Source organism: Bacteroides sp. 3_1_13 (assembly GCF_001185845.1).
GTDB classification, from domain to species: Bacteria; Bacteroidota; Bacteroidia; order Bacteroidales; family Bacteroidaceae; genus Bacteroides; species Bacteroides xylanisolvens.
Genome location: NZ_KQ236956.1, coordinates 420,689 through 478,359 on the forward strand (window position 1 = coordinate 420,689; position 57,671 = coordinate 478,359).

At 42.1% G+C, this 57,671-nt stretch carries 43 protein-coding genes, 2 tRNA genes, 3 rRNA genes, 1 other RNA gene and 2 pseudogenes (1 of these 51 cut by a window edge); 34 read left to right on the forward strand and 17 right to left on the reverse strand.

The features are described from left to right. Nucleotides 1-187 precede the first annotated feature (187 nt). A pseudogene (locus HMPREF9009_RS14135) lies at nt 188-1,393 on the forward strand (PhoH family protein); the annotation flags it as partial. A 108-nt stretch (nt 1,394-1,501) separates the two neighbouring features. On the opposite strand, the gene HMPREF9009_RS14140 reads toward HMPREF9009_RS14135, so the two are convergent. The 4 genes from HMPREF9009_RS14140 to HMPREF9009_RS14155 form a co-directional block, all read right to left on the reverse strand. After that, nucleotides 1,502-2,479: a dihydroorotate dehydrogenase-like protein gene (locus tag HMPREF9009_RS14140; RefSeq protein ID WP_049702526.1), complete on the reverse strand. Its 978-nt coding sequence runs from the start codon at nt 2,477-2,479 to the stop codon at nt 1,502-1,504. A 24-nt stretch (nt 2,480-2,503) separates the two neighbouring features. Beyond that, nucleotides 2,504-3,172 (reverse strand): YggS family pyridoxal phosphate-dependent enzyme, encoded by a 669-nt coding sequence (locus HMPREF9009_RS14145; protein ID WP_008025386.1) that lies wholly within the window; start codon nt 3,170-3,172, stop codon nt 2,504-2,506. A gap of 6 nt (nt 3,173-3,178) precedes the next feature. Beyond that, a complete protein-coding gene (locus tag HMPREF9009_RS14150; protein ID WP_004296648.1) occupies nt 3,179-3,658 on the reverse strand; it encodes a DUF4494 domain-containing protein in 480 nt (159 codons plus the stop codon). Nucleotides 3,659-3,741: 83 nt separating this feature from the next. Then, nucleotides 3,742-4,305 (reverse strand): HdeD family acid-resistance protein, encoded by a 564-nt coding sequence (locus HMPREF9009_RS14155; protein ID WP_004317609.1) that lies wholly within the window; start codon nt 4,303-4,305, stop codon nt 3,742-3,744. A 137-nt stretch (nt 4,306-4,442) separates the two neighbouring features. Between HMPREF9009_RS14155 and tpx the strand changes: the two genes are divergently transcribed. After that, nucleotides 4,443-4,943: a thiol peroxidase gene (tpx, locus tag HMPREF9009_RS14160; RefSeq protein ID WP_004296650.1), complete on the forward strand. Its 501-nt coding sequence runs from the start codon at nt 4,443-4,445 to the stop codon at nt 4,941-4,943. Nucleotides 4,944-5,141: 198 nt separating this feature from the next. Next, entirely contained in the window at nt 5,142-6,026 is an 885-nt protein-coding gene (locus HMPREF9009_RS14165; protein WP_004317613.1) for a DUF3078 domain-containing protein, read from the forward strand. Nucleotides 6,027-6,094: 68 nt separating this feature from the next. Here the strand turns inward: HMPREF9009_RS14165 and HMPREF9009_RS14170 are convergent, their stop codons facing one another. From HMPREF9009_RS14170 to HMPREF9009_RS14185, 4 genes are all read right to left on the reverse strand, one after another. Next, nucleotides 6,095-6,742 (reverse strand): DedA family protein, encoded by a 648-nt coding sequence (locus HMPREF9009_RS14170; protein WP_008025384.1) that lies wholly within the window; start codon nt 6,740-6,742, stop codon nt 6,095-6,097. A gap of 31 nt (nt 6,743-6,773) precedes the next feature. After that, the gene (locus HMPREF9009_RS14175) at nt 6,774-8,225 is read right to left on the reverse strand and encodes a tetratricopeptide repeat protein (RefSeq protein ID WP_004317616.1); all 1,452 of its coding nucleotides are present in this window, start codon (nt 8,223-8,225) and stop codon (nt 6,774-6,776) included. 99 nt (nt 8,226-8,324) lie between these two features. Next, a complete protein-coding gene (locus HMPREF9009_RS14180; protein ID WP_004317618.1) occupies nt 8,325-10,064 on the reverse strand; it encodes a glutamine--tRNA ligase/YqeY domain fusion protein in 1,740 nt (579 codons plus the stop codon). Between the two features lie 48 nt (nt 10,065-10,112). Then, on the reverse strand, nt 10,113-10,925 hold the full coding sequence (locus tag HMPREF9009_RS14185) for a phosphate ABC transporter substrate-binding protein (protein ID WP_049702527.1): 813 nt from the start codon (nt 10,923-10,925) through the stop codon (nt 10,113-10,115). 179 nt (nt 10,926-11,104) lie between these two features. On the opposite strand from HMPREF9009_RS14185, the gene pstC reads away from it, so the two are divergent. The 6 genes from pstC (at nt 11,105) to HMPREF9009_RS14215 (ending at nt 16,298) form a co-directional block, all read left to right on the forward strand. Then, nucleotides 11,105-12,301, forward strand: a complete 1,197-nt coding sequence (gene pstC / locus HMPREF9009_RS14190) for a phosphate ABC transporter permease subunit PstC (RefSeq protein ID WP_049702528.1) — start codon at nt 11,105-11,107, stop codon at nt 12,299-12,301. A 1-nt stretch (nt 12,302) separates the two neighbouring features. Beyond that, the gene (gene pstA / locus HMPREF9009_RS14195) at nt 12,303-13,178 is read left to right on the forward strand and encodes a phosphate ABC transporter permease PstA (RefSeq protein WP_008025376.1); all 876 of its coding nucleotides are present in this window, start codon (nt 12,303-12,305) and stop codon (nt 13,176-13,178) included. 8 nt (nt 13,179-13,186) lie between these two features. Further along, nucleotides 13,187-13,945 (forward strand): phosphate ABC transporter ATP-binding protein PstB, encoded by a 759-nt coding sequence (gene pstB / locus HMPREF9009_RS14200; RefSeq protein ID WP_049702529.1) that lies wholly within the window; start codon nt 13,187-13,189, stop codon nt 13,943-13,945. A 75-nt stretch (nt 13,946-14,020) separates the two neighbouring features. Next, complete coding sequence (gene phoU / locus HMPREF9009_RS14205) at nt 14,021-14,710, forward strand: phosphate signaling complex protein PhoU (protein WP_004317629.1); 690 nt, start codon at nt 14,021-14,023, stop codon at nt 14,708-14,710. Between the two features lie 390 nt (nt 14,711-15,100). Further along, nucleotides 15,101-15,703: a riboflavin synthase gene (locus HMPREF9009_RS14210; protein WP_008025374.1), complete on the forward strand. Its 603-nt coding sequence runs from the start codon at nt 15,101-15,103 to the stop codon at nt 15,701-15,703. A 58-nt stretch (nt 15,704-15,761) separates the two neighbouring features. After that, a complete protein-coding gene (locus HMPREF9009_RS14215; protein WP_049702530.1) occupies nt 15,762-16,298 on the forward strand; it encodes a nitroreductase family protein in 537 nt (178 codons plus the stop codon). A gap of 368 nt (nt 16,299-16,666) precedes the next feature. Here HMPREF9009_RS14215 and HMPREF9009_RS14220 read toward each other — a convergent pair whose 3' ends face one another. Together HMPREF9009_RS14220 and rnpB are read right to left on the reverse strand one after the other, a co-directional pair. After that, nucleotides 16,667-17,986 carry a YihY/virulence factor BrkB family protein gene (locus HMPREF9009_RS14220; protein ID WP_008025368.1) on the reverse strand — a complete coding sequence of 440 codons (1,320 nt, stop codon included), beginning with the start codon at nt 17,984-17,986 and terminating at the stop codon, nt 16,667-16,669. A gap of 22 nt (nt 17,987-18,008) precedes the next feature. After that, an RNA gene (gene rnpB, locus HMPREF9009_RS24860) (RNase P RNA component class A) lies at nt 18,009-18,372 on the reverse strand. A gap of 98 nt (nt 18,373-18,470) precedes the next feature. On the opposite strand from rnpB, the gene HMPREF9009_RS14225 reads away from it, so the two are divergent. The 21 genes from HMPREF9009_RS14225 to HMPREF9009_RS14330 all read left to right on the forward strand — a co-directional run bounded on the left by HMPREF9009_RS14225 (nt 18,471) and on the right by HMPREF9009_RS14330 (nt 45,764). Continuing rightward, on the forward strand, nt 18,471-19,451 hold the full coding sequence (locus HMPREF9009_RS14225; protein WP_008025366.1) for a C40 family peptidase: 981 nt from the start codon (nt 18,471-18,473) through the stop codon (nt 19,449-19,451). A 113-nt stretch (nt 19,452-19,564) separates the two neighbouring features. After that, on the forward strand, nt 19,565-20,716 hold the full coding sequence (locus HMPREF9009_RS14230; protein ID WP_008025364.1) for a dipeptide epimerase: 1,152 nt from the start codon (nt 19,565-19,567) through the stop codon (nt 20,714-20,716). Between the two features lie 219 nt (nt 20,717-20,935). Further along, nucleotides 20,936-22,471, forward strand: a complete 1,536-nt coding sequence (locus HMPREF9009_RS14235; RefSeq protein ID WP_004317638.1) for a trypsin-like peptidase domain-containing protein — start codon at nt 20,936-20,938, stop codon at nt 22,469-22,471. Nucleotides 22,472-22,654: 183 nt separating this feature from the next. Continuing rightward, nucleotides 22,655-23,515: a sigma-70 family RNA polymerase sigma factor gene (locus HMPREF9009_RS14240; RefSeq protein WP_002561589.1), complete on the forward strand. Its 861-nt coding sequence runs from the start codon at nt 22,655-22,657 to the stop codon at nt 23,513-23,515. A gap of 131 nt (nt 23,516-23,646) precedes the next feature. After that, nucleotides 23,647-24,270 (forward strand): murein L,D-transpeptidase catalytic domain-containing protein, encoded by a 624-nt coding sequence (locus tag HMPREF9009_RS14245; protein WP_128859729.1) that lies wholly within the window; start codon nt 23,647-23,649, stop codon nt 24,268-24,270. A 77-nt stretch (nt 24,271-24,347) separates the two neighbouring features. After that, nucleotides 24,348-24,749: a hypothetical protein gene (locus HMPREF9009_RS14250; protein WP_004310274.1), complete on the forward strand. Its 402-nt coding sequence runs from the start codon at nt 24,348-24,350 to the stop codon at nt 24,747-24,749. 91 nt (nt 24,750-24,840) lie between these two features. After that, nucleotides 24,841-26,019 (forward strand): clostripain-related cysteine peptidase, encoded by a 1,179-nt coding sequence (locus HMPREF9009_RS14255; protein ID WP_004303863.1) that lies wholly within the window; start codon nt 24,841-24,843, stop codon nt 26,017-26,019. 1,945 nt (nt 26,020-27,964) lie between these two features. Then, nucleotides 27,965-29,493: ribosomal RNA gene (locus HMPREF9009_RS14265) — 16S ribosomal RNA — on the forward strand. 184 nt (nt 29,494-29,677) lie between these two features. Next, nucleotides 29,678-29,754, forward strand: a tRNA-Ile gene (locus HMPREF9009_RS14270). A 69-nt stretch (nt 29,755-29,823) separates the two neighbouring features. Next, nucleotides 29,824-29,897 (forward strand) — tRNA-Ala (locus HMPREF9009_RS14275). Nucleotides 29,898-30,057: 160 nt separating this feature from the next. Continuing rightward, nucleotides 30,058-32,937: ribosomal RNA gene (locus tag HMPREF9009_RS14280) — 23S ribosomal RNA — on the forward strand. A gap of 120 nt (nt 32,938-33,057) precedes the next feature. Further along, nucleotides 33,058-33,168 (forward strand): 5S ribosomal RNA (rrf, locus tag HMPREF9009_RS14285). The 16S, 23S and 5S rRNA genes sit together here with 2 tRNA genes alongside, the layout of an rRNA operon. A 480-nt stretch (nt 33,169-33,648) precedes the next feature. Beyond that, nucleotides 33,649-34,239: a V-type ATP synthase subunit E family protein gene (locus HMPREF9009_RS14290; RefSeq protein ID WP_004316780.1), complete on the forward strand. Its 591-nt coding sequence runs from the start codon at nt 33,649-33,651 to the stop codon at nt 34,237-34,239. Nucleotides 34,240-34,250: 11 nt separating this feature from the next. Further along, the gene (locus tag HMPREF9009_RS14295; protein ID WP_008022965.1) at nt 34,251-35,093 is read left to right on the forward strand and encodes a DUF2764 domain-containing protein; all 843 of its coding nucleotides are present in this window, start codon (nt 34,251-34,253) and stop codon (nt 35,091-35,093) included. Between the two features lie 17 nt (nt 35,094-35,110). Then, nucleotides 35,111-36,871: a V-type ATP synthase subunit A gene (locus HMPREF9009_RS14300; protein ID WP_004316778.1), complete on the forward strand. Its 1,761-nt coding sequence runs from the start codon at nt 35,111-35,113 to the stop codon at nt 36,869-36,871. A gap of 31 nt (nt 36,872-36,902) precedes the next feature. Continuing rightward, nucleotides 36,903-38,231, forward strand: a complete 1,329-nt coding sequence (locus tag HMPREF9009_RS14305) for a V-type ATP synthase subunit B (protein ID WP_049702532.1) — start codon at nt 36,903-36,905, stop codon at nt 38,229-38,231. A 108-nt stretch (nt 38,232-38,339) separates the two neighbouring features. Beyond that, on the forward strand, nt 38,340-38,945 hold the full coding sequence (locus HMPREF9009_RS14310; protein ID WP_004297640.1) for a V-type ATP synthase subunit D: 606 nt from the start codon (nt 38,340-38,342) through the stop codon (nt 38,943-38,945). Next, nucleotides 38,942-40,759, forward strand: coding sequence for a V-type ATP synthase subunit I (locus tag HMPREF9009_RS14315; RefSeq protein ID WP_049702533.1), 1,818 nt, complete (start codon nt 38,942-38,944; stop codon nt 40,757-40,759). Before HMPREF9009_RS14310 ends, HMPREF9009_RS14315 begins: the two co-directional genes overlap by 4 nt. A 75-nt stretch (nt 40,760-40,834) precedes the next feature. Continuing rightward, the gene (locus tag HMPREF9009_RS14320) at nt 40,835-41,299 is read left to right on the forward strand and encodes a V-type ATP synthase subunit K (RefSeq protein ID WP_004316776.1); all 465 of its coding nucleotides are present in this window, start codon (nt 40,835-40,837) and stop codon (nt 41,297-41,299) included. Nucleotides 41,300-41,501: 202 nt separating this feature from the next. After that, nucleotides 41,502-43,163, forward strand: a complete 1,662-nt coding sequence (locus HMPREF9009_RS14325) for a glycogen/starch synthase (protein WP_008019765.1) — start codon at nt 41,502-41,504, stop codon at nt 43,161-43,163. Between the two features lie 36 nt (nt 43,164-43,199). Continuing rightward, nucleotides 43,200-45,764: a glycosyltransferase family 1 protein gene (locus HMPREF9009_RS14330; RefSeq protein ID WP_004316772.1), complete on the forward strand. Its 2,565-nt coding sequence runs from the start codon at nt 43,200-43,202 to the stop codon at nt 45,762-45,764. A gap of 267 nt (nt 45,765-46,031) precedes the next feature. Here the strand turns inward: HMPREF9009_RS14330 and HMPREF9009_RS14335 are convergent, their stop codons facing one another. After that, nucleotides 46,032-47,135, reverse strand: coding sequence for a TlpA disulfide reductase family protein (locus tag HMPREF9009_RS14335; RefSeq protein ID WP_008640679.1), 1,104 nt, complete (start codon nt 47,133-47,135; stop codon nt 46,032-46,034). 138 nt (nt 47,136-47,273) lie between these two features. Here HMPREF9009_RS14335 and potA point away from each other — a divergent pair, with 138 nt between their 5' ends. The 4 genes from potA to HMPREF9009_RS14355 are packed head-to-tail and all read left to right on the forward strand — an operon-like array spanning nt 47,274 to nt 51,629. Then, the gene (gene potA / locus HMPREF9009_RS14340) at nt 47,274-48,665 is read left to right on the forward strand and encodes a polyamine ABC transporter ATP-binding protein (RefSeq protein WP_004316768.1); all 1,392 of its coding nucleotides are present in this window, start codon (nt 47,274-47,276) and stop codon (nt 48,663-48,665) included. An 11-nt stretch (nt 48,666-48,676) separates the two neighbouring features. Continuing rightward, the gene (locus tag HMPREF9009_RS14345) at nt 48,677-49,477 is read left to right on the forward strand and encodes an ABC transporter permease (RefSeq protein ID WP_004316765.1); all 801 of its coding nucleotides are present in this window, start codon (nt 48,677-48,679) and stop codon (nt 49,475-49,477) included. Beyond that, nucleotides 49,471-50,265, forward strand: coding sequence for an ABC transporter permease (locus HMPREF9009_RS14350; RefSeq protein WP_049702534.1), 795 nt, complete (start codon nt 49,471-49,473; stop codon nt 50,263-50,265). The genes HMPREF9009_RS14345 and HMPREF9009_RS14350 overlap by 7 nt, the downstream gene beginning before the upstream one ends. A gap of 32 nt (nt 50,266-50,297) precedes the next feature. Then, nucleotides 50,298-51,629, forward strand: a complete 1,332-nt coding sequence (locus tag HMPREF9009_RS14355; protein WP_049703332.1) for an ABC transporter substrate-binding protein — start codon at nt 50,298-50,300, stop codon at nt 51,627-51,629. 120 nt (nt 51,630-51,749) lie between these two features. Here the strand turns inward: HMPREF9009_RS14355 and HMPREF9009_RS14360 are convergent, their stop codons facing one another. From HMPREF9009_RS14360 to HMPREF9009_RS14385, 6 genes and pseudogenes are all read right to left on the reverse strand, one after another. Continuing rightward, nucleotides 51,750-52,442 (reverse strand): DNA alkylation repair protein, encoded by a 693-nt coding sequence (locus HMPREF9009_RS14360; protein ID WP_049702535.1) that lies wholly within the window; start codon nt 52,440-52,442, stop codon nt 51,750-51,752. Nucleotides 52,443-52,568: 126 nt separating this feature from the next. Beyond that, complete coding sequence (locus tag HMPREF9009_RS14365) at nt 52,569-53,228, reverse strand: DUF4840 domain-containing protein (protein WP_049702536.1); 660 nt, start codon at nt 53,226-53,228, stop codon at nt 52,569-52,571. A gap of 174 nt (nt 53,229-53,402) precedes the next feature. After that, nucleotides 53,403-54,278 (reverse strand): annotated as a pseudogene (locus tag HMPREF9009_RS14370) (helix-turn-helix domain-containing protein); the annotation flags it as partial. An 881-nt stretch (nt 54,279-55,159) separates the two neighbouring features. After that, nucleotides 55,160-56,068 (reverse strand): Rpn family recombination-promoting nuclease/putative transposase, encoded by a 909-nt coding sequence (locus HMPREF9009_RS14375; RefSeq protein WP_049702537.1) that lies wholly within the window; start codon nt 56,066-56,068, stop codon nt 55,160-55,162. A gap of 242 nt (nt 56,069-56,310) precedes the next feature. After that, entirely contained in the window at nt 56,311-57,564 is a 1,254-nt protein-coding gene (locus HMPREF9009_RS14380) for a DUF1735 and LamG domain-containing protein (protein ID WP_049702538.1), read from the reverse strand. A gap of 48 nt (nt 57,565-57,612) precedes the next feature. Next, nucleotides 57,613-57,671 carry the 3' portion of a glycoside hydrolase family 18 protein gene (locus tag HMPREF9009_RS14385; protein WP_053095309.1) on the reverse strand. The gene runs 1,663 nt beyond the window's last position, so the window shows 59 of its 1,722 coding nt (coding positions 1,664-1,722); its start codon lies beyond the right edge, outside the window; the stop codon is at nt 57,613-57,615.

The window sequence follows — 57,671 nt, forward strand, 5'->3', positions numbered from 1 at the left end:
TCAGACTGATTTTGGATAACGCCTACAACTTATGGGTATGATACTGCGTATTGCCTCAAGTCGCATAGTGGGGCAAGGGGATATTGTGGGCAGAAGTGGGTATTTCAGCCTCAATTTATCTGCTAATTCAGTGATGAGAGGACGTTTAGACGCAAGAAGGACGCTGAAGAGCTTAGTTGCGGATTTGAGGTTCAAAAAAGGAAACGAGCAGATAAATTTCAATGCTCGTGAGTTCGTGCGCGAATTGGATGTATTGACAAGCGACGAGCTTTTCTCCGACGGAGTGAAGCTTGGCGAAGGATTGGGACGTCTGTTTGTGGTGACGAGCAATGTGCCGGCTACCAAAGTGTGGGAATCGTTTCCTATAAAGAAACCCGATCATTTGATTTTGGCGGCAACCGAATACCTGACCGGCAAGTATCCGAAAATGAAATCTATCTTAGTGACCAAAGATGTGAATCTGCGCATGAAAGCCCGTTCTATCGGATTGCTTTGCGAGGATTATATTACGGATAAGGTGGTAAATGTAGATGTGTTCGAGAAGTCGAATGAGATTTTTGAAAATGTAGATCCTGCATTGATCGACCGCATTTATTCTTCCAAAGAAGGTATTGACTTGAGTGAATTCGACTTTAAGGATTTGGTTCATCCCAATGAGTGTTTTGTGTTGAAGAGTGACCGGAATAGTGTATTGGCACGCTATAATCCTTTTACCCATTCTATTATCCGCGTGATGAAGGGTAAGAATTATGGAATCGAACCCCGGAATGCGGAACAGAGTTTTGCTTTTGAGATCCTGAATGATCCGAATATCAAACTGGTAGCTCTGACAGGAAAAGCAGGAACAGGTAAGACTTTGCTGGCTTTGGCTGCTGCGTTGGGTAAACTGACCGATTACAAACAGATTTTGCTGGCACGTCCTGTTGTAGCGCTTTCTAATAAAGACATAGGTTTCCTTCCAGGAGATGCACAAGAGAAAGTAGCTCCTTATATGCAACCATTATTTGACAATCTGAACGTGATAAAACGTCAGTTTGCAGCAAACTCTACCGAAGTGAAGCGCATAGAAGATATGCAGAAAAGCGAACAGCTGGTGATTGAAGCTCTGGCATTTATCCGTGGTCGTAGTTTGAGCGAAATGTATTGCATCATTGACGAAGCGCAGAATCTGACCCCAAATGAAATAAAGACAATCATCACCCGTGCAGGCGAAGGTACGAAGATGGTATTTACGGGAGATATCCAGCAGATTGACCAACCTTATCTGGATAGTCAGTCCAATGGCTTGGTATATATGATTGATCGTATGAAAGACCAGAATATCTTTGCACACGTCAATTTGCTGAAAGGTGAACGAAGTGAATTGAGTGAACTGGCAAGCAACCTGCTGTAGGAAATGAAAATGAAGAATGAAAAATGAAAAATGAAGAATTTACTATGCAGCATAATAGCGCAGCTTATTCTTCATTCTTCATTCTTCATTTTTCATTCTTCATTTGCTTTATTCTTTCTTTCCGAAATATTTAAGGAATTGTGTACGTTCAAATGTATTGACGCCTTTAATATCTTTGATATTCAGTTTGCCTTTGAATTGAGCTATATTTTCGAATCCTTTGCGTTCCATCCATGCAGAGAGGAAGCGGTTGGCTTCTCCAATAAATGCGTTTGTATTCAGATAGACTGCGCTACATACTTCTACGGCTGAAGCACCGGCAAGGATCGCTTTCACTACTGATTCAGCATTGGCAACACCACCGGAAGCCGCATAGTCGATCTTATCTACTACTGCAGATGCAATTCCAATCCAGCGGAGCGGATTGGCGAGGTCGGAAGCATTGCTGAATATTTCTCCTGAAATATGTTCCATCTTTTCGATGTTGATGTCCGGCTGATAGAAGCGGTTGAAGAGAACAACTGCGGCTGCACCGTTGGCATACAACTGATCGATCAATACCACAGGATTGGTCAGGTTATCGCCCAGCTTCATGATAACGGGAATATTAACCGTCTGCTTGATGCGGCGGAGAATGTCGATGTGGCGTTGTTCGAATGAACCGTATGTATATTGCAGTTCTGATTGCAAGGCGAGGATATTGATTTCCAATGCGTCGGCACCAGCCTCTTCAATCTTCTTTGCAAAGTCGATCCATTCGGAATCAGTGTAGCAGTTGATGCTGGCAATGATAGGAATGGGGCATACCTTTTTGCTTTCTTTTATTAAAGTCAGGTATTCAGATAACTTGTGCTCACGGATATATTCTTCCAGATAGTCACTGGCTTCGGGATAGAATGCCGGGTCTTTCAGTTGATCTGCTTCCAGCATGATCTGTTCCTCAAACAGTGATTTCAGAACGACAGCACCGGCACCATCTTCGGCCAATTTTTTGTTTTTGCCGACACTGTTGGTCAGCCCTGAGCTACTGATGATGATAGGGTTTCTAAGAGAAAGCCCTGCGAAAGTAGTTTTTAAATCGGTCATAGCAATATGTTTTTTAATACTTAATCAATAATTTCTTTCTCCGAAAATCTTGCTTCCTACTCGTACCAGCGTACTTCCTGCGGCAATGGCTTCGTGATAGTCATGTGACATTCCCATTGATAGTTCGCAGAAGGTATCAGAGTGGGTGAACCAAGTTGTTTTTATCTCGTTAAAGAGTCTATTTAGTGAACAAAATTCTCGGTTGATTTGTTCAATACAATCGGTGTTGCTGGCCATACCCATTAATCCGCGGATGCGTACATGAGTCAGCTCTTTCCATTCTCCGACATTCAGCATCTCTTTACATTCTTCGGGACTGAAACCAAATTTGGTTTCTTCCTGCGCAACGTGAATCTGCAACAGGCAGTTCACAGTACGTCCGGCCTTGACAGCTTGTTTGTTGACTTCGGCCAGTAGTTTATAACTATCAATTCCATGAATCATCGCTACGTATGGTATCATGTATTTGATTTTATTCGTTTGCAGGTGCCCGATAAAATGCCATTCGATATCTTTCGGCAAACTTTCGTATTTAGCTGTCATTTCCTGCACTTTGCTTTCTCCAAAAATACGCTGTCCCGCCTGATATGCTTCTTCTATCGCTTCATTGGGATGGAATTTTGAGACAGCAACCAGCCGGACTCCTTGAGGGAGTTCGGCCAGCACTTGCTTTAAATTGTCAGCAATACTCATTGTTACTTATGCTTTTGACGGATCAAATTCCGGTTTGTCATTCGGTTCGGCGCTGTAAGGATATACATCCATGAGCGGAGTTTCGGATACCATACCGATCTGATAATCTGCCATGGTTCCTTTCATGCCCTCATCCAGCTTTTTCACTGCATCACGCAAGTCGGCAGCTTGTACCAATACTTGAGTGGAAGTCTTTTTTTCCGCACCGCTTTTTTCATCGAGCGTGATAAAAATAAGTTTGCATTTGAACCAGCGGTCGGCACTTTCTTCGTCACTGGGGAATAATTCGCTATAGTTGGCACGTTTGATGTCCGAAACGGTAAATTCTCCGGAGATAAACGGAGTCATTTCTTCGATAATCCGTGCTTCTGCTTCTGTAAAACTGAGTGCATCAACAAGATAAGGTTCAGTTACTTTCTTCTGCATTCCGTTTTCCATTACTTTCTCATAACGGATCTTGCACTCAAACCATGTATGCATTGCCATAATTTTCTTCCTTTTTAATTAATTGATTCATGTAAATTGCCTACAAAGATAAACAAAATACCAAAGTAAGTGCCGAAAGATTTTTATTTTCTTTTATGCAGATTTTTTAGTTCAAATGAAAGCATGACACGGAAAAGTCCGATGATGAGGAAAGTAAAAGAAATCATGTAGACTGCGTAGAGTGCTCCTATGGCGGGTTGCCATAATATTAAAAGGGAACACAGAATGGCAAGGATACCGAAAGCCATGTACCAGCCCCAGTCGCGGGTTCCGTAACGTTTCAAGTCGATGGAATAGCCGGTGGAGGAGAAGCCGCGGAACATAAGCCAGAAGGCTATGATAAAAGGAATGACTTCCATGCTGACCATTGGGTAGGCAATCAGGTAGATACCCAGAACAAGGTCGATCAGTCCGCCTACGATATACCATCCCCAGCTCGGGACACCTTTCCGGTTGCTAAAAGCGAAGATAATTTCCAAAATACCGCTTATCAACATCGATACGCTGAAAATGATACTTAAAGCTACATAGGTGCTCACGGGTGAGAACATGAGCCAAAGGGCTACAATGATATACACGATTCCCAAAAGAAGAGAAGTCCACCAATTTTTTACTGAATGTTGAATCTCATTGAATACAGTTTCCATACATTTTATATTTTAAATTGAATACTAGGGTGATTTCGTTGTGGAATAACAAATTCAATTTAGAAAAGGTTTTCCGTGAACATATTTGGGGGAATCGTTGTTTCCTATATAAAGTAAATTTTAAATGTAGATGCATTATGGCAACAACAAATTTCAAAGGACAACCGGTGAAACTAATCGGTGAATTTATACAAGTAGGTAAGGTAGCTCCTGACTTCGAGCTGGTAAAAACAGATTTATCTTCTTTCTCTCTGAAAGATTTGAATGGTAAAAATGTGATTTTAAATATTTTCCCCAGTCTGGATACCAGCGTATGTGCAACCTCTGTACGTAAGTTTAATAAGATGGCTGCCGGACTGAAAGATACGGTAGTATTGGCTATCTCTAAGGACCTTCCTTTTGCGCACGGTCGTTTCTGTACAACGGAAGGTATTGAAAATGTAATTCCACTGTCTGATTTCCGCTTCTCTGATTTCGACGAAAGTTACGGAGTGCGTATGGCAGACGGTCCGTTAGCAGGACTTTTGGCCCGTGCGGTAGTTGTGATTGGCAAGGATGGCAAGATTGCTTATACGGAACTTGTTCCTGAAATTACCCAGGAGCCTGATTATGATAAAGCCTTAGCTGCTGTAAAGTAATATAGAATATGGAGTATTAAGTATTAGGTATTAACTATTAACTATTAGTTGCAGCTAATAAACGAATACGGCTAATACTTAATACTGCTCTTATCTTAAAGATTTTGACCTAATGGGAACTGGTAAAAAGGCTTGGTAAACTGCCAAGGCTCCGTTCTTGTTAGGTTGTGTTTTTTTCTACACTAAACCTCAACTATCATGAACAAGATGAAAACTCTATTCATCACCCTGCTATGTATGGGTGCTGGAACCCTGTCGGCTCAAACTGCCGATAGTACACAAACTTCTCCCTGGACAAAAGAAGGATTTGCCGGACTGAAACTGACACAGGTGAGCCTGACTAACTGGGCTGCCGGAGGTGATAACTCTGTTGCCTTTGACTTGCAGGGCACTTATCAGATTAATTATAAGAAAGGAAAACATCTGTGGAATAATCGTATCGAACTGGCTTATGGATTGAATAAGACTGGTGACGACGGAACCAGGAAGGCTAATGATAAGATTTATTTGAATACGAATTATGGCTATGCTATTGCCAAAAGTTGGTATGCCAGCGCATTCGCCACTTTCCAGACGCAGTTCTCTCCCGGATATGACTATTCCGTCAATAAGGATGTTGCTATCTCCGAATTTATGGCTCCCGCTTATTTGACTACCGGTTTGGGCTTTACCTATGATCCGGGTAAGATATTTACCGTTGTATTGTCTCCTGCTGCATGGCGCGGAACATTTGTTCTCAATGACCGTCTCTCGGACGAAGGAGCCTATGGAGTGGATCCGGGCAAACACCTGTTATCCAGTTTCGGTGCTAACTTGAAAGGGGAAGCCAAATATGAATTTTTGAAGAATATGACAGTATATTCGCGTTTGGATTTATATTCCGATTATCTGCACAAGCCATTGAACATAGATGTGAACTGGGAAGTGCAAATAAATATGATTATCAATAAATGGTTTTCAACCACGCTCACTACTAACCTGATGTATGACGATGATGTGAAGATTGTACAAAAGGATGGTACCAAAGGATCTCGTGTACAATTTAAAGAGATCTTGGGAGTGGGAGTCCAATTCAATTTCTAAGGATTGGTTTTTAAGTATTAGGTATTAAGTATTAGTCATGGTAATACTTAATACCTAATACTTAATACTTATTTTTTCTTCTTCTTCAGTCCCTTATAAGCTAGGAATCCGATGACCAATACCACCACTGCTATAATGACATAGCCGATTTCGTGGCTGTATGTGGTTGCCATTACATAGACGTCATTAGTGGTTTTGAGGTCTGTAAACCGGTAGATCAGGTATCCGAGTAGAGCCAATATACTGTTCCATATCGCAGCGCCGAGAGTGGTGTAAAGTAGGAAAGGTCCTAATTTCATGCCGGCTAATCCTGCGGGAATACTGATAAGTTGGCGTACAGCCGGAATGAGACGGCCAAAGAAAGTGGAGGCTGCACCGTGCTTTCTGAAATATTCTTCTGCATGGTGTACCTTTTCTTCATCAATAAGGCACATGTGCCCTAAACGGCTGTTAGCGAATTTATAGACAATAGGACGACCCAGCCAACGCGCCAGGTAATAATTTACTAATGCACCGATATCTGCTCCTATGGTGGCAAATAGGACCACGAGAAAGATATTCATACTGTCGTCTGCCATAGCTTTCCATGCGGCAGGTGGCACTACGGCTTCCGAGGGGAAGGGAATAAAAGAACTTTCGATAGCCATAAAAATGGTGACTACCCAATAGTTCAAATTTTCTAATACCCATTTAAGAAGTTCTGCTACTGATTCCATGTTTTTTGAGGATAGAATTTATTAATCTGATTTATTTTTTTCCTTTCTTCTTTTTCTTATTCTCCTTTTTCATGCGTTCCCACACTTCTTTGAGAGTTCTTTCATCTTCCTCTCTATGTTCGGGACTATTTAACAGATCCAGAATCATATCTTCTTCCAGTGGATGTTCACATTCTTTGTTGTATTTAAAGAAGTTGTCGATTTCACCGTGCATGAGGCAAAGCACACTCAATTTCTCCGTCACATCTTCGTATTTCGGATTCATCTGGTACGCTTTTTCAAAGTATTCTTTGGCTTCTATCAGATAGTCACTTTCCGAATAAGCAGAGGCGATCATATACCACATTTCTATGTTAGAGTTAATCTCTATCGCTTTTTCGAAAGACAAGGCTGCTTCGTCTTCCAGCTCCTCTGCCAGATATAGTTTTCCCTCTGTCAGATAAATCAATCCTTCATTCGGGTTTATCTCTTTGGCTTTCTCGCAGAGCTGATGTGCTTCTTCATATCTTTCCAGATGGGACAGGGCGAAGGCTTTGCTGGTATATGTGTCTATTAATAGGACAGACTGTCTGTCTCCGTCTTCTTCAAAACGTGCGATTACTTTGTCGTAATAGTCATCGGCTTTCTGCCATTCTTCTTTATTGCCGTAAGATATTCCCATGAACATATAACCCAGTTCAGGGGGGATGGATTTAAGTTCGATCGCTTTTTGGTAATTCTCGATGGCATCATCCGAATTGTTCAGATAGAAAAAACAATGCGCTTTATAAGCGTAGGCTTCTCCACACTGATCGTCGGCTGCCAACGCAAAATCACAGGCTTCGATGGCTTTGTCTATTTGTTCCTGAACAAAGTAACATTTCACCAGTCCCATCCAGTAGGAAGGGTTGAAAGGGGATTTGTCGATGAGTTTGTTGTAATAGATGATGGCTGATTCTACTTGGTGGGTCGATGCCAGATAATCGGCTGTGAGGGCCATATATTCTTCATCTTCGGCATAACGCGATTTACCTCGGTCGAGCCATTCTTTGGCTGCGTCCGGGTATCCCATGTCCAGATAGAGAAATACGACATCAATGATTGTTTCCAGTTCGTCGGCATCCGCTATCGTACTTAATAGCCATTGGGCTTCTTCCAGTTTTCCTCCATTCAGCAATAGTTCGGCTTTCAGCAGTTTCACTTCCGAGTCAAAATCTTCGGTGATGGAATCTGCTACTTTCTTTGCTTTTTGCAGTTTTTGGGTGTCCAGGTAAAGATAGGCTTGTTCGATGAGTAAAGCTGTATTTCCCGGATGTATCTTAAGTCCGTAGGTGATTACTTCTTGTGCTTCTTCAAATTTCCGTTCGGAGGCATACCAGTCGGCGATGTCGGCCAGTTGGTCAGCATCCAGATAAAGTTGTCGGTTTTCTGCTTTTGCTTTTTCGTAGTTTGTGATAAGTGTGGCTAGTTGCTTTTTGGCTGATGGTGAGTTCTTTCTACCCATTTTTATTAATTTTGTTCACCACAGATTACACGGATTAACACAGATTAGAGAAATATAGAATAAAAATCTGTGTTAATCCGTGTAATCTGTGGTGAAAGGTTATTTATTAATCTTCCCCCACGTATCTTTCAACCCTACTGTGCGGTTGAAAATCAGTTTTTCCGGGGTTGATTCTTTGTCGATATTAAAGTAACCGATCCGTTGGAACTGCAGGTAGGAGAGTGTAGGCAGGGTAGCTGCGAACTTCTCTATGTAGCAGTTGGGCAGAACTTTCAATGAGTCCGGATTGATGATTTCTTTCATGGCTTCCAGTGCTTCGCAATTTTTAGCTTCGCGGATGGCAGCCAGTTCGTCGCGCGGGTTTTCCACTTTCCACAGGCGGTCGTACAAACGTACTTCTGCTTGCAGGCAGTGATTGCAGCTTACCCAATGGAGCGTGCCTTTCACCTTACGGTTTGCGTCCGGCATACCGCTACGGGTATTAGCGTCATATTCACAATATACCTCTGTTATTACGCCGTTTTCGTCTTTCTTGCAACCGGTGCATTTTACGATATAGGCATTTTTGAGGCGTACTTCCTGTCCCGGTGTCATGCGGAAATATTTCTTGGGAGCGTCTTCCATGAAGTCTTCACGTTCCATCCACAGTTCACGGCTGAATTCGATCAGGTGGCTTCCTGCTTCCGGGTCTTCCGGGTTGTTGATTGCTTCCAGTTCTTCAACCTGTCCTTCCGGATAGTTGGTGATGATTAGTTTAACCGGGTTGATCACTGCCGATACACGGGTGGCACGGCTGTTCAGGTCGTCCCGAACGGAGCTTTCCAACAGGGCGATGTCGTTCAGGGCATCGTATGTGGTATATCCGATTTTATCAATAAATTTATGAATAGATTCCGGTGAATAACCGCGACGGCGGAAACCGCAGATAGTCGGCATACGGGGGTCGTCCCATCCGTTCACCAATCCTTCTTTTACCAGTGTGAGCAGGTTACGTTTGCTCATCAGGGTATAGCTTAGGTTCAGTTTGTTGAATTCAGTCTGACGAGGACGGTTGTCGTTCAGGTCTTTTCCTTCTTTCAGCCAGTCGATGAAGAGGTCATAAAGAGGACGGTGTACCACAAATTCGAGTGTACACAGCGAGTGAGTTACTCCTTCGAAGAAGTCACTCTGTCCGTGAGCGAAGTCATACATCGGATAAGCCTTCCAGGTAGTACCTGTACGGTGGTGCGGGTGTTTCACTACACGATAAATAATCGGATCGCGGAAGTGCATATTCGGGTTAGCCATGTCAATCTTGGCACGGAGCACCATAGCACCTTCTTCGATCTCGCCGCTATTCATTTTCTTAAAAAGTTCGAGGCTTTCTTCGATAGGACGGTTGCGGTAAGGGCTTTCCACACCCGGTTGGGTAGGAGTACCTTTTTGCTGTGCGATTAGTTCGGAGCTTTGTTCGTCAATATATGCTTTTCCCTCCTGGATCAGGCGGATAGCGAAGTCCCATAATTGTTGGAAGTAGTCGGAAGCGTAGTATTCGTTTCCCCACTGGTAGCCCAACCATTGAATATCTTCTTTGATAGCTTCTACATATTCCACATCTTCCTTGGTCGGGTTTGTGTCGTCGAAACGAAGGTTACATACACCGCCGTGTTTTTCTGCGATGCCGAAATCAAGGCAAATAGCTTTGGCATGGCCGATGTGAAGGTAACCGTTAGGTTCGGGCGGGAAGCGTGTCTGCACTTTTCCACCATTTTTACCTTCTTTCAAGTCTTTCTCTACTGCCTGTTCAATAAAGTTCAAGCTTTTCTTTTCGCCTGCTTCTTCGTTTTTAATATCTGTCATAACGGTTAATGTTATCTATATTTAGGCTACAAAAGTAGGACATTTTTTTTATTTAACCGGAATATAACCGCTCTTTTTTATAATGTCCTGTCCGTCGGACGAGAGAATAAACTGAATCAGGGGGGAGACTTGTTCCTTATTTTTTACATTGTAGTAGTAATAAAGCGGGCGCACGATGGGGTAGGTCTTATTGGTGGCGTTCTCTACCGTAGGCGTGGCATAGTGGGTGCCGTCGTATGATACGGAAAGCGTTTTGACACGGGGAGATACGTATGCCAGTCCGACATATCCGATGGCTCCTTTGGTCTGACTGACAGACTGGATGATGGCACCCGTTGCCGGCATGGAAAGGCTGCTTGCCATGTAGTTTTTATTTTTCAGTACGCTCTCTTTGAAAAATTCGTAAGTACCGGACGATGTTTCGCGCGAGTAAACCACTATTTTGCGATCGTCTCCGCCTACCTGTTTCCAGTTGTTTATCTTCCCCCGGAAAATGTCTTCCAGTTGTTGGCGGGTCAGCTGCTTTACCGGATTGGAGGGATGCACCACCACGGCAAGAGCATCGTAGGCTACAATCACTTCGTCTACTTCTTCTCCGGTTCCTTTTATTTTCATCTTTTCGCTGAACTTGATCGGGCGGGAAGCCATTGCGATGTCCGTTGTATGATCCATTAAAGCGGAGATACCTACACCGGTTCCGCCACCGGTCACTGTGACACGGGCCTCCGGATGCTGGTTCATAAACCGCTCTGCTGTCTGTTGTGCGACAGGCAGTACCGTATCGCTACCTTTAATACGTTGTGCGTTGGCACCGAGCGAGAGTAAGGAAAGGGCGATTAATAAGTTTCTTCTCACTTTCATATTTCTTCGTTTTATTAACGTTGCAAATTAAGCAATCGGATATTACATTTTCATTTCATCCGGAGTGGAAATGATACTTGTAACACAAACGTAACATGATTGAAACATTTCCTTCAAACGTTAGTCACACCTCCTTAATAAAGAGATGCTTTCTTTGCATCAGAAATCATAGCAGGTATATGAAAAAGGTATTTGAAAAGATTATAGAAGGAATGTTGACTTGTAGCGGCTTTGTGACAAGTATTACTATTCTGCTGATTGTACTCTTCCTTTTCACTGAAGCTTTCGGGCTGTTCAAGAGTAAAGTGATTGAAGAGGGATATGTGTTGGCGCTAAATAAGAGCAATAAGGTCAGCGTGTTGAGCCCCGCACAGATAAAAAATGTTTTTGACGAAGAGATTACGAACTGGAAGGAACTCGGTGGGGAAGATCTCCCTATCCGGGTTTTTCGTTTGGAGGACATAACGCAGTATTATACGGAAGAGGAGTTGGGATCTGCTTATGAATATGCAGGCGATAAGATTACGGAGCTGGTGGAGAAAACACCCGGCATCGTAGCTTTTGTTCCGCAGAAGTTTATTGTTCATCCGGACACGGTACATTTCATAGAGGATAACACTATTTCCGTAAAGGATGTATTTGCGGGTGCTGAATGGTTTCCTACGGCTACTCCGGCTGCTCAATTCGGCTTTCTGCCGTTGATTACCGGGACGTTGTGGGTGAGCCTGTTTGCCATCCTTTTTGCTTTGCCGTTCGGGCTGTCGGTTTCTATTTATATGTCTGAAGTGGCAAATCCGAAAGTGCGGAACTGGCTAAAACCGATTATCGAACTGTTGAGCGGTATTCCTTCCGTTGTTTATGGCTTTTTCGGATTAATTGTCATTGTTCCGTTGATTCAGAAATTGTTTGATCTTCCGGTAGGAGAGAGTGGCTTGGCGGGAAGTATCGTACTGGCCATTATGGCATTGCCTACTATTATAACGGTGACGGAAGACGCGATGCGCAACTGTCCGCGTGCGATGCGTGAGGCGAGTCTGGCATTGGGCGCTTCGCAATGGCAGACGATATATAAGGTAGTGATTCCTTATTCTATTTCGGGGATTACATCCGGTGTGGTACTTGGTATCGGACGTGCTATCGGGGAGACGATGGCAGTATTGATGGTGACGGGTAATGCGGCTGTGATTCCGACAACGATCCTTGAGCCTTTGCGTACCATTCCGGCTACGATTGCAGCCGAATTGGGAGAAGCTCCTGCGGGAGGACCTCACTATCAGGCGTTGTTCCTGTTGGGTGTCGTACTGTTCTTCATCACATTGATTATCAATTTTAGTGTGGAATATATTTCCTCTAAAGGATTAAAACGTAGCAAATAAGATGGAAATACGGAGTAATAATAAAGCTAAACACCGTTCGCAGAAAGTTGCTTTCGGGATTTTCCGGCTGTTGAGCCTTTGCATTGTACTGATATTGTTTGCAATTCTGGGATTTATCGTCTATAAAGGAATCGGCGCTATCAGTTGGGATTTTATCACTTCGGCTCCTACGGACGGGATGACAGGTGGCGGTATATGGCCGGCCATTGTCGGTACTTTCTATCTGATGGTGGGGAGTGCGCTGTTCGCCTTTCCGATAGGGGTGATGAGCGGAATTTATATGAATGAGTATGCGCCGAAAGGTAAGTTGGTACGCTTTATCCGGGTGATGACCAATAACTTGAGCGGTATTCCTTCCATCGTATTCGGATTGTTCGGTATGGCGCTGTTTGTCAATTATATGGGATTTGGTGATAGTATTTTGGCCGGTTCTTTGACATTAGGTTTGCTTTGCGTACCTTTGGTCATTCGGACAACGGAGGAAGCTCTGAAAGCCATTCCTGACAGTATGCGTGAAGGCAGCCGGGCCTTGGGGGCAACGAAGTTGCAGACGATCTGGCACGTCATTCTGCCGATGGGGATGCCGAACATTATCACAGGGTTGATTCTTGCCTTGGGACGTGTTTCGGGAGAGACGGCGCCGATTCTGTTTACTTGTGCCGCATACTTCCTGCCACAACTGCCAACGGGTATTTTTGATCAGTGTATGGCATTGCCTTATCATTTGTATGTGATTTCTACGAGTGGAACGGACATGGAGGCACAATTGCCGCTAGCTTATGGTACGGCATTGGTATTGATTATGATTATCCTGTTCGTGAATCTGCTGGCCAATGCATTGAGAAAGTATTTTGAGAAAAGAGTAAAAACAAACTAGATTAGTATATGGATACAGTGAAAATAGATACGCGCGATGTGAACTTTTGGTATGGAGATTTTCATGCATTGAAGGGTATCAGTATGCAGATTGAGGAAAAGTCGGTTGTCGCTTTTATCGGACCGTCCGGTTGCGGTAAGTCTACTTTCCTCCGGCTTTTCAACCGGATGAATGATTTGATTCCTGCTACCCGTTTGGAGGGAGAAATCCGTATCGACGGACATAATATATATGCGAAAGGGGTGGAAGTGGACGAACTCCGTAAGAATGTAGGAATGGTGTTCCAGCGTCCGAATCCTTTCCCGAAAAGTATATTCGAGAATGTGGCTTACGGACTTCGTGTGAACGGAATAAAAGATAATGCTTTCATTCGTCAGCGTGTGGAGGAAACGTTGAAAGGAGCGGCTCTTTGGGATGAGGTGAAAGATAAGTTGAAGGAGTCGGCTTATGCATTGTCCGGCGGACAGCAACAGCGGCTTTGTATCGCCCGTGCGATGGCTGTCTCTCCTTCGGTATTGCTGATGGATGAGCCTGCGTCTGCACTCGACCCTATTTCTACGGCTAAGGTGGAGGAGTTGATCCATGAATTGAAGAAGGATTATACGATTGTAATCGTTACGCATAATATGCAGCAGGCAGCCCGTGTCAGTGATAAGACGGCGTTTTTCTATATGGGCGAAATGGTGGAATTCGATCAGACGAAAAGGATATTCACCAATCCGGAGAAAGAGGCTACCCAGAATTACATAACGGGACGCTTCGGGTAATTCGTGAAATCCGTGCCTGAAATTTATTTCTGAAATGTCATTAGCAAAATATTAATCATTTATATATAATAGACTATGGTAAAGTTTATAGAATCGGAACTTATCCTATTGAAGAAGGAAATTGATGAAATGTGGACCTTGGTGTACAACCAGCTTGACCGTGCCGGAGAGGCTGTGTTGACCCTCGACAAGGAGTTGGCTCAACAAGTGATGGTTCGTGAGCGTCGGGTGAATGCTTTTGAATTGAAGATAGATAGCGATGTGGAAGATATTATCGCATTATATAATCCGGTGGCGATTGACCTCCGTTTTGTATTGGCTATGCTGAAGATCAATACGAATCTGGAACGCTTGGGCGACTTTGCGGAAGGTATTGCCCGCTTTGTACTTCGTTGCAAAGAGCCGGTGTTGGATGCGGAATTATTGAACCGTCTTCGTCTGGCAGAGATGCAGGCAGAAGTGTTGTCGATGCTGGAACTGGCGAAGCGTGCCTTGAATGAAGAAAGCAATGATTTGGCAGCGGGAGTGTTTGCCAAGGATAATTTGCTGGATGAAATCAATGCGGATGCGACAGGTATTCTTTCTGACTATATCATCGAACATCCGGAAGCTGTACATACCTGCGTAGATTTGGTCAGTGTGTTCCGTAAACTGGAACGTTCGGGAGACCATATTACCAATATTGCCGAGGAGATTGTTTTCTTCATTGACGCCAAAGTGTTAAAACATCGTGGAAAAACGGACGAAAACTACCCGGAAAAGTAATTTCTTGCGGATTTTTAAACAGAAATTAGGGCTCCTTAAAAAATTATCCTATATTTGTCACCTATAACGGACAAGTTACAGGAGATTTTGCTTCAAATGATAATAAATCCAAAGAATTTTCAAAAAGATGTTATATGACATGTTTTATAATTTGGATAGTATCGGTAAAACCGCCTATATTTGCACCGTTATCCTGAAAACAATCTTTTTACCTTAAAAAAAAACTAATACCTATTGAAAACTGAAAAATGGAGCTTTGTGAAAAGCCCCATTTTTTTTTGCTCTTATTTTTTAAGCTCCTTTCTAATTCGTATCTTTGACCCTTGCATTAAGAGAGTATTCTCAATCTTAAAATAGTAAGTAGTAAATCGTAAAATAGTAAATGAAATTATGTTTTCTGGAATCGTAGAAGAATATGCTACTTTGGTAGCACTGGTGAAAGACCAGGAGAATATACACTTTACATTTAAGTGTTCGTTTGTGAATGAGTTGAAAATCGACCAGAGTATTTCTCACAATGGTGTGTGTCTGACAGTGGTGACTCTGACAGATGATACGTATACGGTGACTGCCATGAAAGAAACATTGGAACGCTCTAATCTCGGTCTGCTGAAAGTGGGGGATAAGGTGAATGTTGAACGTAGCATGATGATGAATGGCCGGTTGGACGGACATATTGTTCAGGGACATGTAGACCAGACTGCTACTTGTATTGATATTAAGGATGCGGAAGGTAGTTGGTATTTTACCTTCCAATATGCGTTTGATAAGGAAATGGCGAAACGTGGATATATCACGGTGGATAAAGGTTCGGTAACTGTGAACGGTGTTAGCCTGACAGTATGTAATCCGACCGATGATACTTTCCAGGTAGCTATCATTCCTTATACGTATGAGCATACAAACTTCCATACGTTTGAGATTGGCAGTGTGGTAAATATTGAATTCGATATTATCGGTAAGTATATCAGCCGGATGATTCAATATAAATAGTTGGCTGTCGCGAAAGCGAATTTCAATCGTAAATTGTAAATCATAAAATCGCAATCTTATGGATTTTCTTCAATTGGTACAGGCTCGTCAAAGCGACCGTTCGTATGATAAGCAGCGTCCGGTGGAGCCGGAAAAGTTGGAACGGATACTTGAAGCTGCTCGTTTGGCGCCTTCGGCCTGTAATGCGCAGCCTTGGAAGTTTGTAGTCATCACGGATAAGGAACTGGCCCAAAAAGCGGGGAAAGCTGCTGCTGGTTTGGGGATGAATAAGTTTGCTAAAGATGCTCCCGTGCATATTCTGGTGGTAGAGGAATCTGCTAATATTACCTCTCTGCTTGGTGGAAAGGTGAAAGGCAAGCATTTTCCATTGATCGACATTGGAATAGTTGCTGCTCATATTGCTTTGGCGGCTGAAGCCGAAGGACTGGGCTCTTGTATTCTGGGTTGGTTTGATGAAAAAGAAATGAAACAGCTTGCCGGTATCCCTGCTTCCAAACGTTTATTGCTGGATATTGTCATTGGTTATCCGGCAAAGGAAAAACGCAAGAAAATGAGGAAGTCGAAAGAGAAAGTGATTTCATACAACCGTTATTGATTGAAAAATAATTATATTCTTAGTTCTTTAGGATAAGCATATAACAGAAAGCATCGTTGGTTTTAAAGGAAGAGTCCGTTCCTTTTAAACCAACGATGCTTTCCTTTTAAAGGAACGGACTGTTTGTTTAAAACCAAAAGTGTTTCTTCTAAAGTGTTGATATATAACTTATTATTAATGCCACTGAATAAGCGGCATTAATAATGTAGTATTTATTTCTTTTTTGACAAATCCTTCAGCAAATAGTCTACTGCCGCTTTCAGTTGGACGTCTTCTCCTTTCAGGCTGGCTTCGGACTTATTATAGATAAGAATATCAGGTTGTAAAGTCTGATTTTCGAGATCGTTGCACTGCTTGCTTCCTTTTCCTTATAAATCTTTCAGTAATACTTTACTTGCTTTTTTATAGTATTCTTCTCTGGATTCGGTCAGCACTTTCCATTCGTCGTTGAATTCTTCGTCTTTATCAATTTTGAAATTCTCGGAACCGTATGTATCCAAACGATCCAGCAAGATGGCTACATTCAATTGATTGATATCCATTGACGGTTGATAGCCGATTTCTTCGCTTTTTTCGTCGGTGACTACCTCGTGAATCAATTCTATTTCCTGCAACTGATAAAGCACCTGATTGGTTAGTCGGATGGGAATCTGATGCTCTTCCGAGATTTCTGCAGCCGTATAGGGAGGTTCGTTCTTCTCAAACCGTTTGGCTATGAGCGACATAATCAGGATGGATATAAAGTCTCGGTATCGTCTGCTGATATTCCGGGTATCCTGGTCAAAACTAAAACTACGGATATTTTGCCCGGCATACGTCAATTCGGCTCCGAATAAACAGATTGTCCAAGATATTTGCAGCCAAAGCAGAAATAAAGGAAGTGCGGCAAAACTACCGTAAATGGCGTTGTACTTTGATACCCACAACTGGCTGTTGATATACAGGAATTGAAAAGCCTGATAAGCAGACCCCGCCAGAATGCCTGCAATGAGCGCGTGTTTGAATTTTACTTTTGTATTCGGCATGAAGATATACAGCCCTGTGAACATCAGCCATGTCAGGACGAAAGGGATAAGCCGTATCATGAATTTCATAATAGGAGCAAGCAGGACGAAATCATCCATCTGTTTGAGAATGGTGCTCATAAACAGAGAAAGTCCTCCGGATACTACAATCAGAATCGGCATCAACAGGAACATAGAAAAGTAATCCGTAATCTTGCGATACATGGACCGTGCTTTTTTTACTTCCCAAATACGGTTGAAGGTGATTTCAATATTGCTGACCAGATTGATAACCGTCCATAACAACATGACCAAACCAACTCCAATGAAAATACCCCCTTTGGTTTGTGAAAGATAGGAGTTGACAAATGAGAGAATGGCCTCTGTTGTTTCTATATTTCCTCCGAAACCATTGCGGAACTGATGTTCCATCAGGTTGTCGAATCCAAAACCGCGTGCCACGGCAAACAGGATGGCAAGTATCGGTACAATGGCGAGCAATGTGCTATATGTCAGTGCGGAAGCTTTATTAGCCATTCGGTCTTTGGTAAACCGGTTGATACAAAGATAGATGGTCTTTATAATATTGTAGAGTGAGAACTTGGTTCGGGTCACTTCATCTTCCGTAATGCGCCAGATGTCATACGTAAGAAACTTCCATATATCGGTGATTTTCTTCTTCATAGTTCAACGGATAATTAAAAGAAAAAGCAGTCAGCCTATAAGCCGAGTTCTGTACCTTATATAAAACAAGGTGCCTGTCATTTATCTGAGTGGCGTGTCACCACGACACTTTAGCGGTCTACCCTCCGACATGGAGCGAGCAACTCTCATAACGCCGGTTTACATGACCTTACAACTCCTAAGACGTACAGCCCGACATGTCACCATGCGGCTGGTGGGCTCTTACCCCACCTTCTCACCCTTACCTCTCCCCGAAAGGAGCGGCGGTTGTTTTCTTCTACGTTACTCTACCCTCACGGACAGCTTTCTGTTAGGAAGTAGGATGCTCTATGTTGCCCGGACTTTCCTCCTGCACGAAACGTGCACGCGACAGACCGGCCAACTGCTTTAGACTGCAAAAATACGTCATTTATTTTGTTTTAGCCAAAGAAAGTAGCACAAATAGAAATAATTTCTACCTTTGCTATTATTAAAATGAATTTCAATGAAGAAGAATATCCTCCTTTTCTCTTGTTTTCTGGTGATTGCGGCAGTCAGCCTGAAAGCACAGGAAATACGTCCCATGCCTGCCGATTCAGCTTATGGGGTAGTGCATATCTCTGTTTGCAATTTGCGCGAAGAAGGCAAATTTACTTCCGGCATGAGTACGCAGGCATTGTTGGGGATGCCGGTCAAAGTACTTCAATATACCGGTTGGTACGAGATACAAACGCCGGATGATTATACCGGATGGGTACACCGGATGGTGATTACCCCCATGTCGAAGGAACGTTATGATGAGTGGAACCGGGCGGAAAAGATAGTGGTTACTTCGCACTACGGATTTGCGTATGAAAAACCGGATGAAAGTTCTCAACCTGTGTCCGACGTGGTTGCAGGCAATCGTCTGAAGTGGGAGGGAAGCAAAGGGCATTTCTACAAAGTATCTTATCCCGACGGTCGGAAAGCATACATTTCTAAATCTATTTCTCAACCGGAAACAAAATGGAGGGCTTCATTGAAACAAGATGTTGAAAGTATCATTGCGACTGCTTATTCGATGATGGGAATTCCTTATCTGTGGGCAGGAACCTCTTCCAAAGGAGTAGATTGTAGCGGCTTGGTACGTACCGTGCTTTTTATGCATGATATTATTATTCCAAGAGATGCGTCTCAACAGGCTTATGTGGGCGAACATATTGAGATTGCTCCTGATTTTGCCAATGTACAACGGGGGGATTTAGTATTTTTCGGTCGTAAAGCAACTGCGGAGCGTAAAGAAGGAATCTCTCACGTTGGTATTTATCTTGGTAATAAACAGTTTATCCACGCTTTGGGCGATGTACACATCAGTAGTATGAACCCCGCGGATAAGAACTATGACGAGTTCAACACGAAACGTCTGCTTTTTGCCGTTCGCTTCCTACCTTATATTAATAAGGAGAAGGGAATGAATACTACGGATAATAATCCTTATTATAAATAGTCGATAAATGATGGTTGATAGTTACTGTGAGTATTTTGCATAAATATCTATCATCTATTATCTGCCACCTGTCATTTATCACTTATCATTTGTAATTTATCATCTATTAAAGCATGCAGAACAGAAGAGATTTTTTGAAAACAGCGACTTTGGCTGCTTTGGGTTCTGGGTTAGTGGTCCGTCAGACATTAGCCGGAGAATCATCGCTTTCTAACGTCTATATAAATAAGCTCGGTTTGGGAGGAAAGATGAAAATGAGCTTTTTCCCTTATGAATTGAAGTTGAAGCATGTGTTTACGGTTGCCACATATTCACGCACAACGACTCCTGATGTACAGGTGGAAATAGAATATGAAGGGATAACGGGGTACGGAGAGGCCTCTATGCCTCCTTATTTGGGAGAGACGGTAGAATCGGTTATGAGTTTTCTGGGGAAAGTGAATCTGGAACAGTTTAGTGATCCTTTTCAGCTAGATGACATTTTGTCATACGTTGACAGCCTCTCGCCAAAAGACACGGCGGCGAAAGCTGCGGTAGATATCGCCCTTCATGATTTGGTGGGAAAACTGTTGGATGCTCCCTGGTATAAAATATGGGGATTGAACAAAGAAAAGACGCCTTCTACCACCTTCACGATAGGTATTGATACACCGGATGTAGTACGGGAGAAAACAAAAGAGTGCGCCGATCAGTTTAATATATTAAAGGTAAAGCTGGGACGGGACAATGATAAGGAGATGATTGAAACCATCCGATCGGTAACGAATCTACCGATAGCGATAGATGCCAACCAAGGCTGGAAAGACCGTCAATACGCGCTTGATATGATTCATTGGCTGAAAGAAAAAGGCATTGTGATGATAGAACAGCCTATGCCGAAGGAGAAGCTAGACGACATTGCCTGGATAACACAACAAAGTCCATTGCCGATATTTGCAGATGAATCGTTGCAGCGTTTGGGAGATGTAGCTGCTTTGAAAGACGCTTTCACGGGAATTAATATTAAGCTGATGAAATGTACCGGTATGCGTGAAGCATGGAAGATGGTAACATTGGCGCATGCGCTCGGTATGCGTGTGATGGTGGGTTGTATGACAGAGACCTCGTGTGCTATTTCAGCAGCTTCACAGTTCTCGCCATTAGTCGATTTTGCCGACCTGGATGGTAACTTGCTTATTTCTAATGATCGATTTAAAGGGGTAGAAGTGGTGAATGGAAAGATCACCTTAAATGATTTGCCCGGAATCGGTGTCATGAAAATCTGACTTTACTGAATGAATGTCAGAGTGTTAAAGCCATCTGACATACAACGAATGTAAATTTGTCAGGTGCTGTCGTTAACCGCTGTTAAGCTCTAAATATTCTCTGTTAAAAGTGGACAAAAAAGAGTGACAAGTGGAATAAGTGAACGATATTTGTTATTATTTTAACGTCGTAAAAGTTAAAACAATGTCGAATATTAACAATTTAAAGAATTATAAATCATGAAACAGACAACAAAGAACATTCTGGGAGTAGGAGCAATCATTCTTCTTAGCTCAGGAGTTGCAGGATTGACAACTTACAAATTGTTGCAATCTAACGAAGCTGCTAAAGAGACATCTTTTAATGAGATGTTCAAGCAGAATCCCAATGTCAAATTGGCTGCTTTTGACGCTGTGAACGCTCAACCTGTTGACCTGACTCAGGCTGCGGAGAATTCGCTTCATGCTGTCGTACATATAAGGTCTACTCAAGAAGCTAAAACAAGAACTGTTCAGCAAGCGCCGGACATCTTCGATTTCTTTTTTGGTGATGGACGCGGACAGCAGCGTCAGGTACAGTCTCAACCTCGTGTAGGTTTTGGTTCGGGAGTAATCATCTCGAAAGATGGATATATCGTAACGAATAATCACGTGATTGAAGGTGCGGATGAAATCAGTGTGAAACTGAATGATAACCGTGAGTTTAAAGGACGCGTGATTGGTACTGACCCCAGCACCGACCTTGCATTAGTAAAAATAGAAGGTGATGATTTCCCGACTATTCCGGTAGGAGATTCCGAAGCGTTGAAAGTAGGAGAGTGGGTATTGGCGGTAGGTAACCCGTTCAATCTGAACTCTACTGTAACTGCCGGTATCGTAAGTGCGAAAGCCCGTTCTCTGGGTGTATATAATGGTGGTATAGAATCATTCATCCAAACGGATGCTGCTATCAATCAGGGGAATAGTGGCGGTGCGCTGGTAAATGCCAAAGGTGAGCTGGTAGGTATCAATTCGGTGCTTTCTTCTCCGACAGGTGCTTATGCAGGATATGGTTTCGCTATCCCGACCAGCATTATGACGAAGGTAATTGCCGACCTGAAACAATACGGAACAGTACAACGTGCATTGCTCGGTATTCGTGGTGGTTCTATCGGTAGCAGTTTGATGGACGACCGTCAACCGATTGATAAATCCGGTAAGACACTGGCAGATAAAGCTAAAGAACTGGGTGTTGTAGAAGGAGTGTGGGTTTCTGAAATCGTAGAGAATGGTTCTGCTGCGGGAGCTGACATCAAAGTGGATGACGTAATTATCGGTGTGGATAATAAGAAAGTATCCAATATGGCCGACTTGCAGGAAGCTCTTGCGAAACATCGTCCGGGTGATAAGGTGAAAGTGAAACTGATGCGCGATAAGAAGGAAAAGACCGTTGAAGTAACGTTGAAGAACGAACAAGGTACTACCAAAATCGTGAAAGATGCAGGCATGGAAATCCTGGGAGCTGCTTTCAAAGAATTGCCGGATGATTTGAAGAAACAATTGAATCTGGGTTACGGTTTGCAAGTGACAGGGGTTTCTTCCGGTAAAATGTCAGATGCAGGAGTTCGTAAAGGTTTCATTATCCTAAAAGCTAATGACCAGCCGATGCGCAAAGTCAGCGATCTGGAAGAAGTGATGAAAGCTGCTGTTAAGTCTCCGAATCAGGTATTGTTCCTGACCGGTGTGTTCCCATCCGGTAAACGCGGATACTTCGCTGTCGATCTTACTCAAGAGTAATATATAAAATAAGGTAAGAAGATTATAGGATAAGCTAATGAAATAGAAAAAGGATGCCGCCAATCAACTTGTCGGCATCTCTTTTTGTTTTATTAGTTGAAAAATATAGTGTAAAAGTTACTTAATTTTGTATGTTAACAAATTATTTGTCGTAACTTTGCACTCCAAATCTGTTTTTAAAGAATGAGACAACTAAAGATTACCAAAAGTATCACTAACAGAGAGAGCGCTTCTCTTGATAAGTATTTGCAGGAAATCGGCCGTGAAGACCTGATTACTGTCGAGGAAGAAGTGGAACTCGCTCAACGCATTCGTAAGGGTGACCGTGTAGCATTGGAAAAATTGACACGTGCCAATCTTCGTTTCGTCGTATCTGTGGCTAAACAGTACCAGAACCAGGGTTTGAGTTTGCCTGACTTGATTAATGAAGGCAATTTAGGACTGATTAAGGCTGCCGAGAAATTTGATGAGACACGTGGATTTAAGTTCATTAGCTACGCTGTATGGTGGATTCGCCAGTCTATTCTGCAAGCATTGGCAGAGCAGTCGCGTATTGTTCGTCTCCCGTTGAATCAGGTAGGTTCGCTGAATAAGATCAGCAAAGCCTTCTCGAAGTTTGAACAGGAAAACGAGCGGCGTCCGTCTCCCGAGGAGTTGGCAGACGAACTGGAAATTCCGGTTGATAAAATCTCTGATACGCTGAAGGTGTCCGGCCGTCATATTTCGGTGGATGCGCCTTTTGTGGAAGGAGAGGATAACAGCCTGTTGGATGTGTTGGTTAACGATGATTCGCCTATGGCGGACCGCTCTCTGGTTAATGAGTCTCTTGCGAGGGAAATTGATAGAGCTCTTTCTACGTTAACCGATAGAGAAAAAGAAATCATTCAGATGTTTTTCGGTATCGGACAACAAGAAATGACATTAGAAGAAATCGGCGATAAATTTGGCCTCACACGTGAGCGCGTTCGTCAGATTAAAGAAAAAGCAATTAGAAGACTTAGACAAAGTAATCGTAGTAAATTGCTCAAATCTTACTTGGGATAAGTAAGGAATATCAGTTTCTGAAAAAAAGAATTTGAGTCGCATAAGTCGCACTTTTCATGTAGAAGAATGTACTTATGCGACTTTTTATATAAGTCCTATTCTATAATTTAATCTTGTGCTATGTGAGTTTTATGAAGAAATCTGTTTTAATATCATTTGTTCTGGTTGCTTTGGGAGCAGGGGTGATGGCATACGCAAGATATGCGACATTGTCTTCTGACACGGTGCCTGTTAAAATAGAGCAACGTTTGCGTGAAAAAGCGCAGGCGGGAAGGGCTTATTGTGATAAGAACGGGTATAATACAAATTATTGCTTTCTGGTAGATTTCAGTATTCATTCCGGTAAAAGGCGTTTCTTTGTATGGGATTTCAAGGGAGATTCTGTGAAGTATGCAAGTCTTTGTGCGCATGGATACGGGAAAAACAGTACGCTGTCCAAGCCTGTATTCAGTAATGTGGAAGGTAGTTATTGCTCTTCTTTAGGAAAATATAAAGTAGGGATACGGTCGTATAGCAAGTGGGGGATTAATGTTCATTATAAATTGCATGGATTGGAAGCAACGAATAACAATGCTTTTAAACGGTATATCGTGTTACATTCTTATACTCCGATGCCGGAAACGGAGGTGTATCCTTTGCATCTTCCATTAGGAATCAGTCAAGGGTGTCCTGTGATATCTGATGAGGTGATGAGGAAGGTTGACAGGCTGCTCAAGGCAGAAAAGAAACCTGTATTGTTATGGATTTATGATTAAGAAATGCTATTTATTTGAGATAAATCGAGGTAGTCTCTTCTTTTTTGTTACCTTTGCGAAGTTAAAAATTATATGATATGAAATACGTAAAAATACTATTTGCAATTGCACTTGTGTTTACCATGTGCTCCGCTTTTTCTCTGAAAAAAGACCATTCTAAACCGGTTTATGCTTTTGGAATTTCTGCTTCATTTACGGATACGGTAGTCTATTTCACGGATATTCAGATATTAGATAGTGCGAAGGTTAGCAAAGAAGGATTCTTGGCTCATCGTGAATTATATAGTTATCAGTTGAAAAATTATCTGGAGGATAACCAACTGCAGCAGAATAGTACATGTATGATTTACTTCTCGGAAAACAGAAAGAAGTTGGAAAAAGAAGCAACGAAGATTCTGAATAAATATAAGAAGAATAATAGAATGACGGTATCGCGGATTGATTCAGATAAATTCCGCTTTACGAAACCGGAAGAGTAATAAGCAATAACTTAATTGTTAATATAATAAGAGATGCAGGTTTGCATCTCTTATTTTTTTATCTTTGTCCCTGTTATAAATGAGGAATATTATGAAAAAGATTAAAATATTATCGCTTTTGTTCGTATGTTTGTCGATTTTCTTATCAGCTTGTGGTGATGATGATACTCCTGTTCCAGTAACGGTAAAAACAGTCTTGATGTATCTTGTTGGAGACAATGATATCAGTAATGATATATATAACAATATAGCATCAGTTGAACGAGGATTGAGCGAAGTTACGTCTCCTGGTACATTTGTAATTTATTGGGATGGTGGCAGTAGAAAAGGTGAGTTTCCTGTCCCGACTCTGTTTAAGTATGAAGTGGATGGCAAAGGTTCTGTCAGTAAAAGAGAAGTGATAAAAACTTATAGTAGCCAGAATTCAGTATCAAATGAGGTGATAATTAATGTATTGAAAGATGTGGAGGCTTACTGTCCAGCTGAAAAGTATAGTCTGATTTTGGGTTCTCATGCTACCGGATGGTTGCCTGCGGACTATAGTAAGAGCCGTTCTTTTGGTGACGACAATGGAGCTAAAATTCATATTCCTGATTTATCGAAAGCTTTAGAACAATCAGGTATTCATTTTGATTATATATTATTTGACGCTTGTTTAATGTCTCAAGTTGAGGTTGCTTATGAATTAAGAAATACTGCTGATTATTTAATTCTTTCTCCTGCAGAGGTTATGAGTGCGGGTTTTCCTTATTTCAAGATAACGAAATATTTATTGTCTGCGGATAACTCAGAGCAGAATGCTATAAATGTCGCAAAGGACTTTATTGATTACTATAAAAATGAATATAGTTATTCGTGGGGTACTATTGCGGTGATAAAAACGAATGAAATATCGGCATTGGCGAATATTACTTGTTCAATTATGAAACAGTATCAGGACAATCTGGTTAAGTTTGATAATAGAAAAATAGATTATTTTCAAGCCCATTATGGTTATGGGAGGTCTCCTTTGGATCATTCGGCATATGATTTTCGAGCTTTTATGCGTGAATTGACTGATAATAATATTCCTTCTGATTTTGAAGAGCAATTGGAAAGGGTAGTTATATATAAGAACTATGTTGACGATTATAAATTGGTGAATATAGATTCGGATATATATTCGGGTATCGGGTGTTATATACCGGATACTAGGTATTTAAAATGGAATACTTATTTTAGGACTTTGCAATGGTATTCGGCTACCGGATGGGATGAGACTGGCTGGTAAATGCAGGAGGATATTTTTCAGATGTCAACCAGGTGAGAGCTACCCTCCACAAAAAAAGTAATGAACAGCCCGGCGGGTACAAAAGGTACAGTAGGTACACTGCATATTTTTCTCACACACACGTGCGTGCGTATAATAGGTATAGAAAGTACCGCTTGAGACTAAGTGGTTTCTATTGACAAACAGGGCAACCGCACCAAAAGTTTGTTTTATTTCCGCACGGTTCTGAATCATTTGATAACGGAACACCGTGTAACTGACCTCTTTCTTAATGAATAAAGTATAATAAATGCCACTATAAGATCATTGCCGTTCATCGATTTCACCTGATTGTCGAAATGCCGATGAATAAGGAGATAGCGGGTGAAGGCAAGTGGCAAATTCAGGCAAAACTGAACATTATCGGTTTCACCTTGTCTTTTCAAAATATTCCTTGAGCTAAAACTAATTTCATTATAGCTAATCCGGATATCATTATAGCTAATGAAAATATGCTTATAGCAAATCCACTGTCAGGTATTAACAGATAATCCATCAGGAGTTAATAGTATGGATGTCAAGTATTAACACCTTGATTATTATCTACTAACACTTGAGTTGGCAGATCTATATATTCAACACATTGTATCTATATACTTACCGCGTTGAATCTATACATTCAATACGGTGGCTCTATATGTCCAGCAATCGGTGTAAATAAATTTGAAAGGTGAAAGCAATAACGGGAGATTTCACCTTGATTTTTTCTACGCTTTCACCCGCTATCTCCTTATCCATCGATGTTTCAGAGATAAGGTGAAACTGGTGGAACTTATGACTCAAAAGTTCATGTTCTACTTATGCGAATCAGTAATTGAAAACAAATTTTCATTCATTTCCACACAGGTTTGAACAAGTTCATCCACACTAGATTTTGTTCCTTACCCGTTAAAATGAAACAAATTTTGGTGCGGTTCCTCTTGCTAATTTTATAAGACCTTACCTCATCTTGCGAGCTCTCTGCTGTTCTTGTTGTTTATATCCTGTTGCTCTTTCTCCCTTCATAAATTAGGAATAATACTGCACTCATTTGATTGAAACGCTTGATTGCATACAGCGTGTTTGTCAATGCAGGTGATAAGGGCATTATATAGCGCGCGTGTGCGTGTGTGATAGAGCCTCGAAAAAGTGTACCTGCTGTACCCGTTTGTTATTAACAGGGTAGTGCTTTGTTAATGCTAAAGCAGTGCTTTACGAGTGCTAAAGCTACGCTTTACGCTCTCTAAAGCTATGCTTTTTTTAAGTTCTTTCAAAGCGTCTGGTATTACTTTTGTTTCTTTGCTCATTCTCATGCCCCTTTCTCTACTGTTGAAAAAATATGTTCTACAACATCATTATCCTTCAGTGTTTTAGCAGATTCTTTCAAAAAAACTTCGAAAAAATAGTTTAATATATTTGGATTGTATACTAAAAGGGTGTACTTTTGCACCCGCTTTCCAAGAGAAGAAAGCCTTGCAGAATTGACATAGTGAAAAAGCGAAATTGCGCTTAAAGAAAAGAACAAAAAAACTTCCGAAAAGTTTTGGAGGATAATAAATAAAGTTCTTATCTTTGCAGTCCGATTCGCAAAGAAAACGGCCTTTGTTTTTCTTTTATACATTCTTTCCCTTTCGCATAGAGAGCCTGAGAAATGAGTAAAAAGAAAAAATAAAAAAAACTTCCGAAAAAGTTTGGTAGTTAAAAATAAAGCCTTTACCTTTGCACCCGCTTTTGAAACGAAGGCAGCAAGTTCTTTGAAATATTGATAAACAATACAAGTAGTACAAGTAAAAAAATAGAACCGTCAATACTTGTCCGAGAGAGTAGCGATACGATTGAAGATAATAGGTATTTGAATAAGGTCAATAGATTTACGGCGTCCTGAACAGAGCAAAAAATCATCTTAACAGATGAAAAAGATACTTTTACAATGAAGAGTTTGATCCTGGCTCAGGATGAACGCTAGCTACAGGCTTAACACATGCAAGTCGAGGGGCAGCATTTTAGTTTGCTTGCAAACTAAAGATGGCGACCGGCGCACGGGTGAGTAACACGTATCCAACCTGCCGATAACTCGGGGATAGCCTTTCGAAAGAAAGATTAATATCCGATAGTATATTAAAACCGCATGGTTTTACTATTAAAGAATTTCGGTTATCGATGGGGATGCGTTCCATTAGTTTGTTGGCGGGGTAACGGCCCACCAAGACTACGATGGATAGGGGTTCTGAGAGGAAGGTCCCCCACATTGGAACTGAGACACGGTCCAAACTCCTACGGGAGGCAGCAGTGAGGAATATTGGTCAATGGACGAGAGTCTGAACCAGCCAAGTAGCGTGAAGGATGACTGCCCTATGGGTTGTAAACTTCTTTTATATGGGAATAAAGTATTCCACGTGTGGAATTTTGTATGTACCATATGAATAAGGATCGGCTAACTCCGTGCCAGCAGCCGCGGTAATACGGAGGATCCGAGCGTTATCCGGATTTATTGGGTTTAAAGGGAGCGTAGGTGGATTGTTAAGTCAGTTGTGAAAGTTTGCGGCTCAACCGTAAAATTGCAGTTGAAACTGGCAGTCTTGAGTACAGTAGAGGTGGGCGGAATTCGTGGTGTAGCGGTGAAATGCTTAGATATCACGAAGAACTCCGATTGCGAAGGCAGCTCACTAGACTGCAACTGACACTGATGCTCGAAAGTGTGGGTATCAAACAGGATTAGATACCCTGGTAGTCCACACAGTAAACGATGAATACTCGCTGTTTGCGATATACAGTAAGCGGCCAAGCGAAAGCATTAAGTATTCCACCTGGGGAGTACGCCGGCAACGGTGAAACTCAAAGGAATTGACGGGGGCCCGCACAAGCGGAGGAACATGTGGTTTAATTCGATGATACGCGAGGAACCTTACCCGGGCTTAAATTGCATTTGAATAATCTGGAAACAGGTTAGCCGCAAGGCAAATGTGAAGGTGCTGCATGGTTGTCGTCAGCTCGTGCCGTGAGGTGTCGGCTTAAGTGCCATAACGAGCGCAACCCTTATCTTTAGTTACTAACAGGTCATGCTGAGGACTCTAGAGAGACTGCCGTCGTAAGATGTGAGGAAGGTGGGGATGACGTCAAATCAGCACGGCCCTTACGTCCGGGGCTACACACGTGTTACAATGGGGGGTACAGAAGGCAGCTACCTGGCGACAGGATGCTAATCCCAAAAACCTCTCTCAGTTCGGATCGAAGTCTGCAACCCGACTTCGTGAAGCTGGATTCGCTAGTAATCGCGCATCAGCCATGGCGCGGTGAATACGTTCCCGGGCCTTGTACACACCGCCCGTCAAGCCATGAAAGCCGGGGGTACCTGAAGTACGTAACCGCAAGGAGCGTCCTAGGGTAAAACTGGTAATTGGGGCTAAGTCGTAACAAGGTAGCCGTACCGGAAGGTGCGGCTGGAACACCTCCTTTCTGGAGCGATGTCGTAACTGTCACAACCGTGACAGTCACTTATAGACTTTAAAGGTTCTGTTTTTTGTACTACTGGTACTTGTTTATTTATAATATATAGATCAACCATCTATAGAAGTATAGATAGAGATAAACAAGAGAAAAAAGAAGCCGAGTCTAGACGAAAGGTAGACAAGGTTGAACTAGTCCTATAGCTCAGTTGGTTAGAGCGCTACACTGATAATGTAGAGGTCGGCAGTTCAACTCTGCCTGGGACTACCAAGCTCAAGAACGAGGAATAGTGACAGCTAAAAGCTAAAAACTAAAAACAACATTCTTGAACAACCTCTTGGGGGATTAGCTCAGCTGGCTAGAGCATCTGCCTTGCACGCAGAGGGTCAACGGTTCGAATCCGTTATTCTCCACGATCTCTGAAAAGAGAAACGATCTTTGACATGATGTACAAAAAGTAAAATTAAAAGTAAGAGCTAAAAGTATATATCAAACCGTACGTGTTCGAATATGCAATATTGACAGCCGGAAGCAATTCCCAAGTCAATACCAGTATGAGAATAAAACGTTTGAAAGAAAGTAAGCAAGGGCGCATGGCGGATGCCTTGGCTCTCGGAGGCGATGAAGGACGTGATAAGCTGCGATAAGCTTCGGGTAGGTGCAAATAACCTTTGATCCGAAGATTTCCGAATGGGACAACCCGTCATTCTGAAGGAATGACATCTTGCATAGCAAGAGGCTAACGCAGGGAACTGAAACATCTTAGTACCTGCAGGAAAAGAAAATAATAATGATTCCCCAAGTAGTGGCGAGCGAACGGGGATTAGCCCAAACCAATGTTGTTACGGCAATATTGGGGTTGTAGGACCACGATATCGCAAGAAATTTAGTGAGAAGAATTCTTTGGAAAATGAAACCATAGACGGTGATAGTCCGGTATTCGAAGCTAAACGAAGCGTAGTGGTATCCTGAGTAGCGCGGGACACGAGGAATCTTGCGTGAATCTGCCGGGACCATCCGGTAAGGCTAAATACTCCCGAGAGACCGATAGCGAACCAGTACTGTGAAGGAAAGGTGAAAAGCACTTCGAATAGAAGAGTGAAATAGTCCCTGAAACCGTGCGCCTACAAGCGGTCGGAGCAGCGTAAGTTGTGACGGCGTGCCTTTTGCATAATGAACCTACGAGTTACTTTTTCCGGCAAGGTTAAGCATTTCAAAATGTGTAGCCGAAGCGAAAGCGAGTCTGAACAGGGCGATTAGTCGGAAGGAGTAGACGCGAAACCAAGTGATCTACCCTTGGTCAGGTTGAAGGTTAGGTAACACTAACTGGAGGACCGAACCGATAAGCGTTGAAAAGCTTCCGGATGAACTGAGGGTGGGGGTGAAAGGCTAATCAAACTTGGAGATAGCTCGTACTCCCCGAAATGCATTTAGGTGCAGCCTTGGGAATTACTACTGTGAGGTAGAGCGACTGATAAGATGCGAGGGCTTCACCGCCTATCAAGTCTTGATAAACTCCGAATGCGCAGTAGTTCGATCCCAGGAGTGAGGGCATGGGTGCTAAGGTCCATGTCCTAAAGGAGAAGAATCCGGACCATCAGCTAAGGTCCCGAAATAATTGCTAAGTTGAACTAACGAAGTCAGATTGCTAAGACAGCTAGGATGTTGGCTTGGAAGCAGCCATTCATTTAAAGAGTGCGTAACAGCTCACTAGTCGAGGAGTTTGGCGTGGATAATAATCGGGCATTAAGCAATTTACCGAAGCTATGGGATCAGTAATGATCGGTAGGGGAGCATTCCACTCCGCGTCGAAGGTGAAGCGTGAGCTTTGCTGGAGCGTGTGGAAAAGCAAATGTAGGTATAAGTAACGATAAAGGGGGTGAGAAACCCCCTCGCCGAAAGACTAAGGTTTCCTGATCAACGCTAATCGGATCAGGGTTAGTCGGGTCCTAAGGCTCAGCCGAACGGTGAGGCCGATGGCAGAACAGGTTAATATTCCTGTACTACCTTAAAGAGTGACGTGGAGACGGAGCAGTGATAGCGCCGCGGACTGACGGAATAGTCCGTTGAAGGGTGTAGATGTTGATCTTTGCAGGCAAATCCACAAAGAGAGTCGAACCTGATAGTATACCAAATTCTTCGGAATAAGGTAATAGTGCGTGTAAACATACTTCCAAGAAAATCCGCTAAACTTAATCTTTAAGGTACCCGTACCGCAAACGGACACACGTAGTCGGGTTGAATATACTAAGGCGCTTGAGTGATTCACGGTTAAGGAACTAGGCAAATTGACCCTGTAACTTCGGGATAAAGGGTCCCAACGAGAGTTGGGCGCAGAGAATAGGTCCAGGCAACTGTTTAACAAAAACACAGGGCTGTGCTAAATTGAAAGATTACGTATACAGCCTGACACCTGCCCGGTGCTGGAAGGTTAAGAGGAGATGTCATCGCAAGAGAAGCATTGAATTGAAGCCCCAGTAAACGGCGGCCGTAACTATAACGGTCCTAAGGTAGCGAAATTCCTTGTCGGGTAAGTTCCGACCTGCACGAATGGTGTAATGATCTGGACACTGTCTCAACCGTGAGCTCAGTGAAATTGTAGTATCGGTGAAGATGCCGATTACCCGCGATGGGACGAAAAGACCCCGTGAACCTTTACTATAGCTTAACATTGAATTTGGGTAATTGATGTGTAGGATAGGCCGGAGACTTCGAAGCAGGTACGCCAGTATTTGTGGAGTCGCTGTTGAAATACGGCCCTTTGATTATTTGAGTTCTAACTCGTAGATGCGAGGACACTGTTTGGTGGGTAGTTTGACTGGGGTGGTCGCCTCCAAAAGTGTAACGGAGGCTTCTAAAGGTGCCCTCAGGACGATTGGTAACCGTCCGTAGAGTGTAATGGCATAAGGGCGCTTGACTGGGAGACAGACAAGTCGATCAGGTAGGAAACTAGAGCATAGTGATCCGGTGTTTCCGCATGGAAGGGACATCGCTCAAAGGATAAAAGGTACTCCGGGGATAACAGGCTGATCCCTCCCAAGAGCTCATATCGACGGAGGGGTTTGGCACCTCGATGTCGGCTCGTCACATCCTGGGGCTGGAGAAGGTCCCAAGGGTTGGGCTGTTCGCCCATTAAAGTGGCACGCGAGCTGGGTTCAGAACGTCGTGAGACAGTTCGGTCTCTATCTATCGTGGGCGTATGAAATTTGCGTGGCTCTGACACTAGTACGAGAGGACCGTGTTGGACTGACCGCTGGTTTACCAGTTGTGCCGCCAGGTGCATCGCTGGGTATCTAAGTCGGGATTGGATAAGTGCTGAAAGCATCTAAGTACGAAGCCAGCCACAAGATTAGATTTCTTAGGGTCGTTAAAGACGATGACGTTGATAGGATGCAGGTGTAAAGGTGGTAACATCAAAGCCGAGCATTACTAATTGCCCGTTCACTTTCTTTCAAATATGTACCGGTTGGGTATATACGTTTAGCGGATTACTGATACAGAAACTGGAAACAGAGAACAGAAACATACTAGTAATAACTTGAGATTTTACTTTTCATCATGTCATAACCTTATTCAGGTGGTTATAGCACGAGGGTTCCACCTCTTCCCATTCCGAACAGAGAAGTTAAGCCTCGTCACGCCGATGGTACTGCGTAACAGTGGGAGAGTAGGTAGCCGCCGTTTTTAGAGAAGCCCCTTGATTCAGCAACGAATCAAGGGGCTTTCTGTTGTTTGGTACTTTGCAAAAAGATTCATCAATGAATCAAGAGGGGCTGTTTTTAAGGACGGTAAAAGATAACCTCTTCTCTTCTTTCGCAAATAGGATAGCAGTATTCACTAATGCTAAATGTGATACCAATAGCTTTTGTTATTTAATCTTGTATTAATATCCTGTTTGTCGCTTTCAATATATATTTGTTTTTAAATATCTTTTGGATTCCTTATATTTGTTTTCCGGTTTGAAAGATCCGGAAATGTGTCATTTAGTAATAGGAAAAGGGCAAAAGTGGAACAAAATAGGTGTAGGTCTGTGATTTTTTTGCAAACGAATCTTTTTTCTTTTCTTCTTTCTCTTTTTTATCAAATTGATTTTTGTAAATTTGGCGAGAATCTGAGAAAGGACACATAGTTAATATAGTAATAATACTAAATACTCCTGTTAATATGGAAAACAAAATTCAAGAGTTGACCGATAAGATTTATCGTGAAGGCGTGGAAAAAGGAAACGAGGAAGCGCAAAGACTTATCGCGAATGCTCAGGAAGAAGCTAAGAAAATCATTGAGGATGCCCGTAAAGAGGCAGAATCAATTGTAAACTCCTCTCGTAAATCTGCTGATGAGTTAGCAGAAAATACTAAATCAGAGTTAAAACTATTTGCCGGTCAGGCTGTGAATGCGCTCAAATCTGAAGTCGCTACAATGGTAACTGACAAGTTGATAACCGCTTCCGTGAAAGATTTCGCTCAGGATAAAGATTATCTGAACGCGTTTATCGTAGCATTGGCATCCAAATGGAGCATAGACGAACCTATCGTCATCTCAACAGCCGATGCGGAATCACTGAAAAAGTATTTTGCAGCTCATGCAAAAGCTTTATTAGACAAGGGAGTGACTATTCAGCAAGTAAATGGTATCAAGACTCTGTTTACCGTTTCTCCGGCGGACGGTTCGTATAAGGTGAACTTCGGAGAAGAAGAATTCATGAATTACTTCAAAGCGTTCTTGCGTCCTCAATTAGTAGAAATGCTATTTTAAAAGAAGCGACTATGAGTAGTAAGTACTATTACTTGGTAGCAGGTTTGCCGGAACTTTCACTGGAAGACAGTAAGCTGAGCTATACAGTAGCCGATTTTAAAACTGAAATCTACAATGGATTGTCTGCTTCAGACCGGAAGTTGATCGACTTGTTTTATCTGAAGTTTGATAATGCAAATGTGCTGAAACTTCTCAAAGATAAAGAAGCGGAAATCGACAAACGGGGAAACTACTCTGCTGAAGAGCTCACAGAATATATTTCTATTCTGAGAGAAGGCGGAGAAATCAGTCCTAAAGAATTTCCGGTTTATCTCTCCACTTTTATAACTGATTATTTGAATACTCCGGCTGAAAGTACGACTTTGCACGAAGATCATCTGGCTGCTTTGTATTATGAGTATGCCATGAAGTGTGGAAATAAGTTTGTTTCTGCCTGGTTTGAATTCAATCTGAACATCAATAATATTCTTGTTGCATTTACCAGCCGTAAATTCAAGTGGGATATTGCTTCCAATGTTGTGGGAAATACGGAAGTATGCGAAGCATTGCGTACATCAAGTGCCCGCGATTTCGGACTGTCCGGTGAAGTGGATGTTTTTGAATCGTTAGTGAAAATCAGTGAGATTACAGAACTGGTGGAGCGTGAGAAGAAGTTGGATGCCCTGCGGTGGAACTGGATGGAGGATGCTATTTTCTTCGACTATTTCACTATTGAGCGTATTTTTGCTTTCCTGCTGAAGCTGGAAATGATTGAAAGGTGGATTTCACTGGATAAGGAAAGAGGTAATCAGTTGTTCAGAAGCATTATTGAGTCGCTGAAGAACGAAGTGCAGATTCCTGCAGAATTCAGATAATAAAATAAAAAAAATATATGGCAACAAAAGGAACTGTTAGTGGCGTTATTGCCAACATGGTGACCCTCGTCGTTGACGGACCGGTAGCTCAAAATGAGATTTGTTATATCTCGACCGGTGGCGATAAGTTGATGGCGGAGGTGATTAAGGTTGTAGGTTCACATGTATATGTCCAGGTGTTTGAAAGTACCCGTGGACTGAAAGTGGGCGCCGAAGCCGAATTTACAGGACACATGCTTGAGGTGACATTAGGCCCGGGTATGTTATCGAAAAACTATGATGGTCTGCAAAATGACCTCGACAAGATGGACGGAGTTTTCCTGAAGAGAGGACAATATACGTATCCGTTGGATAAAGAGCGTATATGGCATTTCGTACCATTGGTGAATGTAGGTGACAAAGTGCAGGCTTCTGCATGGTTGGGACAGGTGGATGAAAACTTTCAGCCGTTAAAAATAATGGCCCCGTTCACTATGAAGGGAACGGCTACCGTAAAAACAATCATGCCGGAAGGTGATTATAAGATAGAAGATACTATCGCAATCCTGACAGACGAAGAAGGTAATGATATTCCTGTAACTATGATTCAGAGATGGCCCGTAAAACGTGCGATGACGAATTATAAGGAAAAACCGCGTCCTTTCAAATTGTTGGAGACTGGTGTACGTGTGATTGATACGCTGAATCCGATTGTGGAAGGTGGTACGGGATTTATTCCCGGTCCGTTCGGTACAGGTAAAACGGTGCTTCAGCATGCTATTTCTAAGCAGGCGGAAGCGGATATCGTTATCATTGCAGCTTGCGGTGAACGTGCGAATGAGGTGGTGGAAATCTTTACCGAGTTCCCCGAACTGGTAGACCCGCACACAGGACGTAAGTTGATGGAGCGTACTATTATTATTGCCAATACTTCTAACATGCCGGTAGCTGCGCGTGAAGCATCTGTATATACAGCGATGACACTGGCGGAATATTACCGTTCAATGGGATTGAAAGTCTTGTTGATGGCCGACTCTACTTCCCGCTGGGCACAGGCTCTGCGTGAGATGTCCAACCGTATGGAAGAGTTGCCTGGACCAGATGCTTTCCCGATGGATATTTCGGCTATTATCTCTAACTTCTACGGTCGTGCGGGATATGTAAAACTGAGCAATGACGAAACGGGTTCTATTACATTTATCGGTACGGTATCTCCTGCCGGTGGTAACTTGAAGGAGCCGGTAACTGAAAATACGAAGAAGGTAGCCCGTTGTTTCTATGCATTGGAACAGGACCGTGCCGATAAAAAACGTTATCCGGCAGTGAATCCGATTGATTCTTATTCAAAATATATCGAATATCCGGAATTTGAAGAGTATATCAAAGGTCATATCAATGATGAATGGATCGGAAAGGTAAATGAACTTAAGACCCGTTTACAGCGTGGTAAGGAAATTGCCGAACAGATCAATATCCTCGGTGACGATGGTGTGCCGGTAGAATATCACGTGATCTTCTGGAAATCTGAATTGATTGACTTTGTAATCCTGCAACAGGATGCTTTTGACGAAATTGACGCGGTAACTCCGATGGAACGTCAGGAAGACATTCTGAATATGATAATCGACATCTGTCATACGGAATTTGAATTTGATAACTTCAACGAAGTAATGGACTACTTCAAGAAGATGATTAATATCTGTAAGCAGATGAACTATTCGAAGTTCAAATCAGAACAGTATGAAGGATTCCAGAAACAACTGAAGGAATTGATTGAAGAGAGGAAACTTCAATCGTAAATCGTAAATTGTTAAATCGTAAATAAGTAAGATGGCAACAAAAGCTTTTCAAAAGATATATACCAAGATTACTCAGATTACCAAGGCTACTTGTTCGTTGAAAGCGACAGGAGTAGGGTATGATGAGCTTGCCACCGTGGACGGTAAACTGGCACAGGTGGTAAAGATTGCCGGTGACGATGTCACTTTGCAGGTATTTGAAGGTACGGAAGGTATTCCGACCAATGCCGAAGTAGTATTTCTCGGCAAATCGCCTACATTGAAAGTGAGTGAGCAGCTGGCCGGACGTTTCTTCAATGCTTTCGGTGACCCGATTGATGGAGGTCCGGACATTGAAGGACAGGAAGTGGAAATTGGTGGTCCGTCTGTGAATCCGGTTCGGCGTAAACAACCGTCGGAACTGATTGCAACGGGTATTGCCGGTATCGACTTGAACAATACATTGGTATCCGGTCAGAAGATTCCGTTCTTTGCCGACCCGGACCAACCGTTCAACCAGGTAATGGCAAACGTGGCCTTACGTGCTGAAACGGATAAGATTATCCTCGGCGGTATGGGTATGACGAATGATGACTACCTGTATTTTAAGAATGTGTTCTCTAATGCCGGTGCGCTCGACCGTATCGTGAGTTTCATGAATACGACCGAAAACCCGCCGGTAGAACGTTTGCTGATTCCGGATATGGCACTGACTGCTGCTGAATATTTTGCAGTAAATAATGATGAGAAGGTGTTGGTACTGTTGACGGATATGACGAGCTACGCCGATGCGTTGGCAATCGTGTCCAACCGTATGGACCAGATTCCGTCTAAAGATTCTATGCCGGGATCACTTTACTCGGACTTGGCAAAGATTTACGAAAAGGCGGTGCAGTTCCCTTCTGGCGGTTCAATCACCATTATTGCGGTGACTACTTTGTCCGGTGGAGATATTACTCACGCTGTGCCTGATAATACGGGTTACATCACAGAAGGTCAGTTGTTCCTGCGTCGTGATAGTGATATTGGTAAGGTTATTGTTGACCCGTTCCGTTCATTGTCTCGTTTGAAACAGCTGGTAACCGGTAAGAAGACGCGTAAAGACCATCCGCAGGTGATGAATGCTGCCGTACGTCTTTATGCCGATGCCGCTAACGCTAAGACGAAGATGGAAAACGGTTTCGACCTGACAAACTACGACGAACGTACGTTGGCTTTTGCGAAGGACTATTCCAATCAGTTATTGGCTATTGATGTCAACCTTGATACGACTGAAATGCTGGACGTTGCCTGGGGCTTGTTCGGTAAATACTTCCGTCCGGAAGAAGTGAATATCAAGAAAGACTTAGTGGATCAATACTGGCCGAAACAAAATAATTAGACAATTAGGCGATTTGCCGTTTACGGTTGAAGTTTGTGGATTATCAATGTTTATAAGAAGTAAATTCAATCGTGTGATTGTAAATCGTTAAATTAGTAAATCAACGAGATGGCTATAAAGTTTCAATATAACAAAACCTCTCTTCAGCAGCTCGAAAAGCAACTGAAAGTGCGGGTGCGTACGCTTCCTATCATTAAGAATAAGGAAAGCGCCCTCCGCATGGAAGTGAAACGCTGTAAAACGGAAGCTGCCGATCTGGAGGATAGGCTCGAACAACAAATTCAAGCCTATGAAGCCATGTTCGCCCTTTGGAATGAGTTTGACGCTTCATTAATAAAGGTGAATGATGTTCATCTTGGCGTGAAAAAGATTGCGGGTGTGCGCGTACCGTTGCTCGAGAATGTAGAATTCGAGATACGTCCGTACAGTATGTTTAATGCTCCCAAGTGGTATGCCGACGGTATCCACCTGTTGGAGGAGCTGGCTCATACGGCAATTGAACGTGAATTTATGCTCGCCAAGCTGAACTTGTTAGAACATGCAAGGAAAAAGACCACTCAAAAGGTGAACCTTTTTGAGAAGGTGCAGATACCGGGCTATCAGGATGCATTGCGAAAAATCAAGCGATTTATGGAAGATGAAGAAAACCTGTCGAAATCTTCGCAAAAGATCATGAAGTCCCATCAAGAAAAAAGGAAGGAGGTAGAGGCATGATTACAAAAATGAAGAAACTCACCTTTCTGGTGTATCACAAAGAATATGAAGAATTCCTGAACAGTCTGCGGGAGCTTGGTGTAGTCCACATTGTGGAGAAACAACAGGGGGCTGCCGATAACACGGAGTTGCAGGATAATATTCGTCTTTCCAACCGTTTGGCGGCTACCTTGAAGTTGCTTCAGAACCAGAAGCATGAAAAGAATGCCGTGATTGCTACGGAAGGAGGAACGGCTGCCCGTGGAATGCAAGTGCTGGACGAAGTGGATGCTTTACAGACAGAGCATGGAAAGTTGTCGCAGCAGTTGCAAAGCTATGCCAAAGAAAAAGAAGCTCTGGAAGCCTGGGGCAACTTTGAACCGGCAAATGTTCAGAAGCTGAAAGATGCCGGTTATGTAATCGGTTTCTATAGCTGTTCGGAAGGAAATTACAAAGAAGAGTGGGAAACGGAATACAATGCAATGATTGTGAACCGCATTTCTTCTAAAGTATTCTTCGTGACTGTAACGAAAGGCGGAGAGGAAGTGGACTTGGATGTAGAGCAGGCTAAATTACCTGCATACTCTTTGGCACATCTTGAAACGCTTTACAATACAACAGAACAGGCCGTTGAAGAGAATGAAAAAAGACTGGTTGCACTTTCCGAAACGGATATTCCTTCCTTGAAGGCTGCTCTGAAAGAGTTGCAAAGTCAGATTGAATTCTCTAAAGTTGTGTTAAGTTCCGAGCAGACTGCCGGTGACAAACTGATGTTGATTGAAGGATGGGCGCCTGCATTCAGTCAAGTGGAGATAGAGGCTTATCTGAATGACGCACATGTATATTATGAGATTACCGATCCGATGCCGGGCGATAATGTTCCTATTCGATTGAATAATAAGGGATTCTTTGCTTGGTTCGAACCGATCTGTAAGCTGTATATGCTTCCGAAGTATAATGAGTTGGACTTGACACCGTTCTTTGCCCCATTCTTTATGGTCTTTTTCGGACTTTGTCTGGGAGATTCCGGATATGGTTTGTTCCTGTTCCTGGGAGCTACGGCCTATCGGTTGATGGCGAAGAAAGTAACCCCGTCAATGAAGTCAATCATCTCATTGATACAGGTATTGGCGGTATCAACGTTCTTCTGCGGTTTGCTGACTGGTACGTTCTTCGGAGCGAACATCTACAATTTGGATTGGCCGATTGTGCAACGCTTGAAACATGCTGTCATGATGGATAATAATGATATGTTCCAATTATCGTTGATATTGGGAGCTATCCAGATTTTATTCGGTATGGTACTGAAAGCTGTGAATCAGACGATTCAGTTTGGTTTCAAATATGCAGTGGCAACTATCGGATGGATCATCCTGCTGGTTTCAATGGCAGTTTCAGCTTTGTTACCGGACGTAATGCCGATGGGAAGCACGGTGCACTTGATAATCCTGGGTGTTTCAGCTGCTATGATTTTCCTTTATAACAGTCCGGGAAAGAACATATTCCTGAATATCGGATTGGGATTGTGGGATTCATACAACATGGTTACTGGTTTGCTTGGAGATGTTTTGTCCTACGTTCGTCTGTTTGCTCTCGGACTTTCCGGAGGTATTCTGGCGGGAGTGTTCAACAGTCTGGCAGTAGGTATGAGTCCGGATAATGTAATAGCAGGCCCGATTGTAATGGTGCTGATTTTCGTGATCGGTCATGCAATCAATATTTTCATGAATGTGCTGGGTGCAATGGTTCACCCAATGCGTCTGACGTTCGTTGAGTTCTTCAAGAACTCCGGATATGAAGGAGGCGGTAAAGAGTACAAACCGTTCAGAAATTAAAAAAACTGAAGATTAAAAATTAGAAATAGAGAATTAATATTTTAAGAATTAAACAATAAAAAATAGAATAAGATTATGGAAATGAATTTGTTTATCGCCTACATTGGCATCGCGATTATGGTTGGTTTGTCGGGCATCGGTAGTGCTTACGGAGTAACTATTGCAGGTAATGCTGCCATCGGAGCATTGAAGAAGAATGATAGTGCATTCGGTAACTTCCTGGTATTGACAGCCCTTCCGGGTACACAGGGGCTTTATGGTTTTGCCGGTTATTTCATGTTTCAGACTATCTTCGGCATTTTGACTCCTGAAATTACAGCTATCCAGGCATCAGCAGTTCTTGGTGCAGGTATTGCTTTAGGATTGGTTGCCTTATTCTCCGCTATCCGTCAGGGACAAGTTTGTGCAAACGGTATTGCAGCTATCGGACAGGGACACAATGTATTTAGTAATACGTTGATTCTTGCCGTATTCCCCGAGCTTTATGCAATCGTTGCTTTGGCTGCAACCTTCTTGATCGGTAGTGCACTCGTTGCATAATTTTTAGCAAGAATATTTCCTATAAAGGAGTTTCAATCCCCTTGTACATGCAGCTTTGCATGTGCAAGGGGATATTCTTTTTTCATTATAGGGCAACGTTTCTTTCCTCTTCTTAACTCATATTTTTCGCATAAAGTATTATTTTTCAAAGAATAATGTGTACTTTTGCACTCGCATACTAAAAAGAGTTTTAATATATTATATGGTAAAAGATTTATTAACCCCCGATTATATCTTCGAGTCCAGCTGGGAAGTATGTAATAAAGTGGGAGGAATATACACCGTCTTGTCGACACGGGCAAATACATTGCAGGAAAAGTTCCGCGACAGAATTTTCTTCATAGGTCCTGATGTATGGCAAGGAAAAGAAAACCCTCTATTCATCGAGTCGGATAACCTATGTGCTGCCTGGAAAAAGCATGCACTTGAGAAAGACGAACTTTCTGTCCGTATAGGACGATGGAATATCCCCGGTGAACCCATAGTCATTCTTGTTGATTTCCAACCTTTTTTTGAAAAGAAAGACGATATATACACAGAAATGTGGAATCGTTATCAAGTAGATTCGTTGCACGCTTATGGCGATTACGACGAAGCTTCTATGTTTTCATACGCTGCGGGAAGAGTGGTAGAGAGTTTCTATCGCTACAACCTGACAGAAACGGATAAGGTGGTATATCAGGCGCATGAATGGATGACTGGAATGGGAGCACTTTATGTACAGGAAGCTGTGCCGGAGGTGGCTACTATTTTTACGACCCATGCTACTTCTATCGGTCGTTCTATTGCCGGTAATCATAAACCGTTGTACGACTATCTGTTTGCTTATAATGGCGACCAGATGGCGCAAGAACTGAACATGCAATCGAAACACTCGATTGAAAAACAGACTGCACATTACGTAGACTGTTTTACGACGGTGAGCGAAATAACCAATAATGAGTGTAAGGAATTACTGGATAAACCGGCAGATGTTGTTCTGATGAACGGTTTTGAAGATGATTTTGTACCGAAAGGAAGCACATTTACCGGAAAACGTAAACGTGCGCGTGCCTTGATGCTCAATGTAGCGAATAAATTATTGGGAACAAATCTGGGTGACGATACGTTAATTGTCGGAACCAGTGGACGATATGAGTTTAAGAATAAAGGTATTGATGTATTTTTGGAATCATTAAACCGCTTGAACAGGGATAAGAATTTGCATAAGAATGTTTTGGCATTCATCAATGTACCCGGTTGGGTAGGAGACCCCCGTGAGGATTTGCAGGGACGTTTGAAGAGCAAGGAGAAGTTCGACACTCCGCTCGAAGTACCATTTATCACTCATTGGCTGCATAATATGACTCATGACCAGGTGTTGGATATGTTGAAATATCTGGGAATGGGCAATCGTCCGGAAGATAAGGTAAAAGTGATTTTTGTACCTTGTTATCTGAATGGTCGTGATGGCATCATGAATAAAGAATATTATGATATATTGTTGGGACAGGATTTGAGTGTCTATGCTTCTTATTACGAACCGTGGGGATATACTCCGTTGGAAAGTGTAGCATTCCATGTGCCGACAATCACTACTGATCTGGCAGGATTCGGACTTTGGGTAAACAGCCTGAAGAACCAGCATGGCATTAATGATGGAGTAGAAGTGCTGCATCGTTCGGACTATAATTATTCGGAAGTAGCGGATGGTATTAAAGATACGATTACGTTATTTGCGGATAAGACGGAGAAAGAAGTGAAGGAAATCCGTAAGCGTGCTGCCGAAGTGGCAGAACAGGCTTTATGGAAGCACTTTATACAATATTACTATGAGGCTTATGACATTGCCTTGCGCAATGCTATGAAGCGTCAGTTGAGTTAAGAAAGAATTATTTATCAATAAGTAAACGTAAACATTATGAAAATCAAAGTTAGTAATGTGAATACTCCCAACTGGAAAGAGGTTACTGTAAAATCACGTATACCGGAAGAGTTGGAGAAGTTGTCTGAAATCGCACGCAACATTTGGTGGGCATGGAATTTTGAAGCGACTGAACTGTTTAGAGATCTAGATCCGGAACTTTGGAAAGAATGTGGACAGAATCCAGTACTGTTGTTGGAACGTATGAGCTATGAAAAGCTGGAAGCGCTGGCAAAAGACAAAGTGATTCTAAGAAGAATGAATGAAGTTTATACGAAATTCAGAGATTACATGGATGTGAAGCCGGATGAGCAACGCCCATCTATTGCTTATTTCAGTATGGAATATGGCTTGAGCAGCGTCCTGAAAATATATTCCGGTGGTCTGGGTGTATTGGCTGGTGACTATCTGAAAGAGGCTTCCGACAGCAATGTTGATTTGTGTGCGGTAGGCTTTTTGTATCGTTATGGCTACTTTACTCAAACGTTGTCTATGGATGGACAGCAGATTGCCAACTACGAAGCACAAAACTTCGGTCAACTTCCTATTGAACGTGTAATGGATGCCAATGGTCAGCCGTTGATAGTTGACGTTCCTTATCTTGATTATTTTGTTCATGCAAACGTATGGCGTGTAAACGTTGGACGTATTTCTTTGTATCTGCTTGATACGGATAATGAAATGAACAGTGAATTCGACCGTCCTATCACTCACCAGCTTTATGGTGGCGACTGGGAAAACCGTTTGAAACAAGAAATCTTGTTGGGTATCGGTGGTATCCTGACTTTGAAAGCACTGGGCATCAAGAAAGATGTTTATCACTGTAATGAAGGACATGCTGCATTAATCAATGTTCAGCGTATCTGCGACTATGTAGCTACAGGATTGACTTTCGATCAAGCTATCGAGTTGGTTCGTGCTTCTTCTCTTTACACTGTTCATACTCCGGTTCCTGCAGGTCACGACTATTTTGATGAAGGCCTGTTCGGCAAATATATGGGTGGTTATCCTTCCAGAATGGGTATCACTTGGGATGACTTGATGGATCTCGGACGTAACAATCCGGGTGACAAGGGCGAACGTTTCTGTATGTCTGTTTTTGCTTGTAACACTTCACAGGAAGTGAACGGTGTGAGCTGGCTGCACGGAAAGGTTTCTCAAGAAATGTTCTCTTCTATCTGGAAAGGTTATTTCCCGGAAGAAAGCCACGTAGGATACGTAACGAATGGAGTTCACTTCCCGACTTGGAGTGCAACTGAATGGAAAGAACTGTACTTTAAATATTTCAACGAAAATTTCTGGTTCGATCAATCTAATCCTAAGATTTGGGAAGCTATCTACAATGTGCCCGATGAAGAGATTTGGAAGACTCGTATGACTATGAAGAATAAGTTGGTTGACTATATCCGTAAGTCATTCCGCGATACATGGTTGAAGAACCAGGGAGACCCTTCCCGTATCGTTTCATTGATGGATAAGATCAATCCGAATGCATTACTGATTGGTTTCGGTCGTCGTTTTGCTACTTACAAACGTGCACACTTGTTGTTCACCGATTTGGATCGTCTTTCTAAGATTGTGAATAATCCTGATTACCCGGTACAATTCCTGTTTACAGGTAAAGCTCACCCGCACGATGGTGCAGGTCAGGGTTTGATTAAGCGTATTATCGAGATCTCTCGCCGTCCGGAATTCCTGGGTAAGATTATCTTCCTTGAAAATTATGATATGCAATTGGCTCGTCGTCTGGTTTCAGGCGTTGATATCTGGTTGAATACTCCGACTCGTCCGTTGGAAGCATCCGGTACATCGGGCGAAAAGGCTTTGATGAACGGTGTTGTTAACTTCTCTGTATTAGACGGATGGTGGCTGGAAGGTTACCGTGAAGGTGCAGGTTGGGCATTGACAGAAAAACGTACTTATCAGAACCAGGAACATCAGGATCAGTTGGATGCTGCTACTATTTACAGTATTCTTGAAACTGAAATCTTGCCGTTGTATTATGCACGTAATAAGAAAGGATATTCTGAAGGCTGGATCAAAGTGGTGAAGAATTCTATCGCACAGATCGCTCCTCATTATACAATGAAGCGTCAGTTGGATGATTACTATAGCAAATTCTATTGCAAACTGGCGAAACGCTTCCAGACTTTGGCTGCTAATGATAATGCAAAAGCAAAAGAAATCGCAGCTTGGAAAGAAGAAGTGGTTGCTAAATGGGATGCTATTGAAATCGTATCTTGCGATAAGGTAGAAGACCTGAAGAACGGTGACATCGAAAGCGGAAAAGAATATACTATTACTTACGTGATCGATGAAAAAGGCTTGAATGATGCAGTGGGACTTGAATTGGTTACTACTTACACAACTGCAGACGGCAAACAACATGTTTACTCTGTAGAACCGTTTAGTGTTATCAAGAAAGAAGGTAACTTGTATACATTCCAAGTTAAACACAGCTTGTCAAATGCAGGTAGCTTCAAGGTGTCTTACCGTATGTTCCCGAAGAATCCGGAGCTTCCACACCGTCAAGACTTCTGCTACGTACGTTGGTTTATCTAATTTGTTTGAAATAGAAGTAGGGGAGTCCTTCTCCCTTACTTTCATATATAGATTCAGCCCCTGTGTTCTTTCGAGAATTACAGGGGCTGAATTTTATCTGTTTGGTTGTTGACTTGTGAAGTTTTTAATAAGCAAGAAACCATCTGAAAAGAAAAATCACGCTTACTGCAACATGTCGTAGTAAGCGTGATTTTATAGGATCAAGGCTTTTCGAACAGCCCCTTGTTTGAACTTTAAAGCCTTTGAAAAACCTTCTTTTTCGATCTGTTATTTTACAGCTTCTGCAATTTTAGCCTGAAGTTCTTCTCCATGCAAACCGCGAGCGATAATTTTACCACTGCCATCGATTAATACAGTGTGAGGAATACTGTTTACTGCATAAAGCTGTGCACCTTCACTTTGCCAGAATTTCAGGTCGGACATTTGTGGCCAAGTCATATTCATCTTCTTGATTGCTTCTTTCCATGCAGCTCCATCCTGATCGAGAGATACGCCTACAATTTCGAAGTTCTTACCTTTATACTTTGCGTAAGTTTCTACCAGATTAGGCATTTCGCGACGGCAAGGACCGCACCAGCTAGCCCAGAAGTCAACCAATACCACTTTACCTTTACCAACGTAATCAGACAACTTCACAGCCTTTCCTTCCGGAGTCTGCATTTCGAAATCAACAAATTGAGTACCTACGGCAGTCTTTTTCTGCTTGTCGGTCATCTCTTTGATTCTTACGATTGTTTCGTCATTCTGGAAATTCGCAGGAATTTGTTGCAACAAAGCTTCATTTTCGTCAGTAGAGTTATTGTAGAACGTTTGTTTAAACAAGAATACCCCAACCGGATTGGTGATGTTCTTTTTAACACCTTCTTTGATTGCTTTGTCATACTGTTCTTCCAGCTGGGCACCCTCTTTCTGTTTGGCTTCTTTCTGCTCATCACTTAAAGAAGTGTCGCCCATTGCTTCATAAATGGTATTCATTTTCTTGCTGATGTCATTGATTTGAGCTCTGATTTCCTGGTATGCATCATTGTTAGGAGTACCGGTCACAGCGTCGTTATCCTTGGTCAGGGAAACGTTGATTTTTCCGTTTTCGAGGAAGAAATCAATCATTAATGGCTCTCCGTTCACTTCGCAAGTGACATAGCGGCTAACCACAGAATCTTGTGTACCTTCAAAGGTAAAAGTACCTTTGGTGATAACGGCTGTATCTAGTTTGGTCAGATTTCTACCAGTAGCTTCCTGAAGATAAACGGTGTCACCATCGCTTGCACCTTCTACCGTACCTGTGACAACGTATCCGGCTTTGTTTCCGCCCGTACAAGCTACCATGCCTAACGCTGCCGTTGCAATAACTAAATAAGTTAACTTTTTCATGCTTTTGTAAAATTAGTGAATAAATATTTATGCAAAGATAGATTTTTTTTCTGTCGGGCATCGAAAAACACTGTTATATTAGATTAACACCTAGGTGAAAACCGCAGAAATGTGTACCTTTGCAGCCCAAACTTTAGTATGAATATGCAAGAAGATAAATCCATCATTGAGGTGAGCCATGTATCGAAGTATTTTGGCGATAAAACAGCATTGGATGATGTGACTCTAAACGTGAAAAAGGGCGAGTTTGTCACTATACTTGGTCCTTCCGGTTGCGGTAAAACCACGTTGTTGCGTCTCATTGCCGGTTTTCAGACGGCTTCGGAAGGCGAGATCCGAATTTCGGGGATGGAAATAACACAAACCCCTCCCCACAAGCGTCCCGTGAATACGGTATTTCAGAAATATGCCTTATTCCCGCACTTGAATGTATATGATAACATTGCTTTCGGCCTGAAACTGAAAAAGACACCGAAACAAACCATTGAGAAGAAAGTGAAAGCTGCTTTAAAGATGGTAGGTATGACAGATTATGAATACCGCGATGTGGATTCTCTTTCCGGTGGTCAGCAACAACGTGTAGCCATTGCCCGTGCCATTGTGAATGAGCCGGAAGTGTTGCTATTGGATGAGCCGCTGGCAGCGCTCGACCTGAAAATGCGTAAGGATATGCAAATGGAGCTCAAAGAAATGCATAAATCTTTGGGTATAACATTTGTTTACGTCACTCACGATCAGGAAGAGGCATTGACGTTGAGCGATACGATTGTTGTGATGAGTGAAGGAAAAATTCAGCAGATCGGTACACCGATTGATATTTATAATGAACCCATCAACGCTTTTGTTGCCGACTTTATCGGAGAAAGCAATATCCTCAATGGTACCATGATTCATGATAAGCTGGTACGCTTCTGCGGTACGGAGTTTGAATGTGTAGATGAAGGATTTGGTGAAAATGTTCCGGTAGACGTAGTCATCCGTCCGGAAGATCTTTATATTTTCCCCGTTTCGGATATGGCGCAGTTGGTAGGCGTGGTAGAGACTTCTATTTTCAAAGGTGTGCATTATGAAATGACGGTGATGTGCGGCGGATATGAATTTCTGGTGCAGGATTACCATCATTTTGAAGTAGGAGCGGAAGTCGGACTGCTGGTGAAGCCGTTTGATATTCACATCATGAAGAAAGAGCGTATCTGCAATACGTTTGAAGGAAAATTGCTGGATGCCACTCATGTGGAATTCCTGGGCTGTAACTTTGAATGTACTCCGGTGGAAGATATAGCTGCCGATACGAATGTCAAAGTGGAGGTAGACTTTGAAAAAGTGATTCTTCAGGATAATGAAGAAGACGGAACGCTGACAGGTGAGGTGAAATTCATCCTTTACAAGGGCGACCATTATCATCTGACCGTATTGTCAGACTGGGACGAGAATGTATTTGTAGATACGAACGATGTATGGGATGACGGAGACCGTGTAGGTATTACCATCCCTCCAGATGCCATTCGTATAATTAAAATAACCGATTAACAGGAAAGGAAGTGAATAAGAAGTTTATAGTCTTTTTGTCATCACGTAAGAGTTGGACTCTCCCTTACATTATTTTTTCGGCGATCTTTGTGATTATACCGCTGTTTTTAATTGTCGTATATGCCTTTACCGATGATAGCGGTCATTTGACACTCGCCAATTTTCAGAAGTTCTTCGAACATCCCGAAGCAATCAATACCTTTGTATATTCTATCGGTATTGCCATCATTACCACCCTTGTTTGTATTTTGCTGGGTTATCCTGCAGCATGGATATTGAGTAACAGTAAGCTGAACCGTTCCAAGACGATGGTCGTACTGTTTATCCTGCCGATGTGGGTAAATATTCTTGTGCGTACCCTTGCTACGGTTGCCTTGTTCGACTTTTTTAGTGTACCGTTGGGCGAGGGAGCATTGATATTCGGTATGGTATACAACTTTATCCCCTTTATGATTTATCCTATTTACAACACGTTGCAGAAGATGGATCATAGTTATATTGAAGCCGCACAAGATTTGGGAGCCAATCCGCTGCAAGTCTTTCTGAAAGCAGTCCTTCCGCTTTCTATGCCGGGTGTGATGAGTGGAATTATGATGGTGTTCATGCCGACTATATCTACATTTGCCATTGCCGAGTTGCTGACGATGAATAACATCAAACTCTTTGGTACGACGATTCAGGAAAATATCAATAACAGCATGTGGAACTATGGAGCGGCACTTTCGCTTATTATGTTGCTGCTGATTGCTGCTACTTCTTTGTTTAGCACAGACGATAAGGACAATTCAAACGAAGGAGGCGGGCTATGGTAAAGAAAATATTTGCGCAGGCTTACTTGTGGATATTGCTGTTGTTGCTTTATTCTCCTATCGTGATTATCGTTATCTATTCTTTCACCGAAGCGAAAGTGCTGGGCAACTGGACTGGTTTCTCCACAAAACTTTATACTTCGCTTTTCACTACAGGCACGCATCATTCTTTGATGAATGCATTGATTAACACGATTACTATTGCTCTGCTGGCTGCAACGGCATCTACCTTGCTGGGTAGTGTGGCTGCTATCGGCATCTTTAATCTGAAATCCCGTTCGCGTAAAGCGATTAGTTTTGTGAATAGTATTCCTATTCTGAACGGAGATATCATCACGGGTATTTCGCTTTTCCTTTTGTTTGTTTCTTTAGGAATCACACAAGGATACACAACCGTAGTGCTTGCTCATATTACTTTTTGTACGCCATACGTTGTTTTGAGCGTTCTGCCTCGTTTGAAGCAGATGAACCCGAATATTTATGAGGCCGCTCTTGACTTGGGAGCGACTCCCATGCAAGCTTTGTGGAAAGTTATTGTTCCGGAGATTCGTCCGGGAATGATTAGTGGTTTTATGCTTGCATTGACCCTATCCATTGATGATTTTGCCGTAACTGTCTTTACCATCGGTAATCAAGGTCTGGAGACACTCTCTACTTATATCTATGCCGATGCCCGCAAGGGAGGGCTGACCCCTGAACTTCGTCCGCTTTCGGCTATCATTTTTGTCGTGGTGCTGGCGTTGTTGGTTGGCATCAATTATCGGGCAGGAAAAGCGAAGAAAAAAGATTAATAGACCATCAAATGTGCTACTACGTAAATAATATGAAAAGAATAATTCCCGTAATCCTGCTCTTACTGACCTTGACCGGATGCTATAATTCCGGTGAACCTCGTGAGCGGGTTCTTAAAATCTACAACTGGGCAGATTACATCGGCGAAGGTGTACTCGAGGATTTCCAGGCATATTATAAAGAACAGACCGGTGAGAATATCCGTATCGTTTACCAGACATTCGACATCAACGAGATCATGCTGACGAAGATTGAAAAGGGGCATGAGGATTTTGATGTGGTCTGTCCTTCGGAATACATCATCGAGCGTATGCTGAAGAAACATTTGCTGCTGCCCATCGATACGAATTTTGCACATTCTCCCAACTACATGAATAATGTAGCTCCGTTTATCCGCGAACAAATCAATAAATTGAGCCAACCGGGTGAGCAGGCGAGCCGCTATGCTGTATGTTATATGTGGGGAACGGCTGGAATTCTGTATAACCGGGCTTATGTACCCGATTCGGTAGCGTTGTCCTGGGATTGTCTTTGGAATAAAAAGTACGCCGGAAAAATCCTGATGAAGGATAGTTACCGTGATGCTTACGGAACAGCTGTCATCTATGCGCATGCGAAGGAACTGAAAGAAGGAACGGTGACAGTGGAAGAGCTGATGAACGACTATTCTCCACGTGCGATGGAACTGGCCGAAAAATACCTGAAAGCCTTGAAACCGAATATTGCCGGTTGGGAGGCGGATTTCGGCAAGGAGATGATGACGAAGAATAAAGCCTGGCTGAATATGACTTGGAGCGGTGATGCGATTTGGGCGATTGAAGAGGCAAATGCGGTAGGAGTGGACTTGGATTATGAAGTTCCCGAGGAAGGGAGCAATATCTGGTATGACGGTTGGGTAATCCCGAAATACGCCAGAAATCCAGAAGCAGCCAGTTATTTTATCAATTTTATGTGCCGTCCGGACATTGCTTTGCGGAATATGGATTTCTGCGGATATGTAAGTTCCATAGCTACGCCCGAAATACTGGAAGAGAAAACAGACACGACCCTCCATTATTATGCCGATTTAAGTTACTTTTTCGGACCGGGTGCAGACAGCATACAAATTGATAAGATACAATACCCGGATCGCAAAGTGGTAGAACGATGTGCCATGATTCGTGACTTTGGCGATCAGACAAAAGAAGTTCTTGATATTTGGTCGCGTATTAAGGGCGATAATTTGGGGGTTGGCATAACTATTCTTATCTTTGTCGTTGTTGCATTGATGAGTGGCTGGATGATTTATAAAAGATGGCAGCGTTACAGCCGCCAGAAACAACAGAGGCGCAGAAGCAGAAGGAAAAAGGTGAGGAGGAATTAGTATTTCTCCGGATTACAAACAAAAAATAAATAGGTGCGAAGATAGAAGTGGTATCTATAGAAAGAATAAGAAGCACGGTGAACGGAATGCTAATGGCGGGATGTTCACCGTGTTTTGTTTTTATCGTCTTTTCATATTCCGAAGCATATCTTTGGTATCCTTGTTTACCCGGAAAGACTCGATTGTTTTTTGCAGTGCTTTGTTGTAAGTCCAGTTATCCAATGTACTATGTTTCAGATATTCCATTGTCTTTTGGGGAAATTTGATGAAACACAATGATAGCATCCATGCCATACCCATACGTGCATAATAAGCATCATGATTGAATAAATCGGCATATTCCAGTAACGAATCGATATGTTCGTCATCCACATAGTGGAAAAGCATCACAATCCCGAAGCGTATTTCAAATTCTTTAGAGGATTTCAGATAAGGTTGGATAAATTGCCATACGGTTTCTTTTCCTTTTTTTACGGCAGTTTTCAGTTCACTGCAGAAAATGTCGCATACAGCCCAATTATCTATACGGGGAATGAACATTGCTACATAGTTCATTCGTTCTTCAAGTTCCATTTTTACCAGTCCGATAATCATTCCCTGAAGCATTGTTTCTTCATAATAGTTCGTATCGGTTGACTCAACAAACGTACGCCAGTCCTCTTTTTTTATAATTTCTTTGGCCATGATTCGCAGTTGGGGGATACGTACACCGAGAATATTGTTCGCTCCTGGAAGGAGGGAAGAGTGAAATTCCTTATATTTGGCATCTACTAATGCTTGTAACTCTTTCCGTATGTTTTCAGTTGTAGTCATTTTGATATAGTTGGTTATTTCACAAAGGTATAAAAAAAAAGAGCATGCGCATCATGTGACGGCATACTCTTTTGGGAGATAATTCCCATCATAATGAAAATACTTTGGGAAAGTTTATACGGTTAGTCACTTCTTGTCCATGTCGAAACTGAATGTAGTAGGTGAGAAGTCTTCAAACGGCTGTCCTTCTACTTCCACTTTGGTTGCTTTGATTTCAAATGTAAGTTTTTGGTCTTTATATGTATATTGGCCCTTTTCTTCCGCTTCTATGGTTACTTTTATCGTAATTTGAGGAGCTTCTTCCCCGTCTGCTTGTGCTTGAGTCGGGATAGTATATTTTATTTCCAAAGGTTCAGGTTTTAATTGAAGTAGAATAGAGCCTTTACTGTCATCATTAAAGGCAGCGGTATAAGGAATGTTGTAATTGATATCGTCCAGATTTTCGATGATAATTCCGGCAGCTTCTTCACCAACGATACTTTTGATGAGATCGTCTACCGGGAGTTTTTTAATCATGACCTGATTGTCTTTTACTTCAGCGGTAACGGTGGCTCCTTCCGGCTGTTCTTCTTTTGGGGAATTAGTTTGTGGGTTAACGGGCAGATCAGACTCTGTCAACATGGTACCGGAATAATTTCCATCCACATCTTTAAGAGAATATACGGGAATGTCTGAATCATCATCATTGCTACATGCTGTAAAAGTGGTTATCAGGCCCAATGCCACTACAAATAAAACTAAGCGATTAAAACAACGAACTTTTTTTATTTCAGTTAAAGTTTTCATACTGTTTAAAATTAGATTATTAATTTTCAAAATTAAGGTGTACGTACATAGGGTAAATGCCGGTAATTGTAAAATACTGCACAAGGAAATAAAAAACAGAATATTTTTTTTGCAAGAATGCTGTGCAGAGGTCCCGATGGATGGGACCTTTAAGCAAATAGCAGATTTTGTATATTATTGTTTTTTCATTATAGATTCGCTTGGCGTTATTCCAAAATATTCTTTGTATTTGTGGCGGAAGTTTTTCAGATTCCTCAATCCGATCATTTCCGGAACCACATTAACAGAGTATCTTCCACTCTCCAACAGTTCACGGGCTTTTTCCATACGAATCCGGTATATAAAATATTTAGGTGCTTCTCCTGTCAGCGATTTCCATTTATTAAAGAATGTGGTTCTGCTCATGCACAATTCGGATGCGACTTCATCTATAGTCAAATTTTCCTGATCTATATTTTTTAGAATGAAATCCTTTACAAGGTTGATAAATATGTAATTTTTTTCACTCAAAGTATCCTCCTCCTCTTCTATTTTTAGAAATTGTTCTCCGAATACTTTTTGCAGGAATGATTTTCGGAGAAAACGGCTGTTTTTAATCAGGACGTTCATCTCTATTTTTAAGTCTTCTATATGAAAAGGTGTATTTATAAAGACATCGGCCAAAGAAGTTTCTCTGGTATTGCGTTGTCTTCCATTCAGATATGAGCCGTAGAGGATAATGGGAATGATTGAAGTTTCACAGGACGTTTTCAATCTTGATGAAAGCTCATTGCCGTACATACCATGCAGCATGGTGTCACAGACTACAATGTCTGGATATTCTTCCTTTATGTATGTTAGGGCTTCCAGACCGTTTCCGAAGCTTTTTACAATAAAATGATCAGATAAACGCGTTTCTAGGTAAGATCTGAAATCGATATTGCTGTCAGCAAGTAGTACAGTGGGTTTAACAGACTTTCTTTTATGAGACTTTTTACAGAATAAAGAGTCTATTTTTGTTTCTTCCTGATTGGCTATGATTTGTATGGGAGTGTATTTGGATATACTTTTATGTGTATATCCTTTTGAAAGATTTTTTTCTTTTTGTATAAGAATGATATAGAAGTAAATACAATAAATAGAAAATCCTCCTACAATGAACAGTGGGATAAAGTTTAATTGATAAATAAGAGTTATAGCCATGATGACAGGAACGAGGGGCGACGTTGTTATTGAATATTTCATATGAATTTGTTTTTAATAGCGCCACTTGGATGAGATACACCAATTTCCTTTGTTGGGGATAAAAGAGGAAATTCACTGTAACTATGATCTCATAGTTGTACATTCATAAACTCAAAATATAAACTCGTAATTATTTATATCTTGAGGGGGAATAGTTGAAGGTGAAGTCTATATATAGAGTCTGAATTCTAACAGTTTGAATCATTCTTTCGGAAATGGTGAATTTCCTCCAAGTGACAATAATAGATCTATTTCTTGTTTATTGAATGTTTTATATACTGTATGAAAATACAGGTGGGGGGAGAGCGTGTGGCATATTCGGTACTATCAATAAATATCTCGATGAGTACCATTTTATATTTTCTCATATATGGGTAGAAAGGAAGTACGATTTATTCCTGCGAAGTAAAAATAATGATAAGTTGTAACAAGTGGATGATGTTATGAATGTTGTCTAATCGTTTGTTATTGTTTGGTGTTCTTATAGCGATAAACGGTGACATATAATTATGGTTTGTTAGGATTGTGTTGTTGTGAGGTGACAAAAGAGTGAAAGAGGTGTACCGTTTTTCCATTTGATATTTCTATTTCTGATTGAAGAATTATCAATATCGGATTGTAATGTCTTCAATGGGGATAAAAAAAGAGTCGCATGATTTTCTTATGCGACTCTAGATTATATGCATTATTGTGTAATGTCTGGTTATTTATAACTTTTGAATTTCTTCCAATGAAAGTCCGGTAGCCTTTTGGATAGCTGTTATGTCTACTCCCTGTGATTTCAGATTGCTGGCAATTTCGAGCCGTTCTTCCATACGCCCTTCCATACGTCCCTCCATACGTCCTTCCATACGTCCCTCCATGCGCCCCTCCATACGTCCTTCCAGTTTTGCTCCATCTAATACATCATTTTGTATCATGATGGCACTAAGGTGCTCGTCGTAGGCATGTCTTTCTTCCTTGGACATATTATAATAAATAAGTTTCCGGCGTGCTTCTTCCAGACCGGGAGCTGTTGTATCGGGGCGAATGCAACCAGTTTTCAAGTATTCAATCCATTCTTCCAATGGAGTGACGGCCACTTTATCGAATTCATTCACACGAATTAGAAAATATTCCGGAAAGATTTCTGCCGGAATCTTATGGACGATGGCGTCTTTTTCTTTAGTAGTTACTTCCAGTCTGTCTCCTGTATGTACTCCGATAAAATGGTTTTGTCCATGATACAAATAATCTTCTCCCTTACCGATATCGAAGTATAGAATACTGATAGAGTATATTTTTTTCACCGCATAGTAGCGTTCTCCTAAAGAAATATGTTCAGTGATAGCTTTTGCCACTCCGTACAAGATGCGTTCCAGATAATAGAGCTCCCGTGTATTTTGGATCTCTACAATAATGATTTCGTCCTTACTATTTCTGGCTTTAATATCTACCCGGTTGAATTTATCATCGATTGTTTGTTGGTTGCTTTCACTTTCCAATATCTCTATGATTTTCACGTTTTCACCGAGAAGGACAGTCAAGAAACCTTCCAGTACGCCGAAATTTGCCTTTTGGCGGAGAAGCCTTTTCACAGCCCAGTCAAAGCGTATATATTTGTCTTGTTGTTCCATATCAATTTAATTTTTAGGTTATTGCAAAGCTACGACTTTTTTTTAGATAATGGCTACTCTTTGACTTTATATTTTCAGTGAATGAATCTGTGCATATTTGGCAAATTCATCAGGGGCAATTTAAATTATTCTATAGTAGAGAGTTAATTATTAACGCTGTCACATTTTACTATTCCCTTTTATGTAACTTAAAGTAGGAGTAAAAATGTGGCAGCGTTTTAGATTGAAATTTTAGGTCGTTATTATTCCTTATTTTTCTGTGTCACTTCAATGCCTTCCGGCCAAATAGCTTTAGCATATGCTTTTGCATCATTACCGTTTTCTGTATAGTCTTTCGCTATATCCCCTTTGCCTTCATTAAACTTCCAATAGGCTTTTAAACCTGTAGTTTGAGGATCGACATCATACATATTTTTGTAAATTTCTTCTTGTGAGCGTATCACGTTCCATATTCGTACTTCGCAGATTTCACCATCTAATTGACGAGTCATATCCTCTGGCTCACCATAGGAGTGTCCTATTTTAAACATAAAGTCCTTTCCTCGGGTTTGCTTGCCCAAATTAATGGGCTCACCAGTTCCGTAGTCCTCAATAGTACTCTGCAGTTTGCCATCCACGTAGATAGCGGCAGTTTTTGCTTCGGTGTCATAAGTCACGGCTACATGATACCATTCGCTTGGTTGCAACAATTTTCCTTCGTCTGCCTTTGGGAATTTAATCTCGTTGGCGGCAAACTGCAATTGCTGTTTGGGGAATCCTGAATCGCCCAAACGGAACAAACAGTATTGCTCTATACCCATTATAGTTGAAATCTCATTTTTAGGATCGAATCTATTTACCCGGATAATGGCTTCGAAGGTTAGTTGTGTTAGCCCATTTACCACATTAGCCGTAGGGCTGTCTTTTTCGAATCCGGGAACTTCAAAGTAGTTGTTTGAAAGGCTCACTGCTGTAGTAATGGCGCTGGAACGACGTACTATGTAACAAATAGTTTTTGATCCCTTCAATAATCCCATACCTCCTGACGCTTGCTGAATAGTGACAGGTAGCAGGAAATTAGTGTCAATGTCCAAATCCGTGAGGTCGGAGAAACCGATCGTTACGACTTCCGAGTTTACGTCTCCTTTGGGGATGACGACATGCTGTGTAGAAAACTTATAATATTTAGCGTCCAGCATTGCATAATTAGTGCCGAGACGCGCGTTATAATAACCTATCAACGAAGGATCTACCTGAAAATTAACATCAATATCTTGTTCGGCAGGGTATGCCAACACAGCAGAAAGCTCTTGCTGCCCTGTCTGTTTGAGATTATTAAATGTGAAATTAGCTACATCCTTCACTTTTGCCACATCTATATATACGGCATTGTCAAAAGGAGACGCTTTACTATAATCCTTGTTGTCACATGCCGCTACTAACAGAAGTAAGATTATGACAGAACCTGCAAAAGAGACGAATAATGGAATGTCTCGATGAATATGTTTCGTTTTCATAATATTCTCTTTTTATATTTTTCTTTTTATTGATCTCGACCGCTAGTTCTACCAATCTTTGGCGAGATAGCGATATCCTAAATGAAATTTTTGTCGATGTTCATCTG

Bases quoted from the DNA above. Each gene is read 5' to 3' on its own strand.
- HMPREF9009_RS14140 (WP_049702526.1), bottom strand. From the start codon at position 2,479: ATGACCGATTTAAAAACTACTTTCGCAGGGCTTTCTCTTAGAAACCCT.
- HMPREF9009_RS14145 (WP_008025386.1), bottom strand. From the start codon at position 3,172: ATGAGTATTGCTGACAATTTAAAGCAAGTGCTGGCCGAACTCCCTCAA.
- HMPREF9009_RS14150 (WP_004296648.1), bottom strand. From the start codon at position 3,658: ATGGCAATGCATACATGGTTTGAGTGCAAGATCCGTTATGAGAAAGTA.
- HMPREF9009_RS14155 (WP_004317609.1), bottom strand. From the start codon at position 4,305: ATGGAAACTGTATTCAATGAGATTCAACATTCAGTAAAAAATTGGTGG.
- tpx (WP_004296650.1), top strand. From the start codon at position 4,443: ATGGCAACAACAAATTTCAAAGGACAACCGGTGAAACTAATCGGTGAA.
- HMPREF9009_RS14165 (WP_004317613.1), top strand. From the start codon at position 5,142: ATGAACAAGATGAAAACTCTATTCATCACCCTGCTATGTATGGGTGCT.
- HMPREF9009_RS14170 (WP_008025384.1), bottom strand. From the start codon at position 6,742: ATGGAATCAGTAGCAGAACTTCTTAAATGGGTATTAGAAAATTTGAAC.
- HMPREF9009_RS14175 (WP_004317616.1), bottom strand. From the start codon at position 8,225: ATGGGTAGAAAGAACTCACCATCAGCCAAAAAGCAACTAGCCACACTT.
- HMPREF9009_RS14180 (WP_004317618.1), bottom strand. From the start codon at position 10,064: ATGACAGATATTAAAAACGAAGAAGCAGGCGAAAAGAAAAGCTTGAAC.
- HMPREF9009_RS14185 (WP_049702527.1), bottom strand. From the start codon at position 10,925: ATGAAAGTGAGAAGAAACTTATTAATCGCCCTTTCCTTACTCTCGCTC.
- pstC (WP_049702528.1), top strand. From the start codon at position 11,105: ATGAAAAAGGTATTTGAAAAGATTATAGAAGGAATGTTGACTTGTAGC.
- pstA (WP_008025376.1), top strand. From the start codon at position 12,303: ATGGAAATACGGAGTAATAATAAAGCTAAACACCGTTCGCAGAAAGTT.
- pstB (WP_049702529.1), top strand. From the start codon at position 13,187: ATGGATACAGTGAAAATAGATACGCGCGATGTGAACTTTTGGTATGGA.
- phoU (WP_004317629.1), top strand. From the start codon at position 14,021: ATGGTAAAGTTTATAGAATCGGAACTTATCCTATTGAAGAAGGAAATT.
- HMPREF9009_RS14210 (WP_008025374.1), top strand. From the start codon at position 15,101: ATGTTTTCTGGAATCGTAGAAGAATATGCTACTTTGGTAGCACTGGTG.
- HMPREF9009_RS14215 (WP_049702530.1), top strand. From the start codon at position 15,762: ATGGATTTTCTTCAATTGGTACAGGCTCGTCAAAGCGACCGTTCGTAT.
- HMPREF9009_RS14220 (WP_008025368.1), bottom strand. From the start codon at position 17,986: ATGAAGAAGAAAATCACCGATATATGGAAGTTTCTTACGTATGACATC.
- HMPREF9009_RS14225 (WP_008025366.1), top strand. From the start codon at position 18,471: ATGAAGAAGAATATCCTCCTTTTCTCTTGTTTTCTGGTGATTGCGGCA.
- HMPREF9009_RS14230 (WP_008025364.1), top strand. From the start codon at position 19,565: ATGCAGAACAGAAGAGATTTTTTGAAAACAGCGACTTTGGCTGCTTTG.
- HMPREF9009_RS14235 (WP_004317638.1), top strand. From the start codon at position 20,936: ATGAAACAGACAACAAAGAACATTCTGGGAGTAGGAGCAATCATTCTT.
- HMPREF9009_RS14240 (WP_002561589.1), top strand. From the start codon at position 22,655: ATGAGACAACTAAAGATTACCAAAAGTATCACTAACAGAGAGAGCGCT.
- HMPREF9009_RS14245 (WP_128859729.1), top strand. From the start codon at position 23,647: ATGAAGAAATCTGTTTTAATATCATTTGTTCTGGTTGCTTTGGGAGCA.
- HMPREF9009_RS14250 (WP_004310274.1), top strand. From the start codon at position 24,348: ATGAAATACGTAAAAATACTATTTGCAATTGCACTTGTGTTTACCATG.
- HMPREF9009_RS14255 (WP_004303863.1), top strand. From the start codon at position 24,841: ATGAAAAAGATTAAAATATTATCGCTTTTGTTCGTATGTTTGTCGATT.
- HMPREF9009_RS14290 (WP_004316780.1), top strand. From the start codon at position 33,649: ATGGAAAACAAAATTCAAGAGTTGACCGATAAGATTTATCGTGAAGGC.
- HMPREF9009_RS14295 (WP_008022965.1), top strand. From the start codon at position 34,251: ATGAGTAGTAAGTACTATTACTTGGTAGCAGGTTTGCCGGAACTTTCA.
- HMPREF9009_RS14300 (WP_004316778.1), top strand. From the start codon at position 35,111: ATGGCAACAAAAGGAACTGTTAGTGGCGTTATTGCCAACATGGTGACC.
- HMPREF9009_RS14305 (WP_049702532.1), top strand. From the start codon at position 36,903: ATGGCAACAAAAGCTTTTCAAAAGATATATACCAAGATTACTCAGATT.
- HMPREF9009_RS14310 (WP_004297640.1), top strand. From the start codon at position 38,340: ATGGCTATAAAGTTTCAATATAACAAAACCTCTCTTCAGCAGCTCGAA.
- HMPREF9009_RS14315 (WP_049702533.1), top strand. From the start codon at position 38,942: ATGATTACAAAAATGAAGAAACTCACCTTTCTGGTGTATCACAAAGAA.
- HMPREF9009_RS14320 (WP_004316776.1), top strand. From the start codon at position 40,835: ATGGAAATGAATTTGTTTATCGCCTACATTGGCATCGCGATTATGGTT.
- HMPREF9009_RS14325 (WP_008019765.1), top strand. From the start codon at position 41,502: ATGGTAAAAGATTTATTAACCCCCGATTATATCTTCGAGTCCAGCTGG.
- HMPREF9009_RS14330 (WP_004316772.1), top strand. From the start codon at position 43,200: ATGAAAATCAAAGTTAGTAATGTGAATACTCCCAACTGGAAAGAGGTT.
- HMPREF9009_RS14335 (WP_008640679.1), bottom strand. From the start codon at position 47,135: ATGAAAAAGTTAACTTATTTAGTTATTGCAACGGCAGCGTTAGGCATG.
- potA (WP_004316768.1), top strand. From the start codon at position 47,274: ATGAATATGCAAGAAGATAAATCCATCATTGAGGTGAGCCATGTATCG.
- HMPREF9009_RS14350 (WP_049702534.1), top strand. From the start codon at position 49,471: ATGGTAAAGAAAATATTTGCGCAGGCTTACTTGTGGATATTGCTGTTG.
- HMPREF9009_RS14355 (WP_049703332.1), top strand. From the start codon at position 50,298: ATGAAAAGAATAATTCCCGTAATCCTGCTCTTACTGACCTTGACCGGA.
- HMPREF9009_RS14360 (WP_049702535.1), bottom strand. From the start codon at position 52,442: ATGACTACAACTGAAAACATACGGAAAGAGTTACAAGCATTAGTAGAT.
- HMPREF9009_RS14365 (WP_049702536.1), bottom strand. From the start codon at position 53,228: ATGAAAACTTTAACTGAAATAAAAAAAGTTCGTTGTTTTAATCGCTTA.
- HMPREF9009_RS14375 (WP_049702537.1), bottom strand. From the start codon at position 56,068: ATGGAACAACAAGACAAATATATACGCTTTGACTGGGCTGTGAAAAGG.
- HMPREF9009_RS14380 (WP_049702538.1), bottom strand. From the start codon at position 57,564: ATGAAAACGAAACATATTCATCGAGACATTCCATTATTCGTCTCTTTT.